General features: G+C 42.9%; 58 protein-coding genes and 3 pseudogenes. 23 read left to right on the top strand and 38 right to left on the bottom strand.

Annotation, left to right across the window (positions count from 1 at the left end; all coding sequences use genetic code 11):
• The first annotated feature begins 95 nt into the window (after positions 1-95).
• Positions 96-1046, top strand: coding sequence for a sigma-70 family RNA polymerase sigma factor (locus tag LC653_RS24045; RefSeq protein WP_229497243.1), 951 nt, complete (start codon positions 96-98; stop codon positions 1044-1046).
• 7 nt (positions 1047-1053) lie between these two features.
• Here the strand turns inward: LC653_RS24045 and LC653_RS24040 are convergent, their stop codons facing one another.
• Positions 1054-1572 carry a hypothetical protein gene (locus tag LC653_RS24040; RefSeq protein WP_229497242.1) on the bottom strand — a complete coding sequence of 173 codons (519 nt, stop codon included), beginning with the start codon at positions 1570-1572 and terminating at the stop codon, positions 1054-1056.
• Positions 1573-1703: 131 nt separating this feature from the next.
• Here LC653_RS24040 and LC653_RS24035 point away from each other — a divergent pair, with 131 nt between their 5' ends.
• The 4 genes from LC653_RS24035 to LC653_RS24020 all read left to right on the top strand — a co-directional run bounded on the left by LC653_RS24035 (position 1704) and on the right by LC653_RS24020 (position 4126).
• On the top strand, positions 1704-2516 hold the full coding sequence (locus LC653_RS24035; protein WP_229497241.1) for a ParA family protein: 813 nt from the start codon (positions 1704-1706) through the stop codon (positions 2514-2516).
• A 2-nt stretch (positions 2517-2518) separates the two neighbouring features.
• On the top strand, positions 2519-3655 hold the full coding sequence (locus tag LC653_RS24030; protein ID WP_229497240.1) for a ParB/RepB/Spo0J family partition protein: 1137 nt from the start codon (positions 2519-2521) through the stop codon (positions 3653-3655).
• A 112-nt stretch (positions 3656-3767) separates the two neighbouring features.
• A complete protein-coding gene (locus LC653_RS24025) occupies positions 3768-4019 on the top strand; it encodes a hypothetical protein (RefSeq protein ID WP_229497239.1) in 252 nt (83 codons plus the stop codon).
• A complete protein-coding gene (locus LC653_RS24020; RefSeq protein ID WP_229497251.1) occupies positions 3917-4126 on the top strand; it encodes a hypothetical protein in 210 nt (69 codons plus the stop codon). The genes LC653_RS24025 and LC653_RS24020 overlap by 103 nt, the downstream gene beginning before the upstream one ends.
• Positions 4127-4407: 281 nt before the next feature.
• Here the strand turns inward: LC653_RS24020 and LC653_RS24015 are convergent, their stop codons facing one another.
• From LC653_RS24015 to LC653_RS24005, 3 genes are all read right to left on the bottom strand, one after another.
• On the bottom strand, positions 4408-5031 hold the full coding sequence (locus tag LC653_RS24015) for a class I SAM-dependent methyltransferase (protein WP_229497238.1): 624 nt from the start codon (positions 5029-5031) through the stop codon (positions 4408-4410).
• Between the two features lie 265 nt (positions 5032-5296).
• Complete coding sequence (locus LC653_RS24010) at positions 5297-5665, bottom strand: hypothetical protein (protein WP_229497237.1); 369 nt, start codon at positions 5663-5665, stop codon at positions 5297-5299.
• Between the two features lie 365 nt (positions 5666-6030).
• The gene (locus LC653_RS24005; protein ID WP_229497236.1) at positions 6031-6264 is read right to left on the bottom strand and encodes an EF-hand domain-containing protein; all 234 of its coding nucleotides are present in this window, start codon (positions 6262-6264) and stop codon (positions 6031-6033) included.
• Positions 6265-6501: 237 nt separating this feature from the next.
• Between LC653_RS24005 and LC653_RS24000 the strand changes: the two genes are divergently transcribed.
• Positions 6502-7131, top strand: coding sequence for a Uma2 family endonuclease (locus tag LC653_RS24000; RefSeq protein ID WP_229497235.1), 630 nt, complete (start codon positions 6502-6504; stop codon positions 7129-7131).
• Positions 7132-7411: 280 nt separating this feature from the next.
• Here the strand turns inward: LC653_RS24000 and LC653_RS23995 are convergent, their stop codons facing one another.
• Positions 7412-7729, bottom strand: coding sequence for a hypothetical protein (locus tag LC653_RS23995; RefSeq protein ID WP_229497234.1), 318 nt, complete (start codon positions 7727-7729; stop codon positions 7412-7414).
• Between the two features lie 124 nt (positions 7730-7853).
• On the opposite strand from LC653_RS23995, the pseudogene LC653_RS23990 reads away from it, so the two are divergent.
• Positions 7854-7958: pseudogene (locus tag LC653_RS23990) on the top strand (NblA/ycf18 family protein); the annotation flags it as partial.
• A gap of 457 nt (positions 7959-8415) precedes the next feature.
• Here the strand turns inward: LC653_RS23990 and LC653_RS23985 are convergent.
• From LC653_RS23985 to LC653_RS23935, 11 genes are all read right to left on the bottom strand, one after another.
• Complete coding sequence (locus LC653_RS23985; protein WP_229497232.1) at positions 8416-8889, bottom strand: hypothetical protein; 474 nt, start codon at positions 8887-8889, stop codon at positions 8416-8418.
• Positions 8890-8955: 66 nt separating this feature from the next.
• Entirely contained in the window at positions 8956-9555 is a 600-nt protein-coding gene (locus LC653_RS23980) for an alpha-ketoglutarate-dependent dioxygenase AlkB family protein (protein WP_229497231.1), read from the bottom strand.
• Between the two features lie 389 nt (positions 9556-9944).
• Complete coding sequence (locus tag LC653_RS23975; protein ID WP_229497230.1) at positions 9945-10742, bottom strand: BRO family protein; 798 nt, start codon at positions 10740-10742, stop codon at positions 9945-9947.
• A gap of 21 nt (positions 10743-10763) precedes the next feature.
• On the bottom strand, positions 10764-11222 hold the full coding sequence (locus tag LC653_RS23970; protein WP_229497229.1) for a DUF1392 domain-containing protein: 459 nt from the start codon (positions 11220-11222) through the stop codon (positions 10764-10766).
• A complete protein-coding gene (locus tag LC653_RS23965) occupies positions 11215-12249 on the bottom strand; it encodes a DNA cytosine methyltransferase (protein WP_229497228.1) in 1035 nt (344 codons plus the stop codon). The genes LC653_RS23970 and LC653_RS23965 overlap by 8 nt, the downstream gene beginning before the upstream one ends.
• A complete protein-coding gene (locus LC653_RS23960; protein WP_229490009.1) occupies positions 12246-12644 on the bottom strand; it encodes a helix-turn-helix domain-containing protein in 399 nt (132 codons plus the stop codon). Before LC653_RS23960 ends, LC653_RS23965 begins: the two co-directional genes overlap by 4 nt.
• Positions 12641-12853: a hypothetical protein gene (locus LC653_RS23955; RefSeq protein ID WP_229497227.1), complete on the bottom strand. Its 213-nt coding sequence runs from the start codon at positions 12851-12853 to the stop codon at positions 12641-12643. The genes LC653_RS23960 and LC653_RS23955 overlap by 4 nt, the downstream gene beginning before the upstream one ends.
• Positions 12817-13206 carry a hypothetical protein gene (locus tag LC653_RS23950; RefSeq protein WP_229497226.1) on the bottom strand — a complete coding sequence of 130 codons (390 nt, stop codon included), beginning with the start codon at positions 13204-13206 and terminating at the stop codon, positions 12817-12819. The genes LC653_RS23955 and LC653_RS23950 overlap by 37 nt, the downstream gene beginning before the upstream one ends.
• A 25-nt stretch (positions 13207-13231) precedes the next feature.
• Complete coding sequence (locus tag LC653_RS23945; protein ID WP_229497225.1) at positions 13232-13432, bottom strand: hypothetical protein; 201 nt, start codon at positions 13430-13432, stop codon at positions 13232-13234.
• Complete coding sequence (locus LC653_RS23940) at positions 13425-13751, bottom strand: hypothetical protein (protein ID WP_229497224.1); 327 nt, start codon at positions 13749-13751, stop codon at positions 13425-13427. The genes LC653_RS23945 and LC653_RS23940 overlap by 8 nt, the downstream gene beginning before the upstream one ends.
• A 103-nt stretch (positions 13752-13854) precedes the next feature.
• Entirely contained in the window at positions 13855-14037 is a 183-nt protein-coding gene (locus LC653_RS23935) for a hypothetical protein (protein ID WP_229497223.1), read from the bottom strand.
• Between LC653_RS23935 and LC653_RS23930 the strand changes: the two genes are divergently transcribed.
• Both LC653_RS23930 and LC653_RS23925 read left to right on the top strand, forming a co-directional pair.
• Positions 13989-14444 (top strand): ISAs1 family transposase, encoded by a 456-nt coding sequence (locus LC653_RS23930; RefSeq protein WP_190735587.1) that lies wholly within the window; start codon positions 13989-13991, stop codon positions 14442-14444. The two genes, LC653_RS23935 and LC653_RS23930, sit on opposite strands and share 49 nt — an antisense overlap.
• Positions 14445-14872: 428 nt before the next feature.
• Positions 14873-15229, top strand: coding sequence for a hypothetical protein (locus LC653_RS23925; RefSeq protein WP_229497222.1), 357 nt, complete (start codon positions 14873-14875; stop codon positions 15227-15229).
• A gap of 454 nt (positions 15230-15683) precedes the next feature.
• Here LC653_RS23925 and LC653_RS23920 read toward each other — a convergent pair.
• Positions 15684-16175: pseudogene (locus LC653_RS23920) on the bottom strand (ISAs1 family transposase); the annotation flags it as partial.
• Between the two features lie 443 nt (positions 16176-16618).
• On the opposite strand from LC653_RS23920, the pseudogene LC653_RS23915 reads away from it, so the two are divergent.
• Positions 16619-17092: pseudogene (locus tag LC653_RS23915) on the top strand (IS4 family transposase); the annotation flags it as partial.
• A gap of 105 nt (positions 17093-17197) precedes the next feature.
• Here the strand turns inward: LC653_RS23915 and LC653_RS23910 are convergent.
• The 15 genes from LC653_RS23910 to LC653_RS46925 all read right to left on the bottom strand — a co-directional run bounded on the left by LC653_RS23910 (position 17198) and on the right by LC653_RS46925 (position 37623).
• On the bottom strand, positions 17198-17467 hold the full coding sequence (locus LC653_RS23910; RefSeq protein ID WP_229497221.1) for a hypothetical protein: 270 nt from the start codon (positions 17465-17467) through the stop codon (positions 17198-17200).
• Positions 17468-17725: 258 nt separating this feature from the next.
• Positions 17726-19450, bottom strand: a complete 1725-nt coding sequence (locus LC653_RS23905) for a tetratricopeptide repeat protein (RefSeq protein WP_229497220.1) — start codon at positions 19448-19450, stop codon at positions 17726-17728.
• Positions 19451-19485: 35 nt separating this feature from the next.
• Positions 19486-22293, bottom strand: a complete 2808-nt coding sequence (locus tag LC653_RS23900) for a COG1470 family protein (RefSeq protein ID WP_229497219.1) — start codon at positions 22291-22293, stop codon at positions 19486-19488.
• Between the two features lie 33 nt (positions 22294-22326).
• Complete coding sequence (locus LC653_RS23895) at positions 22327-24477, bottom strand: WD40 repeat domain-containing protein (protein ID WP_229497218.1); 2151 nt, start codon at positions 24475-24477, stop codon at positions 22327-22329.
• 251 nt (positions 24478-24728) lie between these two features.
• Positions 24729-25979: a DUF4159 domain-containing protein gene (locus LC653_RS23890; RefSeq protein WP_229497217.1), complete on the bottom strand. Its 1251-nt coding sequence runs from the start codon at positions 25977-25979 to the stop codon at positions 24729-24731.
• Positions 25980-26233: 254 nt separating this feature from the next.
• Positions 26234-27325, bottom strand: a complete 1092-nt coding sequence (locus tag LC653_RS23885; RefSeq protein ID WP_229497216.1) for a phage tail protein — start codon at positions 27323-27325, stop codon at positions 26234-26236.
• 35 nt (positions 27326-27360) lie between these two features.
• Positions 27361-29568, bottom strand: a complete 2208-nt coding sequence (locus LC653_RS23880) for a putative baseplate assembly protein (RefSeq protein ID WP_229497215.1) — start codon at positions 29566-29568, stop codon at positions 27361-27363.
• Positions 29569-29570: 2 nt separating this feature from the next.
• Positions 29571-29984, bottom strand: coding sequence for a GPW/gp25 family protein (locus LC653_RS23875; RefSeq protein WP_229497214.1), 414 nt, complete (start codon positions 29982-29984; stop codon positions 29571-29573).
• Positions 29985-30175: 191 nt separating this feature from the next.
• Entirely contained in the window at positions 30176-30472 is a 297-nt protein-coding gene (locus LC653_RS23870) for a PAAR domain-containing protein (protein ID WP_229497213.1), read from the bottom strand.
• Between the two features lie 260 nt (positions 30473-30732).
• Positions 30733-32880: a VgrG-related protein gene (locus tag LC653_RS23865; protein WP_229497212.1), complete on the bottom strand. Its 2148-nt coding sequence runs from the start codon at positions 32878-32880 to the stop codon at positions 30733-30735.
• 57 nt (positions 32881-32937) lie between these two features.
• Positions 32938-33450, bottom strand: a complete 513-nt coding sequence (locus LC653_RS23860; protein WP_229497211.1) for a CIS tube protein — start codon at positions 33448-33450, stop codon at positions 32938-32940.
• Positions 33451-33495: 45 nt separating this feature from the next.
• Positions 33496-34311, bottom strand: coding sequence for a hypothetical protein (locus LC653_RS23855; protein ID WP_229497210.1), 816 nt, complete (start codon positions 34309-34311; stop codon positions 33496-33498).
• 3 nt (positions 34312-34314) lie between these two features.
• Complete coding sequence (locus LC653_RS23850; RefSeq protein ID WP_229497209.1) at positions 34315-34890, bottom strand: phage tail protein; 576 nt, start codon at positions 34888-34890, stop codon at positions 34315-34317.
• A 24-nt stretch (positions 34891-34914) separates the two neighbouring features.
• Positions 34915-35100 (bottom strand): hypothetical protein, encoded by a 186-nt coding sequence (locus LC653_RS23845; RefSeq protein ID WP_229497208.1) that lies wholly within the window; start codon positions 35098-35100, stop codon positions 34915-34917.
• A 183-nt stretch (positions 35101-35283) separates the two neighbouring features.
• On the bottom strand, positions 35284-37623 hold the full coding sequence (locus tag LC653_RS46925; RefSeq protein ID WP_229497207.1) for a substrate-binding domain-containing protein: 2340 nt from the start codon (positions 37621-37623) through the stop codon (positions 35284-35286).
• Between the two features lie 454 nt (positions 37624-38077).
• On the opposite strand from LC653_RS46925, the gene LC653_RS23835 reads away from it, so the two are divergent.
• The gene (locus tag LC653_RS23835; protein ID WP_229497206.1) at positions 38078-38287 is read left to right on the top strand and encodes a Nif11-like leader peptide family natural product precursor; all 210 of its coding nucleotides are present in this window, start codon (positions 38078-38080) and stop codon (positions 38285-38287) included.
• Between the two features lie 88 nt (positions 38288-38375).
• Here the strand turns inward: LC653_RS23835 and LC653_RS23830 are convergent, their stop codons facing one another.
• From LC653_RS23830 to LC653_RS47955, 3 genes are all read right to left on the bottom strand, one after another.
• Positions 38376-39113 carry a transposase gene (locus LC653_RS23830; protein ID WP_229497205.1) on the bottom strand — a complete coding sequence of 246 codons (738 nt, stop codon included), beginning with the start codon at positions 39111-39113 and terminating at the stop codon, positions 38376-38378.
• A gap of 301 nt (positions 39114-39414) precedes the next feature.
• Positions 39415-41523 carry an ATP-binding protein gene (locus tag LC653_RS23825; protein ID WP_229497204.1) on the bottom strand — a complete coding sequence of 703 codons (2109 nt, stop codon included), beginning with the start codon at positions 41521-41523 and terminating at the stop codon, positions 39415-39417.
• A gap of 320 nt (positions 41524-41843) precedes the next feature.
• Positions 41844-42176 (bottom strand): hypothetical protein, encoded by a 333-nt coding sequence (locus tag LC653_RS47955; RefSeq protein WP_229497203.1) that lies wholly within the window; start codon positions 42174-42176, stop codon positions 41844-41846.
• Between the two features lie 180 nt (positions 42177-42356).
• Here LC653_RS47955 and LC653_RS23815 point away from each other — a divergent pair, with 180 nt between their 5' ends.
• Positions 42357-43766, top strand: coding sequence for an eCIS core domain-containing protein (locus tag LC653_RS23815; protein ID WP_229497202.1), 1410 nt, complete (start codon positions 42357-42359; stop codon positions 43764-43766).
• A 102-nt stretch (positions 43767-43868) separates the two neighbouring features.
• Complete coding sequence (locus LC653_RS23810) at positions 43869-44045, top strand: hypothetical protein (RefSeq protein ID WP_229497201.1); 177 nt, start codon at positions 43869-43871, stop codon at positions 44043-44045.
• 184 nt (positions 44046-44229) lie between these two features.
• Here the strand turns inward: LC653_RS23810 and LC653_RS23805 are convergent, their stop codons facing one another.
• From LC653_RS23805 to LC653_RS23795, 3 genes are all read right to left on the bottom strand, one after another.
• Positions 44230-45507, bottom strand: a complete 1278-nt coding sequence (locus LC653_RS23805) for a Pvc16 family protein (protein WP_229497200.1) — start codon at positions 45505-45507, stop codon at positions 44230-44232.
• Between the two features lie 647 nt (positions 45508-46154).
• A complete protein-coding gene (locus tag LC653_RS23800; RefSeq protein WP_229497199.1) occupies positions 46155-46826 on the bottom strand; it encodes a LuxR C-terminal-related transcriptional regulator in 672 nt (223 codons plus the stop codon).
• 144 nt (positions 46827-46970) lie between these two features.
• A complete protein-coding gene (locus LC653_RS23795) occupies positions 46971-48083 on the bottom strand; it encodes a sensor histidine kinase (protein WP_229497198.1) in 1113 nt (370 codons plus the stop codon).
• Positions 48084-48789: 706 nt separating this feature from the next.
• Here LC653_RS23795 and LC653_RS23790 point away from each other — a divergent pair.
• From LC653_RS23790 to LC653_RS23750, 10 genes are all read left to right on the top strand, one after another.
• Positions 48790-49323 (top strand): Pvc16 family protein, encoded by a 534-nt coding sequence (locus tag LC653_RS23790; RefSeq protein ID WP_229497197.1) that lies wholly within the window; start codon positions 48790-48792, stop codon positions 49321-49323.
• A 74-nt stretch (positions 49324-49397) separates the two neighbouring features.
• The gene (locus LC653_RS23785; protein ID WP_229497196.1) at positions 49398-51098 is read left to right on the top strand and encodes a phage tail sheath family protein; all 1701 of its coding nucleotides are present in this window, start codon (positions 49398-49400) and stop codon (positions 51096-51098) included.
• Between the two features lie 86 nt (positions 51099-51184).
• Complete coding sequence (locus LC653_RS23780) at positions 51185-51655, top strand: phage tail protein (RefSeq protein ID WP_229497195.1); 471 nt, start codon at positions 51185-51187, stop codon at positions 51653-51655.
• 78 nt (positions 51656-51733) lie between these two features.
• Positions 51734-52207 (top strand): phage tail protein, encoded by a 474-nt coding sequence (locus LC653_RS23775; protein ID WP_229497194.1) that lies wholly within the window; start codon positions 51734-51736, stop codon positions 52205-52207.
• Between the two features lie 310 nt (positions 52208-52517).
• Positions 52518-53006 (top strand): phage tail protein, encoded by a 489-nt coding sequence (locus LC653_RS23770; protein ID WP_229497193.1) that lies wholly within the window; start codon positions 52518-52520, stop codon positions 53004-53006.
• Complete coding sequence (locus LC653_RS23765) at positions 53006-53368, top strand: hypothetical protein (RefSeq protein ID WP_229497192.1); 363 nt, start codon at positions 53006-53008, stop codon at positions 53366-53368. Before LC653_RS23770 ends, LC653_RS23765 begins: the two co-directional genes overlap by 1 nt.
• 192 nt (positions 53369-53560) lie before the next feature.
• Positions 53561-53941: a phage tail assembly protein gene (locus LC653_RS23760; protein ID WP_229497191.1), complete on the top strand. Its 381-nt coding sequence runs from the start codon at positions 53561-53563 to the stop codon at positions 53939-53941.
• A gap of 8 nt (positions 53942-53949) precedes the next feature.
• Positions 53950-54081, top strand: a complete 132-nt coding sequence (locus LC653_RS46920; RefSeq protein ID WP_308189131.1) for a DUF6760 family protein — start codon at positions 53950-53952, stop codon at positions 54079-54081.
• 148 nt (positions 54082-54229) lie between these two features.
• Entirely contained in the window at positions 54230-56050 is a 1821-nt protein-coding gene (locus tag LC653_RS23755) for an ATP-binding protein (RefSeq protein ID WP_229497190.1), read from the top strand.
• Entirely contained in the window at positions 55999-57036 is a 1038-nt protein-coding gene (locus LC653_RS23750) for a hypothetical protein (RefSeq protein WP_229497189.1), read from the top strand. Before LC653_RS23755 ends, LC653_RS23750 begins: the two co-directional genes overlap by 52 nt.
• The last annotated feature ends 635 nt before the right edge of the window (positions 57037-57671 follow it).

The following is a 57671-nucleotide window of genomic DNA, read 5'->3' as shown; positions in this document are numbered from 1 at the left end:
AATCTTTTTTATCAACGCAGCAGAAATTAATTTAGATCATCGTTGACTGTTTGATTTATACTCTACTGTCAAGGTCTAAATTAGCTTTACGTAAGATGGCAAGCTTTGGCTCTGATACACTTGGAATTTATCTACGAGAAATTGGTCGTATCGATAGGCTATTACCAGAGCAGGAAATTTTCTATGCAAGACTTGTAAGGTCTATGCTGGCAATTGAGCAGCAAAAAAATCTTCTCGTGCAACGGCTAAAGCGTTCTCCAAATGGATCTGAACTTTCTGCCGAGGTGAATAAAACAGAAGCAGAATTAACCCAAATCCTTGAACAAGGCCAACTGGCAAAACATTTAATGATTACTTCCAACCTCCGCTTAGTGGTTGCAGTCGCTAAAAAATATCGTTGGAGTAACCTAGAATTTTTGGATCTGATTCAAGAGGGAGCAATAGGTTTACAGAAAGCGGTAGAAAAATTTGAGCCAAATCGGGGCTATAAATTCTCTACTTATGCATACTGGTGGATTCGACAGGCTATTAGTAGAGCCGTTGCAGAACAATCCCACACTATTCGCCTACCCCATGATCTGACCAAAAGATTGCTCCAAATCAAAAAAACACACATTGAACTTTTTCAAAGCTTGGGAAGAACACCCACTATTATAGAAATCGCTGAAGCTGTTGACGCATCACCTAAACAAGTTTCCGAATGCCTAAACGCATTTCGTCCGCTAGTTTCTTTAGAGCTAGGAATTGGCGAGGAGCAAGAAAACCAACTCCAAGAGATATTACCTGACGAAAGAATCTCCGCACAAGAGTATGTTGCTCTAGAATGTCTCCGGTCAGATTTACAGGATTTATTAGATACGTTGAAGCCAAATCAACGTCTTGTCTTAATGTTACAGTTTGGATTAGAGGGCGAGGACAAGCTGACTGCAAAACAAGTTGCACAAAAACTCAATCTGAGTCATTCCAAGGTACGCTCTGCTCATGGACAAGGTATCAAAGCTTTACGACGTGAGCAAGACAAAATTAAAGATTATTTGGCCAGTTGAAAACTTTTTATCTCCAAGGAGAAGGAATCGCTGTTGTTGAAAGAACTTCTCCCGTACTCAGCCTAATCGCCGTTTGCTCACAGTCGGGGCACTTAACCTTAATTTGGATGATTGAAGGTCGCCCGTTATATTCTCCAACTACAGGCTCACCCGTAAATTCACAAAGTATGCCCTGTTGACAGTACCAACACTCAAATATAATCCGCCTCACTGCTTTGTCGCAGTCTAGAAATCTTACATGCTGAAACCGCTCTGAATATTCTGAGTTTTCAACACGGGGTTTAGAAGTTCGCTGTCCTTGGAATGGCTGCGACGAGTTATCAGCACTACTGCGATCGCACAGAAGAGTAATGTTAATCGCCTCCTGTGCATCTTGGGTCAACTCTATTGGCTCATCAGTTACATTTAGTGACTCTCCTTCTGACTGATTAGCTGCGGGGATCTGTTCTGGTTTTGAACTTGGGTATTTGAGCTTTGGTTGTTGTGGTTTGGGTGGTCGTTTGGTAGATTTCATGATGCCTGCCATAAAACCTTCTTTAATAAACTATCTTAAATGGAAGACACAATAAAAAAGACTTGTATTTATTTGGATCATATATTGATATATGATCTCAGCGTCATAATATATGATTCGGAAATAGCACTCAAAGTGAAGCCATGCAAATTCGACTAGCTGTGATTAGCAACGCTGGAGGCAGTGGTAAGACTACACTTTCAGTTCATTTAGCTTACGACCTAGCAAAACGCAAGTACAATGTAGCCCTACTAGACCTCGACCCACAAGGATCATTAACATTATTCTGTGGTTTGAATCCACCAGAACCAGAACAGACTTTAGCAGGAGTTCTTAAAGATAAATTTGACGGTGTTTGGCCATTAACTCCTTGCTGGAGGCAGTACACCAATAATGTTGTCGTATGCCAAGGGGGAATGGTATTAACCCAAACAGCAGATGAACTTGTGTTACATAAAAGAGGAGCCTACCTTTTAGCCGACTGTTTAACAGATTATCCACTAGCACACGACGTAGTTATTTTTGATTGCCCGGCTACTCTTGGGCCTTTACCTTTAATGGCTCTAGCCGCTTGTACACATATTATTATCCCTGTACAGCTAGAACCCAAATCAATTCAAGGAGCGGCACATTTATTGGAATGGTACTACTATCATTGCAAATACTTGCGTTTAAACCCAACTCCAGAAATTTTAGGATTTGTTCCCAATCAATATGATGTTCGCAGAAGTACTCATAGACAGATGCTTGCAGGATTACCTGAACAGTTGCAACACATGAAGATTCGAGCATTTCCAGCAATCCGTGATAGCGCAGAATTTGTCAATGCCAGTGGTCAAGGTTTACCATTGCATATTTACCGTCCTAGTCATCCTGCTAAAGATGATTTTAAAGAAACTACTTCTCATATTGTGAATTTAATTGGAAAACCTAAGACAACTAAAAAGACAAAATAATTATGTGCGCTCGTAACACTCCTAATCTGACAAATTATTTTTCAGGTGCGAAGCAATCTCAGCAATTATCTGAAGCAGAGGAAGAAATACAGCAATTAAGAGCAGAGATTGAAGAACTTCGTGACAAAAATTCTGGCGAGTTGGAAACACAATTGGAAGAGTTGCGAACACAACTTCAGTCACAAATAGGTATTTTGTCAATTCCTATTGAGCAAATAGAGCCAAATATAGAACAACCTAGACAAACATTTTTAACTGAAAGTCTTGAATCTATGTCTCGCTCTTTAACTAGTGATGGACAGTTACAACCAGTTATTCTGATTCAAAGGGAGAATCATCTATTAATTTTTGACGGAGAGCGACGCTGGCGCAGTGCTAAAGCTTTAGGTTGGCAAACCTTGTCAGCAGTTATTATTCCAGAACCAACTGGTTTACATCGTAAAGCACTACTAACTTCTCTACATCGAGAAGACCTTAATCCTTTGGATAAAGCCGAGGCGATCGCGCGTGAATTGTCTACAATTACTGGATTAGAACTTCAAGATATTCCGCGTATTCTTTCAACAGTAGTTCGACGTTTGAATAGTCAAAAGCGTATAACATCGCTGGTGGATTTAATAACAGCAGATGCAAAAAAACAAGAAAAAGAACTAGAGTCTTTAGATTTAAGCGACTCAGAACAAGCAATCTTAAGTCTACTCTTAGATTTACAGCTAAATCCTGCTTCTATCGATGCCAATATTTTTCCGATGCTATCTTTAGTAGAAGACCTAAAACTTGCCATAAGAGCAGGACTTAAAGGTGTTCATGCAATGGCTCTACAAAAACTTTCCGCAAAAAATTTGGGATTGACTGAACAAAAAGCAAAATCTATTAGGGAAGAGACCACGCACAAAGTAATAGTAGAAAAGTTGTCTGTTGTTGCTACTCGAAAATTAGTAGCTGAAGTAATAGCATCTGAGTCCGAGGTAGCAGTAACCAAAAATACGAAGAAAAAAGCAGTATCCCAAGCATCTAGTCGTTTGCAACAACTCTCTTTAGAGTTACTCAAGCAAGCTAACCCTGCTGAATTAATAGAATTACAGGAAGTCTTACGTCACAAATTAGTAGAAATTGAAAAAGTACTAAAACAAAATTAAAGATCGGTCGCTACCCTCTGCTAACTAATTGTCACTGTTTTAGTAATTAGATGCACGAATATATTGATGCTTAGAAATTATCCTTAAAAATAGAACACCCATTACAGATCCGATGCCCAGCAAAATTATTGAAGTCAAAGAGTACACCGTCAGAGCGCACAAACGGGAAATTCACACTCGCGTTTTCAACTTCGTATGTAAGCAGTGTGAGCAACCCACCCAAAGAGAAACTTTTGGTGTCCGACCTCTATATTGCGAGAAATGCCGTCCGCCACAACCTCCCAAGCAATCGAAAATAGTCCCTATAGGCAAGAGGAAACCCAGAGCTATGAACTACAAGAGTGGGAAGGATATAGCTGGGTGATTTTTTGCCTTAAGGTTAAGAGCGATCGCCAACGGCGGGCGGTTACGCCATCGCACTTTGTGAGTGAAGCAGTGCGCTCATTCGCCCAACCTAACTCAAACTGGTAAAAAGTAACTCTAATGTTTAGGAGTCATTCAGGAGGTGCAAACTGTTTTTTGCAGGGGGCAGGGGGAGTCAAGAGAAAATTTTATGTCTTATGTTTGCTCAGTCCGTTAAAGAATTACTTTAATTTATGGTTTTGACAATTAAGAGTATTTGATTTTATTAGTGAGTCGCAATATGTTGAAGATGTATCTACGGTTTTCGCATTCAAAGCAAATTTTCACCAAGAAATGATGATCTGATTATTTTTGTCTGTGGCACGGTTGATCAAAATTTGCTGTAAGATTCACTTTTTGAATAAGAACGATACAAGTCTGGGTGGTTTATTTTGATCTTGCTCATGCCACCACTCGTTGAAACCCTCAAGCCGGAAACCAAAATTTTTGGCTGCCTGATAAAAATCTGATAGGTGATGTATAAATGCTGGGATTTCAATCACTTCTTGATTTCTTTGAAAATTAGCTTGTGTGCCTCGATACTGTCTGAATGGATGAAGTTCACAAATGAAAAAGTATCCTCCTGGAACGAGTACACGGGAGGCTTCTGAAAAAATTTTTGACAAATCTTTGATGTGTTCTAAAACGAGATTACAGGTGATTAAATCAATAGACTCGTTGCTGCAAATCCATTGGTTTGTAATGTCTGCGGTAATGAACGTCACGTTGACTGAATTTACTTTCTCTTTCGCCTTCTCGATCATGGCTGCTGAAAAATCAACTGCATAGACTGTTTGGGCAATTTGTGATAAGAGCAAAGTATTTTTGCCTGTGCCACAGCCAATTTCAACGACTGATTTACATCTCAAACGCATTAAGGTTTCTTTAGTAACGATTTGATCCAGATCGCGCGTCAGGTTTTGATCAGCATCATAGGTGGTTGACCAATTATCGTATGCGGCTTGAACACTCATATTGACTCAGAAATGGCTACATTTTGGTGAGTAGAGTTATCCTACATTTACTTATTATGCAAAATATTCCTATTAAGCTTACGAGCTTACGTGTAACTGCGATGGATGGGCTTGGTACCTCAGCCCATCCCAATACGGTTCAGTTAAAAAATTTATCCGTTGAGGTAGGCAGGGGGAGCAGGGGATGCTGGCGTTGCAGGGAGGGAGAAAAAAGCTTATCTGAACCGTATTGCAGCCCATCCTACGGCGCTTGAGTGCAAACGTCTTATTTCTGTTTGCAGGTTGCGGTAAGTTCTACATTGTAGAAAGTCCCTGGTTTGGGATTAATTGAACGCAACTGCTGGATAAAAGTATTAAATGTTGTATTGCTTGTGCCGAAGCCAGCTTCAGCACAAGCAGATAAACCTCCTTCGATGGGAATAGATCCGGTACTGGGACTATATACAATGAATTTATCAACAGTGCCAGTGCCAACCCCAAACCCAATAATCTGACGAACTGTTCTCAAAGCTCCATTATCTAAGGCACCACCAATACTGCCAATACTGATATTAACCGCACGACTTTCAGCCACAGCCGGCGCACTAATCGATAATACTGCCCCAACAATCATCAAACAGGTGAACTTCAACATTATCCTCGACTCCAACAAATTGAAAAACTAATAATTAGGTTTCAACATGATTACTTCAGCATTAGGTCTTTCCTTTTCTGAAGAATGTTAATTTCTTAAAAATTCTTTATAAAATCGCCTTTGCAGACAGACCCCTGGCTGTCTAATCAGTATTTAAAGTATTTAAGGGCTTGAGACTCAAGCCACTGTGGGGCATCGACAAGCAGTTGAGCAAACTTTCAATCGCAAAAAGCCAGCCTTTCACCTCCAAGGTCATCCATCGGGGCTAGCGAGTCACTAATGACCATGAAAATTGCTTTTCCCTCAAAGCGTGGGCGCTTTGAGGGATTTTGGGTATTGATATTTGGTATTGGGTTTTTTGACAGCTAGGTTAAATTATCTGCTTTCTCAACGGCTTCCTTTAACTCTTCAAAGGTAATACTACCGTCTTCGTCTGAATCATACCGTGCTAGTAACTCCTGGGGGCTACTAGTCTTTGTTTCTGATGAGATGATTGCACTTAAGCTAGGACTTAAAAAAAGCTCATTGATGGAGACTTTGCCGTCTTGATCGCGATCTAAGTTATTAAAAAGAGATTGAAGCTCTTGCTGGGTTGTCATAAGTTTCTATCTGAAGTAGTTTTTCAACTTAATATCTCATTAATCTTTGATTAATCTCTCAAAATTAAATAAACTTGTTTCAATTGACGTAGAAACGGCGATCGCTGGGGCTGAGATCGGGTGTACGCTGTGGGTTACAGGGTTTACACGAGGACTCAGCCTTCAAAGGGAGCATCATCGCTTCGTTAGCATAATAAAAAGGATAAATGAACAGTAAAAATAAATCCAGTAACTTTTATGAGTCAAACACAATCGGAACTAAAGCTACTGACCTTCGATGAATTTATCGAATGGTATCCAGAAAACTCAGAAGTAGGTTATGAATTACATGATGGGGTGATTGTGGAGATGCCAAAGCCTAAAGGGGAGCATTCTGATTTAGCTGGTTTTTTGATTGAAGAATTAGTGATCACAATTAGAGAGATGGGTAAGCGCGGTATCTGGACTATACCAAAAGAATCCATTATTAAACCATACCGAGACAAATCAGGGTACGAACCGGATATTATTGTTTTAAATCAAGAAACTATCGATACTGAAACGCGCTGGAAGAAAGAATCAGTTATCCATAATGCTAGTTCGGTCAAACTAATAGTTGAAGTAGTGTCAACCAACTGGCAGGATGATTACTACGATAAGCTTCGTGACTATGAAGCTATGGGTATACCTGAATATTGGATTGTGGATTATGCAGCGTTGGGTGGACGTGTATTTATTGGTAGTCCCAAAGTTCCTACTATTTTTGTCTGTGAACTTATTGATGGTGAATATCAAATGACACCCTTTAGAGAAACAAACCTTATAGTGTCTCCTACTTTTTGTCAGTTGAATCTAACCGCACAACAAATTTTTGACTCGGTGATGTGAACTTTTTAAACTCCAAAAAATTGTCAATGCAAGATTTTTAACAGTTTCGTATTAGTGAAAACCAGTTCAAATCTTATAACGAAGCATCGAGATGGTTAGCCAAATTAACAAGAATCGAAAAACCTGATTTCTCTTTAGTTAGAATATTATTTACTTGCCCAGAAAAGTAATAAACGCAGCTATAGGACTCATATTTGATTTCTGAAAAACCAAATTGGCTAGAAGCTTGCCATACAAAGGTTTGTTTCTCAGTATACTTAGCAAGATTCAAGTATGATTGCTATATGAGACACTTCCTTGGGAGGAACTGACCTTTTAGCGATCGCTTTCTGTACCCAACTTTCTCACGCCATCCACTCAGTCCACTGCGGCGCATCTGACACCAGTTGAGCAAATTTGTCATCTCCACATTCTCAAACTCCAGCATCACGCCACAACACTCACCACTCTTGCCCAAAGTATTGCCCATCTTCTCCAACAGGGATCGCCAGCCGCAAGCAGAGGTTAAAAATGCTTTTAAAACCTCAAAGTAAGAAACATTAGAACTTGGGTTGCCACAATGGAGTGATATCAAGGTTTTCAGCAGCAGATACGGCATTTATAACTTACGCCGGTACGGTTTACACCCTTTGATTTTTGTAAAGCTATCGTAACATTTATTTATATAAAGCAATATTTGCTTAACTTAGCAAACTCAAATAAAAGAGTAGGTAATAAAAGCGATGAATCAACCCATTGAATTATCTTTAGAACAAGAATTTAGCCTTAGAACATTTGCTGACGTTGTGAAGCAGATGTCAAGTCCACTTGCCCACCATGCACTATTAATGTGAGCGTATCGTCTCAAGTCTCCTTCTCTTAGCCGCCCATCGTTTCGTCTGGCAGTTTGGGGCAGGGCGTATAAAAGGTATTCGTAGATTTCATCCCCACTTAAAGAGCGGACATTCAGAGCAGTGAGTTTGGGGTCAACGGCGGAATTAACAACCCATTCATGCCAGTGGTTAGGAGCTAGCTGATGATTCGGATTTTGATGTGCATCAATTATATTCATATCCCCTCGATGTATAGACGCATGGATAAGTTAGCGGTATATGGTCATACCGCTAATCAATGTTGGTTACGCAGACACGGGTTAAAGAAGCGTGGTTTTCAGTTCAGGAATCAACAAAGCTGTAGTGATTAGCTCTAAATCTGATTTACTAGTACATCTGAACTAAGGAAGTAAATATAATAAACCATTTTGTCAAGTTCGGTTGAAACTGAAAACAGAGTTTTTTGGTAGTGTTAGCCCTTAGTTATTGGTTCTTTTTGTATGTTTTGAGTTGTATGTTGTTTATTTCTGGGTGAGTGCCGGAGAAAGTCTTTAATTACAACCTTGGAAAGAGTTGCTATAACTGTGACTGACACTATGGTTTCATCAGGCGATAACAGCATTAGTAGGTCTACTTCCGGGTCTAGTTTTCGGATTCTATAAGCGAGTTGCTTGTTTTTTGTAGCAAGAAGCTTGTAATCCTTCCAACTATCACAATTAATTACAACGGCCAAGCCAGAAATGATTTTGAAGGGATTAACTTGCCATGCCCCACTGTTTCGTCGCAAGAATCTTGCTGCTTCTAAAACACTTCGTAACTTGCCCGACTCAAATGAAAAGACAAAATTTCTAATCCAATAAGAGAGTTTTTCCATCTCGGTTTGAGGTCTGAGACTGGAGTTGCTAGAATTCGGTTCTAATAGACGATGACGTTTTGCTTTGACCATGATTTGACTCCTTTTTAATTACTGAAAATGAATCGAATTGCTATAAAGGCGAACAAGGCGAAGGCGTTATCTACCGCCTCCGGTGTGCGGTCGAAATGTGAGATTAATTCGCGTACTAACCACTTTGTTGGTCTTGGGAACTTGATGCAGATGTGTCGATTGACAACCTGGGTGCATCACAAGTAAACTCCCGTGTTCCAGCCAGAAATCCGTTGGTCTGCCACCGATGGGTTTAATTTGAAACTTGCGACATGACCCCAGGCTTATGGAAGCGATCGCAGGGTTAAATCCCATCGATGGCTCTTTGTCTGCGTGCCAACCGATGCTGTCCTGTCCACTGCGGTACTGATTGCCGATAACGATGCGGAACTTGTAGCCAGTTAGCGCAGTGATTCTGTCCCGCAATTTAGCCAGATTGTCTGTCCAAGTCAGCGGTTTCAAAAATACGCTGTTGGAGTAGAGGTAATCACATCCGTAGTCCCCGTAAATACATTCAAGGCGAGGAACGGGCATTGTTTTACCCGCGATTCTTATCTGATTCTGCTGCCACTTCAAGTTCAAGCAGTGCTGGTAGAGTTGATTGGCTTGTTCAAGACTTAGGAAATCGGGATAGTAACTGACTGGTAAAACTGGGGTTGATTCAGCGAATAAATTGAGTTGTTGCATGGTAATTTTCTACAAGTAAAAAATGTGTAACTCAAGGAATTACTGTTAGTTTTGGTTAGTGGAGAATACTTCACGTTTATTGAGATACCTGCTCCCAATACTCAATAACAAAATCATGGGCTTGCTGTAAAACTTGGGGGAGTAAAAATAACGGGATTTCCCAAGCCGCAATAACGCTACCAGCAAAACATTCTGCTCTTTTCAACCCGAATACATTCTGGTAAATTGCTCTTCTTAAACTTGAGTGAATGATCTTCGTTTTCTGGTAGCTGAACAAAAAAATAATCATCGTGCATGATAGAAGCTTCAAGTCCATATTTTTCTGCCAAGGTTTTTCGTAAAGTGTTCATAATGAAAGGTTGATAAACTACATTCGTCTGTGCAAAAAATCAATGGGATATGACCTTAACAATGTCGGGCAACCACCGCAATTGAAAAACAGTTTGGTTTGAAGATTTGGCGACTGCGGGAACCATCCGCCCCCATTGCTTGCCTGATTCAGTAGGACGATAGGGAATTTTCTTGTCATTTGTTCTGTATTGCAGTCCCGAATTTAGTAAGCAGTGGTTAACAGCCCGTGCAGACATTCCTACTACCTCACCGATTTGTGTTGGGTTGAGAAATGCATCTTCTGCGGTATTAGTGGAAGCGATCGCAGTCTTTAGTTCATCTGCTGCTGGCTTAAGTGCGGGGTTAACTTTAGTGGCAGCATTAACTGCTAACTGGGCGGTGAGAGATTTTTCTAATCCAGCAAATTCCCCCAACATCATTGCTAACTGTGCGGCTTCGTGAGCAATGGTTGTTTTGGGTTGGTAGTTTTGAAAAGTTTCTGCTTGGTGGGTTTTGATAGCGAAATAACTTTGGGCTGCTGCAATTTCTGGTTTTCGTGGATCTCCGTTCATTGCTACCAAATAACAGGCATAGCGAGAAAGGCGATAGTCACTGGGTACATTTCTTGTATAAAGCCCAGCGTCGGTAAAGTGATTTTGTACTGAGGAGCCAGTGTTTTGACAACCAATTTTGGCTCGGTCGATAGTATCTACAAAACGCTCCCACTTTTTATAACCAAGCAGTTCCATCAACTCTCTAGCTAGCCAGTGTTCATTGCCGTTGTCGTCTAAGTGACGAATTGTGTTAAACGGGCTGCTGTTATGATTGCTTTGGTGACTTATCAAGTTAGATATCATAATCGTCTCCTTCAAAACTGCTTAAACATTTACTCGCACCAAACTTTTCTCACCAACTAATGAGAAGCGATTAGATATAGTTAGAGGTGGAGTTAAAGTTGGTGACATCAATTCAACAATGTAAAACCAAGAATTATGCACCAGTGCAATTCCCAGAATCAGCCGTTGTTTTGTCCCCTTGTCGTGAGAACAGAGGATCACTCTTTCACCTAGAACGAAAGCAGGTTTTTGCACACTGATGGCTTCTAATTCTCCAGTCTGGATGATTTGGTTTTGTGTGGCGTGAAGTATTTCATTACGGCAATCAATTGAATAAATCCAACATTCGTGTTTCCACTGAATACCGCAGCAATAGCCGAATGTTCTCGTGGTTCGGAGGTATACTCTTTCCAGTAAATTAATTGCAACAGGTGGAATAGTTTGCCCCCAAGGAGGAGAAAGATACCAACTCGTTTCAAAAGCAGTAATTAACTCAATCATGTATTTTCTGTTGTTGAGATAAAATTCTTTTCAGACGTTCAAAAATTAGTGCAGCGCATTGGGGGACAATGGCATTGCCCAGAGCCATCAACTGCTGTTTGTGTTGTCTTCTAATGGCTTGGTATTCTGCCCAGAGTTGGCGATATTCTGCAAGCTCTTGTTGCGTAAGCGCTGCAACTTCTCTACTAGTGAGCCGACTGAAGCTGGGGATTGTGGCAGCACACAGCCATCTGTCAAGGTCTGACTGTTGCATGAGATATCTACCCAACCGTTGGGAAAGCCCATTATGGCGCTGACAAAAAGTGGATTGAGAGAACGATTTGGAGTGCTGCCCACCTCGTAAGCAAGGTTTCTGCCCCCTTTTGTTGGTTTTCTGTAATTGTTGTTGGCATCTATCAAGGTTTGTGTAGGCATCATCACCGCCGCCGACAGATGCAGTGTTTGTCCCGCTTTGTGTGTACTGGTTCCAGGATGTATGCCGTCTTGAGCTTTGGGAGTCGGTAGCAATAATCCAAACTCTTTCTCGTTTATGAATGGCCCCCACTTGGTTCGCCGAAAGCACTCCCCACTGCACATCGAACCCCATCTGGGCAAACTCCCAGAGTACACCACGGAAAAATCCACTTCCCTCAGCAGTAAGCAATCCGGGTACGTTTTCCACAATTGCCCATCTTGGTCGAACTTGGCGAAGGATTCTAAAGAATTCACCGAACAGGTTGCGTTCATCTTGGGATGCAAGACGTTTTCCGGCGAGGCTAAAGGGAGGGCAAGGGAGTCCGGCGATGATACCGTCAACTTCTCTAACTCCGACTCCGGCCAAAGACTCAGTTGTAATATCATGGATATCTGGGATAATTGGAATATTTGGGAATCTGAGATTAAGCAGTTGTTGGCAGTACTGATTAATCTCGCAAAAAGCTACAGTTTCAAAACCACCACTAATCAAGTGACCGAGGGTGAAGCCACCAATACCGGAGCAGAGATCAATAACTTTTTGAGTTTCCAGGGGAGTGATTTGGTCAATCATGCTCGTCTCCCTAACAAGTAATTAATTGCTTCTGGATCAAGAGAGGTAATACGTTTTTTAATTGATTGAGGTGGATGGTCAAGAAACTGCTTAAGATGCCATTTCCGAATCTGATAATGTCTAGCAGAACGTTTTGTAGCTTTAAGCCATCCTCGTTTTACCCATCTTGTAACAGTTGAGAAATTCAATTGAAGAACTTGAGCAATTTCCTGGCAGCTATAATTATCAAGCGTGGGGCGTGCTGAATAACCTAAGCTATTTAACTTCAGATAAATTGCAATTGGTGTGCGTTGGTATCCTCTTTTTTTGAAGATTGAAGCTATTTGTTTGACTGTATAGACTTCAGCCTTAGCTTCGATAATTGCTAGTTCTTCATCACTCCATTTGGTATTCATAATGTCACCTCTGATAAAGAGATAGAATTAGTGTCAGCTTGTTCTTGTACAATCCGAGCGCTGATAGATTCAAACTCCACCTGAGCTATATTCAAATCAATCAGCATCTCACCACTGTTGTAGAGGTCTGTAATGTACTGTTTGATTGCTGAGTCCGACAGTCCATAAGGTACTAAACAGAAGTTTCTCGATTGCGGTCTAGCTCCCATTGGAGATAAGTCAGTGCAGTTTGAGCATCGGCAATGTTTAAATCAGGTTGATATCCCTCGTTCAGTAGTTGTTTGTAGTCTGGGTGTATAGCAATTTCGGATATCAGGGTTTGGGCTTGTTCAATTAATTGGTGGAGATGTGGGTTAGACATTTCAATGCCAAGCCTTGAACATAAATCCTCCGCTTTCACACCGAATGTTCCTGGCTCAATTTCTGTGGCTAACTCTTCAAGGAGGGATTGAAAATTAGGGTGTTCATCGTTAATTTCAATCTCAAATAAATCTGCACTCTTTGTAACGACAGTTGCCCAATCAGGTAAAGTTTGTGGAATGGTTTTCGCGTAAAGTTTCATGATTGTGTCCTCTGGGATTAATAACCTAAAAATCCTCGGCAATCTCCAACAAAAAGCCGCGTCCCGTGTTCTGTACTTGCACCAGTTCTCTATCTAGCAGGGTTTGAATGACTGAATCGGAAAATTGAAATTGCAGCCGATGTAATGGAACACAACCGCCGCAAAGCTGAAGTAAACGCAGCAAATGATTGGCTCTACGTTCAAAGTTGTCTGTAGAATTAGCCATTGGTGCTACCTCCAGTGATGGCGAATAACTGTTGTTGCAGAATTGCTATTTGACTTTGATAAAACTCAATCTCTGCGCGTATCTGTGAAAATAATTCCTGTGGGGAGAGCGGTTGAATTTGAGACTCCTGGAAGTGAAACAATTCATCAGAGTTTTTATTAGGCATCAGCGCATAGCGCCAACCATCACCGAATTGTTCAGCCAACTCTGTACCATTTGGGTAGTAATAAAGCCCCAGAATGATGCCGTCTTTAGTACGCTGCTGTAAAGCAAAGCGAGGATAGCCCCAGTGTTGGGGAATCGATATTGTGGGTTGCATATTGATTGGTGAATGAAGGGATTATTGAGGGGAAGGGGGAAAGGGTAAAGGGGAAGGGAATTAAAAAATTTCCCTTTACCTTTTCCCAGGCGAAGCCTAAGACTTACGCTGTGACTAACTCTGCTCTCTCCAGCAGCCGTTGCAATTTATCGCCAGTTAGCTGTTCTAAAGGTTGATCTAAAAAGTATTCATCAAAAATGGATTTGCCATCAGTAGACACGTTCACCATCGACAGCGATCGCAGCAGGGAACAAAGGATTTTTAGCAATTGGAGACTGGATTTCAAGCTACCGTGAGCCGTTGATTGAACTTTTTCAACCGCCAAAAAATAGACTACCATCTTATAGCACTGTACGTCGTGCCTTATTACACGTAGATTACGAAGATTATTCCGTATGTCTGAGCAAATTCTTTAATGTACAACCAAATACTGGAGAAACTGTTGGGTTAGATGGTAAAGTCCTCAAGGGTTCATATCAGATTGAAAATGATAACCCTAACTCGGATTCGCATCCAGCGATTATGTTAGTTAGTTCTTATATTGTTGAGCGAGGCTTAATTTTAGAGCCATTTCAAGTTGATGCCAAAACTAATGAAATTAAAGCTTTACCTGAGTTGATTTCCAAACTGGCTCTCAACGGGGTTATCTTTGCTTTTGATGCTATTAATACTCAAAAAAAACTTGTGAGTTAATTATAAATAGTGGGAATGATTATATTGCCGCCTTAAAAGGCAATCAGCTTAATTTATTCAAAGATGTCAAAACAAATTTCACGCCAGAATTGGCTTATGAGCAGATAAATAAAGGGCATGGTCGAATCGAAAAGCGTCATGTCAGTATTTGTAAAAATCTCGATGGTATTCGTCCTTGGCCTGGACTTACCACTTTGATTAAAGTCAAATCAGAGCGTCAGGTTTTCACACACAATGTGATTGAAATGAAGAAGGGGAAGGGGAAGGGGGAAGGGGAAGGGGAAAGGGAACCCCATATTTAAAAATAGGGGTTTCAAATATGGACCGGAGTTTCGGAGGCTCCGGCTCCGCGCTGATTTTTATTGCACTACGTGTCTTAAAAATCTTCTTTTAATATTCTCCATATTTAAAAATAGGGGCTTTATACCGTGTGGGGAAAAGTTTTAACTTTAATTCCTTTACCCCTTCCCCTTCCCCTTTTCCCCTTTTTGGTAACTAATGAAACCCGCTATTATATTTCATCTTTAAGTGAAACGGCGCAAGCCTTTGCTGAACGTATCAGAGGATATTGGGGTGTTGAGAATAAAGTCCACTATGTTCGAGACGTTACTCAAGGCGAAGATAAATCTAGAATTCGCACTACCCCTCTTCCTCAAATTTTTGCGCTTGCTCGCAATTTTTCACTTAATTTATATCGCAGTAATATGTTTGAAAATATGGCACAAGCTCAACGTTTATGTTCTTTTGGATTAGACGCACTCAAGCAACTTTTTAGAATGAAATAGCCCTGGTTGTTAGGGAGTTTCATTACCTCGATGACATCGTTTTCGACTCTTAAATTTTGAGCGAGACTTCTTTACAACTCTGGGATTTACTCTGTGTTGTGGGGGTGGTATTTTTTGGTCACTAATCTCTTCAATTAACCAACTAAAAAAAATTTTTACTTCTAATAAAGGAGCTTGTTGAAATTGAGGAATGGCACGTCAGGGCAAACGCATCTTATTTACTAATAAAAACTAAGGGAGATTCCAAAATGACATAGATAATTGTAAAAATTGATGGAATGATAAATAAAATAAATCAAATGTTCTTAAAAACATGAATTAGCTTATCTTCAACTGAATGACTAATCATCAATACTAAAATAATTCAATTAGGAGCTACATAAAAATATATTTACTTAGAGACTAAATAAAACTTTTATGTAATAATATTAAAATCAAGTTTTGATGTAATATTTTAAGCTAATGCTAAAATATTTAGTAAATAGTTATTATCCATCGCCGCGAGAAACTGTTTATTTTTGATTCCACGCTTAACACGCTTCTCTTGAGTTAAAAGATTGACCGCAATATGTCTAAGAATTGCAAAATTTTGTGGAGCATTATCTTTTCTTATCCGACAGTCATCTTCTCTCAAAGCGACATCTAATACCCAATGCAATGAATTTTCAACTCCCCAATGACTGCGAATAGAATTACCAAACTGTTCAGCATTATCTTCAAGGCTACTAATAAAATAACGAGTTTCAACCGTTGTTTCACCATTTAACGAGCGAACGGATTCTACCATTCCAACACTATTAAAGTTTGACCAAACTGAATCTGGGTTAAGCCGAGATTCAATTTGAGATAACATTACGTAATTGCGGATTTCATGACGACCATGCCCTGTTTCTTCTGTTTTATATGGGTCTTCTATTCCCAAAAAATGGTCAGCAATTGTGATTTTCGGCAAGATCGCTTCATCTTAGGAGCTGGGAGAACGTAATTCTTCTTTCTGATAAATGTGAGAATACCACGTTCAATGAAGGGCAGCCGTCCTGACTTTTTACGCCATCTGTAAAAGTCACTTTGATCAGTTAGCGATGGCGTAACCGCCCTTCCCGGTGGCGAGCGCATAAATTGAGTTTTTCTTTGTGCTGATCTTCTCGTGATTCCTAGTCATTAATCTAAAACTATTGAGAATCAGACTGTGAGAAAACCTACGCTAGAAGAGTGGAGAACTGACCGTGAAAGTTCAGGCAGCCGTCGGCTGCCTCTAACTCCCCCCTCGTAATGATTATCACTTTTATAATGAGTGAGATTTAATTTCCTCAAAACCTTATGTAGTTTGAGTCTTGGTGTATTTCACCCTGATTCAGGCTTGTCAATATTTAGATGCGTTTGCCCTGGCTTCTAGCTCAAGAGTATCACCAGAGATGGGAAGCAGAGAATACGTTAGATGAATTAAAAGTTCATCTTAACGGTCGCAAAACTCCTATTCGCTCCAAGAACCCTCGTGAGGTGATTCAAGAAATTTATGGCTGGTTATTAGGATATTATTGCATACGTGCCACCATGTTTCACAGTGCAACAATAGGCGGAATTTCACCTTTACGTTTAAGTTTTACTGGAAGTTTAAAAGTAATTCGACGTGCCATTCCACAATTTCAACAGAACATAGATGATTCCACTAATTTCAATATATATTTTAGCTGGTTAATTTCGGAAATATTAGACTTAGAAATCCCACCACCACAAAGCAGAACTAATCCGAGAGTAGTCAAGAAGACTCGCTCAAAGTATAAGAGTAAAAAACGAAGTCATAGAAATAATAGTACTCTCCGACAACAACTATCCTTTGAAGTTTTTAAAAAGGCAAGTTAAATACATCCATTTGGGCGATGCAGTAAATTATTCATCCTCAATTTATAGTTCAACAGGTTTTAAATATTCTGAGCAATTGACAATTAATTTTTTTTGAGAGTGCCTTCAGGTATAAGCAACTTTTTTAGCAATTTTTGTTCTCGTAAAATAAACGCGAACAAATAATTCTTTACTCCACCACCTATTTTCCCTTAACCGAGCAGTATTGGAAGTTTTCGGTCTACTGACATTTTCTTTGAAACTGGGCTTTAAACCCAGAACTAAAGTTTTAATTGATACTCTTAGCCTTCTGCCCTCTGCCTTCTGCCTTCCCCCAGCCAAGATCACCAAAAGTTGCCAAGAACCCATAATGTTGCCGCAGTTAATTGGAAGCATAAGCAAGCTATTCCGGCAATATTATCCTTCCACCGACACTTATAGTCTGAAAGTCATTCACCGCAGTACTTTCAGGCTATCTTGCCCCTGGTGACAGCTTCGCTATATCTACGCCAAAATAGAAAACTTGGAAAAGGCTATGTAAAAATACAGATTTTAGATAAAAATCCACTTAGACAGGTATTCGTCACAGAGCGATCGCAGAACTTTTCGGTCTACTGAAATTGATTCATCAAGGCAACTAGCTTTGACAAATATTCAATTTTTTAATTTTGGATTTGCGGCTGGTAGCGGCTTCTTTTTTTGTTGCAACTTGTGCATGACAAACTCTTTGTTTTGCTGCGCGACAATATTGTTACCGTCAATTTTTAAAGCAGCATTAAAAGCCGCGATCGCATCAACGTCATTGTTTAATTTCATTAAAGCATAGCCTTTACCTACCAAGACACTAGGATCGTTTTCTTTGATAGCATTTGCCCGATTATAAGCTGTCAGCGCTTCTTGATAGCGTTTCAACTGCGATAAAACCACACCTCGATTATACCATGCCTGAAATAGATCCGGACTGATACTAACAGCACGATCGCTAGAAGCCAGGGCTTCAGGTTGTCGTCCTAAATACCACAGTACGACGCTGCGGTTTGCCCAGATATCTGCCAGGGTAAGGTTATCACCTGACTTCGCCTCGCCTGCCAGCGCCCGATCATAAGCCGCTAAGGCCAATGGATACTGTTTTAAAGTTCTGAGGATTCTGGCTCTATTGAACCAACCCTGAGAGTAGTTAGGATTTAGTTTTATAGCGCGATCACTAGAAGCCAGGGCATCTTGAAATCTACCCAAATACCACAGTACGACGCTGCGATTGTTCCAAGCTTCGGCATAATCAGTTTTTAAGCCGATTGCCCGTTCAATTGAAGCTAGGGCTTCTTCGTATTTGCCATTGCCAATTAGCGCATTCCCTCTCTGGTTCCAGGCAATAGCCGGGGTGAAATCCCCCCAGTTGCCATCGCCAAGCAGCGCTTTATCACAGGCAGCGAGGGCATCTTTATAATTGCCGACCCGATTTAAGGCTGTACACTGATTGGCTAAAGCTAGAGAGTAATCCGGTTTAATTTTTAATGCCCACTCATAAGATGAAAGTGCTTGTTCGTACTTTCCTAAAATCCCCAGCACATAACCATCTTCTGCCCAGGTAGGGGCATCGTCAATTTTAATGGCGATCGCTTGGTTGTATGAGGCAAGGGCGGCTTCATACTTGCTTAACTTTCTGAGTGCCAATCCTTTGTTGTACCAAGCCAGTGCTGGTGTGGCTTTGTCCCAATTTTTGTCGATTTTCAGCGCCAACTCGCAAGCTGCGATCGCTTGTTCGTATTTACCTAATTTAGAGAAAGCTTGGCAACGGCTAGTCATGGCTAAAGAAAAATCGGGATTAACGCCAAGGGCGCGATCATAAGCCGTGATCGCTTCTTCATATTTACCCGATTTTTCTAATGCTGCACCCTTGAGATACCAACCTAACGCTGCTGTTTCTTTGCCCCAATTGCCATCTCCTTGCAGGGCGCGATCGCAAGCTGCGATCGCTTCTTCATATTTACCCAATCCAGAAAAAGCTTGGCAACGGTAAACCCAAGCTAATGAATAATCAGCTTTGAAATTAATCGCCGTATTGGCAGAAACAATTGCTTCAGGGTACTTGCCTAAATTCAGTAGTGGTTCAATCCGCGCCGTCCAAATTTTGGGATTTTTGGGATTCAATATGAGGGCGCGATCGCAAGCTGCGATTGCATCGGTATATTTGTTTTCACTGCCAAGCAAATCACACAAACTCACCCAGTAATCAAAGTCTTTTAACTCCTCTTGAGCTAATACCGATTCATTGTGACAAAAATTAACAGCTAAAACAGACAAGAGGCAAAATAAAAAAGCCTTACCTTTGGTCTTTTCTTTAGTTATAGTAATAATCAATTTCAATATATTTTTCATTATCTAGCCAAAAGTTAGAATTTTTTATAATTTTGTTAATCAAATTTAGGCGGTAATTCAGAGGGAGAAAGCAAATCTGGTTCCGAAGGTGTAGGCGAATCGACAGCAGGAGGCGATGCTGCGCCAGAATTAGGCGCTGGCTGCGAACCTGAGTTCGTACCTGATGCCCCAGTTTCCCTTCCAGGGGATACTGGTGGCACTGCACTTGCCGCGCTTGGTGGCGTGGGAACCGGCGGAATTGGCTGTTTCAGCGATTGCGGCGGAGTGAAAGTTTTAATTGTTGGTGGCGCAAGAACTGGCAAAGCGAAAGTTTCGATTGTTACGGCTCTAGTAATTGGTTCGCCATCTGAACTTTTTACTTGCAGTGTCATCGTGATACTGCCTGCCTTGTCCTCAAGGGGATAAGATGCGCTACCCGATAAAGGCACACTTCCAGGTGCAGGCAGTAGCTCTACTTTCACGTCTTTTCCACCTTCTACCTTCCAAGATATATACATATTTTTCGCTGCATTTACACCACCAATTGGGATTAAATATTTTGCTGGAGCATCTTTACCATTAACCTTAAATTCCACAATTTGAGGTGGCTGAGGTTTAATCTGAATATTATCTATTTTTTTCAAATCTGAAGGTTTTTCTTGTCCTTTTTGGGATGAAACTATCAATTCAAATGTATAGCTTCCTCCTTGTTTAATTCCTGTAGGAACATTTTTACAGATTAACGCATCTCCTATTTGGCATAATTGCTTAAGGTTACGGTCAACCCCTTGGCTAAAGTCATATAATTTAACTGTAATATTAGTCCCATCAGCTGCTTTAGCAATAATATTTAGTTGGTTAAGCTGTTCTGGATTACTAATTTTCCAATTCAATAAAATACTATTATTTATATTTATAACCGGATTTCGTTTGCTTTTCGCTGCTTTAACAATAGGTCTTGGATTTAATATCGCTTCTTCATATATCGGTTTATCAGAACTAAATTCAATAATTTTTGGTATGGGTAATGGAGCAATTTTTATGGGATTGGTTTTCAGCGAATCCGTTGCTGTTTCTTTGTTATTTTTAGAAAAAACTTTGAGATCAAAAATATATTCGCTTGCAAGACTTGCACCTGTACGCACATTCTGACAAATTAGCACCGACCGTAAACTGCAAGATTCTTTGAGTTCATTAGGTACACCTTGGCTAAAGTCGTAAACTATCGGCGCTACAGAAGCAGTACTGTCAGCTGACTGACCCGTTATAGTCAATAGATGAATTTGCCGTGGATTGCGGATTTGCCAATTTAGGCGAATGAAGTCATTATTAACTTCTTGATATAAATTGTTTGCAGAAGCAAATTCGACAATTTTGGGTTGAGCAGGGGGTTTAAAAAATGTCCACCAGATCAAGAAAGCGATCGCTACCAGAGTTGCGACTCCTGCTATAAATAAAGGCAGGAACTGCCACCAAGGGCGCGGCTCCCAAATTAAAGTTCCTTGAGGAATATAATTAGGCAGCGGCAACTGCTCGGTATCTTCAAGTTCAACTCGGAACTCGATTAGCTCCGGCGCTCCATAGACAGGTCTGCGCCACCATTTATTAGGTTTGACCCGTAAATCAATATTAGTTGAACTTTTTGGCAATAAGCGCACACAACTTGGCTCTACAGTGTAAGTGCAAAGCTCCTTTTCATCAGCAGTTTGCGTGCGGATTAAAACTTCCCGCGTTATGTTGCCAGCATTGGTCAACTTTAGCTGAAATATGCCTTCCTGATTTCTCACCCTGCTTCTTAAAATCAGGAATTCCGCAGTTATCAGGTAAACCGGAAGAACTTGCACATACACAACATCCAGCAGCACCAAATTTGGATTGTTGGTAGAATACAACCGGACGGTAGGGAAATAAATTCCAGCGATAGCATCAAGCGGGGGAGTGAGCAGCAATAGGATATCGCCCCTAGCGCCTGGATTAAGGTCTAAGGCATCCGGTGCTATCATCATGCCAATTTGTTCCAACCCCTGGGGATATACGACCTTAAACCAACTTTCTGGTATGTCTGGGCAAGTGATGCGAAAACGGTCTACCCGGTCAGAGCGGTTATAAACGCTGACATTTACAGAAAACGATTCTCCCGGTCGCAGAGGTGTAGGTGTCTGAGAAGTCGTGACTGGTTGCAGCGTAAAAGTGGGGTCATTAACACGTACTGCCGTTTCAACTGGGGGCAAAACTTGCAGCCATTGCAAGTGCAGTATGGGAGTATCTTCTGGGTAGTGCTGTGGCGCATCGACTACAAGAGTGTAATTGTATATACCTAATAACGTTTGCACAGGCACCTGAAACTCGAAGATTAGTTCGCTGCTACTGTTCGAGTATAAAGCTACCCGCTTGTTAGGTTCAGCACACCATTGGCGCACGGTATGAGAGCTTTCATCGAGAAAGAGATCAATTAAGGCGCTTTGATTCCCTTTGTTGATGACAGTGACGCAGAGTTCAAACGTAGAGCCAGCGACAACTGTTTGAGCGCCAGAAGGGTTGACTATCAGCGCTAAAGGCAAACCTGGAGATAGTTGAGCAGTAACGTCTTCGCTGGAAGTTTCGTGGCGAAAGCGAATTCTGTAGCTTGGTTCACCTTCCCCTTCTAATAATTGAAGAAAACTGCGTTGTACTAAATAGTCAAGCATGGTGAAGGTAACTTCCTGATCTTCACCGATATAAGCTGCCACTTCAGACAAGCTGACTGCTTCTGCTGTTTGCAGCATCCATAGTACAATCTGCCGCTCAGAATCAGGCAGCGCCAGAATATCAGCCATCTCTAGGTCGCTGACTTGTTGATTGCTTTGGCGCTCTGCCGTCGTCATTTTTACCTTCCTTTGACTCTCACGTTTATAATCTTACTTACAGCCCGTATCGCTTTGTGGAGTAACATTAATCCTCACTTCCGTATTGTCACCACCACTGAGCACAAAGACGTTTTTGCCTTGTCTTTTGACATCAACGCTATTGATTCGTTTCTCAGACTTGGCCAGCTCTTGACCGTTGGCGAATTGGAGATGCCTCTTGCCGTCAATACTCAAAGGCCAGAGCATCACCCGCCCGTCGTCTCCCCCACTAGCTAAGTAGCAACCATTTCTATTCAGAGCCACAGAACGGACTGGCTTGTTGCCATGACCGTTAGCCCAGCGATCAACAATGGTACACTTAACATCCTTGCTCAAGCATTTATCCAGATTCCACAAGGTAATATATCCTTGAGTATCGGCTGTTGCCATTAAATTTGGCTTATAAGCGGCAACTGTTAAACTTTGAATGTAGTCGTCTTTGCTGCCTTCTGGATACGGCAAGGAACGAACTTTATCAGTTGCAAAATTCCACATCCACAATTGATTAAAGCGACCGCCAATCATGAGATTTTTATTTGCTTTTCCGGCTAGAGCCAGAGCATAAACCGCGAAATCGAATTTTTTTTCTTTAAAAGGCGAGTTATTAACACTGACGTTGTTTTCCAGGTCGCTTTGGATATCCCACTGCAAAACTAAACCGCTGCCGTGACCACTGAACAAAAAGCGCGAGTCTTTAGTAAACTCTAGAGCAAATACGCGATCATCTTTGCGAAATAAGAAAGAATCTATAGGTTTGTTGCCATCTCCAGCCAGATTAAATAACCTGATCTCACCATTTTCTAAACCTGCCGCTAAGAGATTATTGTCCACTGGGCGATAGCGAACCACGCGCACTGCTCTGCCGAGGTCGCCCAAGTCACCCTCGAACTGGTTAATCAGTGGATTCAGGATGCCCGCACTATTCCATTTAATGATTTTTTTGTCATTACCCCCGCTCACCACCTTGTCCCCCATTCCATTGAATTGCACAGAAGTGACAGGAGCATTGTGACCGAAAAACGGGTTATCAGGATTCAGCCAGGAACAAGCCCAAGCTAGTGTGAGCAAGCCTGCACCTATCAATAGTTGCATCCAAATCGGCAAAACAGGCAGCACATTCAGTTTTAGGAATTGGGTATCGTTGCGGATATCTATGCCTGTTGCTGACTCAGTAGCGTTGACCTCAAACTGCAATTTCTTGCTGCCTCCCCACCAGTGCCTGCGCTTGTTTATCACTAGCTGCAACTCGGCTGTTTCGCCAGGAGATATCTCGGCTTTCTCTGGGATAAGCTCCCAAGTGCTTTTGCTCTGTCCGGCTTCTGGTTGTACCTGCACCGTTACATCCGGTTTTAAATTACTGGCATTGTCAAATTTGAGTATGTAGGTGGCAGAGTCGCACTTCCACTTAAGTACCCACCATGCTGAGGCTGATGGCGGCATCTGCTGTTTTTCGGGTATGCAGCTAAACTCTACAAACCCTTTAGGTAAAACTGTTATAGTTCCAGTTGCACTAGATAAAGGGCCGTCAATTAGGTTCGCTTCAATAGTGAAAGGATATGCCTGACTGGCAACTTGGCTAGGAATTGGCAGTTGGCATAAGAAAGTTGTCTCTGCTTTACCTCCGGGTGGAATTTGCAAGCGTCTTTCGCTACCGTCAACCAACCATTTCATATCTACACCCAAAAAACTGAGAACGACATTAACAGTTAGTTGACTTGGGTTGTAGACACTGACAGGAATTTCTAGTAAATCACTAGGATAAACCTGGAATTGTGCTACAGGCAGAGTTAATTTTACAGGTGTAAGTCCTTTGCTTTGTTCTACAACCAGACGCACTACTTCTCTTGTTTCTTCTCCTAGTTCCAATGAGAAAATTCGCACGGTTAGGTTCATGATGCCAGCAAACCCTGGAACTGGACTATCCGTGATCATAGTGGTAAATCGCGTGCTATCGCCTGGTGGTTTTTTGGCACTTACTTCTGGCGAAAGACTGTACCAACGAAGACCGGGAATTACCTCAGCGCCAGCAGCGATAATCTCTAATTGAAATGCAGCGAAGCGATCGCTGTCATTTGTCACAGTTATGTTAAAAGAGGCAGGCGCTCCACCTGGCTTAAATTTAATAACCTGTTCTGAAATTTCTGTACTGATACTATTTGCCATTATCAAGATACCCAACGCACCTGTCATTCAAGATAATTAACTTTCTTTCTTGGATAAATTTCTCATAAACCTCTTGCATAAATCGATAACATCTTAATTTGTATCTGCGTCATCTGCTCACCTCTGCGAACAAAAAAAAATTTTTTGGTAAAAATTATAATATATATATTTGGGATTAATTAAGGAAAATTTAACTAATAGCTTACCTGAACAACATTGTAATAGCTTTTAAACTAGCTTGATTAAATATTCTATTTATCAAATACACTCTTAGTTGTCCGAAGTTGCAAACTGGATACGGCAATTTTAGTGCCGGCATTCAGTAACTGCATTATCTGTCGTCGTTTCCAACTGAAATGTAAAATATTGATTCCCATCTCTTGAGCAGTGCGGATAGTTTCTCGCGATAATAAAAGCGCATCATCTAATCCCCATGCGGCTGAAAGGTTGCCGACTACTAAAATGATGCCGCCACCATATCCTAGATTAATGTGTTCTTGATTCACACTAGGTAAGGCAGTAAATAAAAAAGGTTCTGTCCGCAAAGGATGATTGCTTTTCATCTTTTTTATATCTTGTAAAGGAGTTCCTAACTGTTCTGCCAAGCCTAAGATGCTGCCAATTGTGGAATCTGCATTGTTTGGAGTATCTATTAATAAAACGCCTCCTGAATCTAAATAATTTTTAAGGACTGCAAACTCTATCTGGTTTAAAGAAAATGCTTCGCAAGTTGCAATAAATAATAAATCACAAGCTTTGATTTGAGAATTAATATCTTTAGTTTCCAAGTTGATTGGCTCGATTTGTTGAGCATTCAACGCTGGGTAAAGAGCGGAAACAGATTGAAGTAAATAAGAGAGATTATTAGCACTGCGCTCTGTTGCTGCACTATTGGCGATTTGGGCAACACGGACAGTTGCTTGGGGTCGCGATCGCACCTGGTGGCGGTAGCGCAAGTCTAGCTGGTTAGGGCCAGGAAAAAACACATCTGCGGGATTTTCCAACTCTACTTTTCCGGGTGAGAGCAAAATCCGGCACAATTCTACTTCTGTTTCTCCTGGGGAGGTGAGTTTCTCGTCAATACGAAAAGTTTCTTGGAGAATGTCAGCGGTTGCTTTCCGGCGCAACCTTTCTGGGTCTACGTAACTGATAACCAAATATACAGTCAGCGATCCTTCTTGCTGCGCTTGGGTGGCAATCCGATAAGTTTCTGGCTGCGGCACAATAATCGGGTTGCCAGTTATATCAATAGCAATACCAGGCTGAATTTGTACCCAACGACGATCGCGGTAATTTGCCGGAACTTCTGCCGGAGCAGATATCAATAGCACTCCCAACCCAGAAACAATTCCTGGTTGATTGAGAGATTGATAGTGAATATTTTGTCGCTGACGGTGGTATTCATGAGCTATTCGCCAGCGATCAGCGTTCATCAGCAGTCCGTCAGTAACCAGCAAGCGTTCGAGAATCTTAGTCGGCGGTAATGGAAATTGTTCAGTCATTTGATTTTGGATGTTGGATTTTGGATTGGAGATTTAAGAATTTATAGGACTTACGCAAAGGTCATTTAACAACCAACCGCTCCAGGTGCAAAGAAGCCAGTGCGCCCTTGCGGTTCCCCGACTTGTACCCCTACGGGGAAGCAAGCTACGCTCTTAGCGTTCCCGTTCGCGCAGCGTCTCCGTCAGGAGAAGGGTAGCAACTGGCGCGACACAGAGAAAAGAGGGTTTGAGAGAGTTTTTGCGTAAGTCCTAATTTAGTCTGTACGCAACTCCTGATTACTTTGTTCAATGAAGAGGTCGTATATGCAAAAAGCTGGCTTTTCTCGTTCAATCACCTCTCGCACCAAATTCTGATCTACCTGCTTACCTGGATCAAGACGCAGGTGGACAATAAAGTGATAGGGACGCCCACCCCCCAGCAGCGAGTCTTCTCCAAGGCGCGTTCCTCCTAAAACAAAGCCTTCACTAAAGATTTCCTCAATACAGATATGCTTCTGAGCTTCAGGCAGATGCTCATCTAAGGGCAAGTCTGTATAGAGATGCAGGTATAACCGCAAACCGCGACGTGTACCCCGCCAACGGTAAAGCTCTAAAGCTTGACCAATCAGATAACGCTGGCGCATAACGCTCCAGCCAGAGTCTATTGGCCAACCTACCCAATAAGCCAGAAACGGTAGCAATGCTTCTGGAGCAGTCAACGGATCTAGATAAGCCGATAAGCTATCTAGAATCTCCACTGTCGGTTCAAATGCTTGCTCAAAAATGTGCAGAAAGCGACCGATAAAATCTGCTTCGCGGTAGATGCTTGGCAAGAAATCGAGGTACAAGCTGCGCGGTCGCACGTGTAAGCTGAAGCTTGCAGTTTCTAACCCTTGCTGACCGCTATTTATCTCTGTATAGCTGACATCAATGCGGCTACGATAATCCAGAACTAAAGACTCGTCAGCAGCTAAAGACCGATCTTCTTCAAAGAAATTTTCTGGCACCCGAAAGTATAGCAATGCATAAATCTCCTGACCGGGCGCAATTGTCTGCCCTTCCATATGGGTGCGACACCAAAAAGCTGGAAAATTCCCCTGACTTTCTAGGTGCAATTCCAACAGCCGAGTTCCCAAATTTTTAATTTTTACTACCATTTCACTGGGTTCTCCGGGGTATAAAACCAAGGAGTTACTAGCAGGGGTATGCTCCGGAAGCAGAGACGCTTTGCGATTCTCCTGCGGAGAGGCTGCGCCAACGCGCCTCAGGAGATCGGCTCCTCCTATCCCCGCTGATATAGCTGTTTCGGGGATCTGCATGGGAGTAAGTTGCAGATATAAGGAAGAACTAGAGCGGGCTTGGGACATTTTCAGGTGTTAGCCGTTAGGTGTTAGATTTTAGGTTAAATCAAGTTAATAATGTGACCGGAGCGGAGTTGGGCGTTCTGCCAGGAGCAAACTAAACCCAATGGCCCAGGATCGATGACTGGATTTTGCGGCAGCGATCGCACCCAGTTTGTACCTTGTTTGCGTAACTCGAACAACTGCACTACGCCCAAGTAGCGAACCGCAGAAAATTGCTGGAACAAAGTCACAATATCTGAAGGATAAACGGGGCGACCGAATGGCCAGCCTTTGCCTTCTGGCCCCCCAGTCAGGGGATTGAGAAAGCGGTAAAGGGCAACTTGCAATTTTGAAAGGATTTGTTGTTGGGCGCGAGAATTACTATATTCTGGCTCTAGCGCTACTTCAGTTTGCACTGCTACTCCCACATACTCTGGTGCTTGCAAGCGTACCTGCACCCCCAATAGTCGCCGCTCATTGAGATAGGCAAAAATTTGCTCGGTCAGTTGGGGGCTGAGGGCAAATTGTTCTGGCTCCATACCTTGAGTCCGAGCAATTCCATCTGTATTCGCTTGCGGTAATAGCAGCAGGCGCACTATACCAGCTTCGCTACTGGTTTTGGCAGGCAAGCAGCGAGCACGGGCAATAGCGCCGCTAGATGCTTTGATGGCTAAAGCTTCAAAATCTTCAGGAGTAACAGCGCGATCGCGAGTGCGAAGCATTGCTGGCACTCGGATTGCTGCTTCTTCTAAAGATTCAGCATTCTTCCCGTTGCGTCCGGGTTTGTAGTTGACGACCCTGGCAACGTAAGGCACAGAATTTTTCAATACTCTGATTGAACCAACTTGGACATTGCCTTTCACACCGCCGCCAACACGATAGGCAACCATACTAATCGAGGAGCTTCTTGGCGGTACAGCCCCATATTGCCGCTCTAAAGAGTTAACTATTTCCTCTCCGATTCCTGAGTTGAACAGGCGTTCTCTCTCGGCTGGTTCTGTCATTTGGAATCTGGCACGCAATAACGTCTGTTGCTGAATTTGACTCGGCTCACGAATCAATGGGCCAAACTGCACGATTCCGGTGCGCGAGTCAATGATGTAATGGTGATCTTGAGGGCCTGAATTAGCAAAATCCATCACCTCGTGCCATCTTTGGGGCAGTTCCCCAGGCGGAGTAACTAGGATATATTCTGTTTCTCGTCGCTCCAGAACCGGAAAACCCATTAACTGAAATGTTTGCCCAGGTTTGCCATTGCTTTCTCCCAGCGGCTCATTGGCGATTAATTCGCTTTGGCTGGCTACGACACTGCCGCCAATAGAGCGCACAGAAAGACCGACAATTCGGGGAGAGCTAATATAGCCTGGTTGATTGAATAATCGGTCAGCATAAATGCAGCGCAGCCAGCGACCCTGATAAGTTAAAAACTGGGTCACCGGCCAAAACTGGGGCATATGTAGCACGATATCTGCACCTTGTAGCGGATTGCCACCAGCACGAGCTATTTCGCTGAAACTGAAACCTTTAGTGTGATCGTCTGTTTCTCGCAGTAAAACTGGTTCCCAAGAACTGCCATTCCAAGCTTCCCAGCGACGCGGCGGTGCTTCTGGGTTGATGCCAGTAGATGTGGCGGCTTCTCCCTTAAAATTAACTGCGATGACATTGCCGTCAATAGGCTGTCCTGGATCGAACACTAGATAAAAGCAATTGCCAGTATGGGGTTGTTCGTTAAAGAATGCTAGCTCTCTGCCGCTCCACTGGCCATCAGAACTGAGCGTCCACAATCCAGTAAAGCGATCGCGCAATATTTGCGGAAAATCCTCTGCGATCTGTGCCGTGAGAAAATGACGAATGCTGGGATTGCCAATTTCTAACTGGCGATCGGTGCTAAAGACGATCGCTTCTTCGATTTCTGTCCGCAGTGTTGCTATTTCTGTTCCCTCAGGAATCGTATAAGTCTCAGGCAGAGCCGCACTTAGATAAAAAGTAACATCAGTTCTTGCGGCCACAGGTGCTTGCAAGCGAATTCCTAGTAACTCCAGAAAAGCAACATAATTGCGTCTGGGAACTTGATTGAACCGCAGCATCATTTGGTCTGTTAACCAAGCAAACAGTTCAATCAGGGAAATTCCAGGGTCGCTGGGGTTGTAATTTGTCCATTCAGGACAGTAACGAGGAATGCGGAGAATGCACTCTTCTACTAAGTCCTTAAAAGTGCGATCGTCTAAATCCGACTTCGGTAACTTGGGTAGAAAATCAAATTCCACGATTACTCCCCTCGCGGCAACAAATAAAAGGGATAGACCAAACTACGAGCATCATGGCTTCCCTTAGGGTGATATTCCAAAATAATCTCTACTCGATCCCGAACTGGATCGGGTTCAGTACGCACTGCATCGACAACAATACGCGGCTCCCAAATTTGCAAAGCCTCCTGCACATGCAGTCGCAGCAGCAGTAAAGTTTGAGTATTCATCGGTGCGAAAGTCAATTCTGAAAGACGCGACCCAAAGTTAGGCCGATAGACCCGTTCGCCTAATTGCGTGCCCAGGATCAGCCAAATAGATTCCTCAATATTTCGCTCTGCTGTACTGAGTTGGATACTTCCCTGTACATTCACCCGTAGAGGGAATGACCATCCTGTACCCAGGTGGGATTGTCGATTATTAGTTGCATCTGGCATGCAGGTTACTCTAGTGCCTAACTGTGCGTTACTTTACTGGAGAGCAACTGCCAAGAGTATTAGCCAAAAGTCGAGTTATGGCAACGGAAAGAAACGTTAAGACAGATGTAGGTTGCAACCTTGTAGCAGAAAACCTATACCATCTGAAGTTGTCCTAACCCAATTGGTTTTTAAAAGCTACTTAAGGCGCATTAAGGTGCAACTAACACCGTCACCCCGGTTGCAATCACAGGCAAGGATATTGGTACTGGCACTGGTATTGGTGGAGTCACTCCTACAGCCATAGTCCCCATGTGCGCTACAGGACGTCCGCAAGCAAGAACAGTCACAGAACAAGGCATAGTTAATACCCCAGTAGCAATTGTTGGCCCTGCTACAGCATCTCCCATACAAGCTATAGGTCTTCCCATAACTAGGACATTTGGTGCTCCAGGGCCAATTATCGGACTGCCACTAGCCAGATCCCCTAATAGTGCGACTGGTAACATTAAAATCTTCCTTTTGCTAATTGGACTTCTTGCAGAAGTGGGGTAAAGGGGAAGGGGTAAAGGGGAAAGGATGGAATTTTCCCTTACCCTTTAACCTTTCACCTTTCCCCAACATCTTGGCATTTGTTACTTTTGCAAGATGTCTATTGTAAATTGATAGTTTTAAACGTTCATTATGTATTGCATTTTGCTACTCAGCTATTAGCCATTAGTAGGTATACGCCCTATATTGCTAGCTCATAATAAAAGTAAAAAGTCTTTTAACAATTAAGTCGAATCAAAGGTGCTGTAACGCTAGCAGTGATAGCTGCCATTAGAGCAGCAGTAGCCCCAGCTTGTAAATTTAGTGCTGCGCCAGATTGCACACTACAAGAAGCACCAGCCTGTACGGATAGAGTAGCTCCAGACTGAAGTGACATTGCGCCTCCAGCTTTCATATTTGCAGTACCCGCAGCCTTAAAATCTAACATTCCTCCTGCCTCAGCACTGATTTTGGCTGGAGTTTGCATCTCAATACCACCGGGGGCAATTTTTATAATGCTAAGGCCTGATTCTAATTTAATTTCCATAGGCGCTTTTATACTAATTGTTTGAAGTGCCTCTATGCTAATACTATTGCTTGTATCACTCATAGTTATTTTTTGACCGTTAGTGGTTTTAATTTCAATTTTTTTACTAGTATCCTCCATCGTTATTTGATGACCGCCATTCGTTTGAATTTTTATCTTTTTACCTTGGTCATCCATCAGCACTTGATGACTACCATTTGTTTTAATTTCAATATTCTTATTTTTATCGTCTAAACGCACATAATGACCGTCTGTGCTTTTAGTTTCCACAAACTTATCACTATCATTCATGTGAAATTTATGAGCTTTTGTCGTCTCCATGTAACAGCCAGATTTACTGCTATCTTTATCCTCTTCCACAAATTGCAGTTTATGACCTAAGCGAGTTTTAAATGTTCTGAGGCGTACTTTACCATCAGCAACCGATTTTTCCACAGTTTCTGGTGGCGCATCCTTACCGTTCCAAACTCCCCCAATTACATAAGGGCGATGAATGTCGCCATGCTCAAAAGCTACCAGTACTTCGTCATTCACCTCTGGCAGGCAGTCAAAGCCGCGATCGCTTGCTGCTCCTGTTCCCACGACTCTCGCCCAATTGCTTTCATGTTCTTCAGTCAGAGTCGGAAACTTTACCTTTACTCTGCCCCATTTTTGGGGATCGTTATTGTTAGTAACAATGCCCACTAAAGGAGTTTGACCTGGTTGCAAATTACTTTGGGTAACACGAGGTAACCAATTATTTCCTCGCAGACCTCGGACGGTAAATTCTGTTGTGTAACTACCTTCTTGATATAAGTGACGGGTCTGGGTAACGTAATAGCTTCCGCTGTATTTGCCCATTCCGTCTAGTTTTACAACTTTTCCTGTCCGCAATAAAGGATTGCCTTCGCCTTTAGCATCGGCATGGACGAATTCTCCAGCAATCTCGTTACATACACCTTGGGCGATCGCATCTGCTTCATCAACAGTTGAAACCGGGCGATCGACGATGATCATTGTCGGCGAACTCGGCTTACCGCTAAAGCTGTTACTAGTGCTACTGCCTTTGCCAAAATCTATTTCTGTAACTACTTGAGGCGCATTTTTATTAGAGACAATTACTTTCTTTTGGCTGTAGTCCCAAGCTCGGACTTGGACGGAATTTATTTGTTCGGCACTCGTGACACGCACTGCCAAACTATGAATATTTTTTAACCACTTGAGGTTTAAAGTATCCCTTGCCGTAGGTTTGCAAAAGTGCAGTTTGTTATCTTGTACGAAAAGCTCAAAGCCAATTCTGGCTGCCCTTTCGTGCAAAAATTCCATATTAGTCTGATTTTTCTGGAAAATATATCCAGGAGGATCGTCAAAACCGTGAGGGCCGCTACTATCATCAACAGTGCCAATAGATATTCCCACTTCCCCAGCAATTTTTTTGGCAATATCGCTGTCTTTAGCATTCTGAAAAGAGCGATTGAAGCGCCCCCGATGCAAGCGGTGAGATGTATCATAACCGCGAATAATTAGGGGTGCTTGGGATTCACTATTGAACTGAGTTTCTATAGCTGTGATTTCCCCTTGGAGAATGTAACCTTGCTCCTGCTCAGAAAATTCTTGTGCTTGTGTAATGCTAGATTTAAAACCAATTTTTACTGATTTACCAATTGCAAATAAGTCTTGGTAACGCCAAGCTGAATCCTCTTCTCGACCAGGAAAGTAATCGTTGCGAATGACTAAAGTAAACATTCCAGGTTGATGCAGGCTTTCTTCGACAGATATTTGGAGAATATCCTCAAGTAGTTCCGAGGAAGCATCGCTGCCATCAATCTGCAACATTGGTTCTGCAATATAAGTTCCCATTACAATCTCTTTCTCTTAGACTAGTTTTTATTTAGTATTAATTTTTAACAGCTGCCCCTATCTTCGGCTATCTCCACGATTCACATTTGCCGGAGTACCCATACCAGGTTGAGAAATTGATTCATCTACTTCTTCTAAAGTCAAATCTAGCTTGGCTCGTACTGGTGTACCGTCAGGCAGAAACATCATTAAGCTGTAGCTAATGTTGGTGACAAAGCAACGTATGTACTTTTGATCTCCCCAAGTAAATATATATATAGGTGGGCGTTTCTCCTTGCCGTCTCCGGCTTGAGCGAAGTCAACGGCTTTTTGAAATTTGCTGATGTACGTTAATACGCTGGTGCCATCTTCATATGTATCGAAAAATATATCTCTGATGTTGAGTGTACAAGGCTCTGGATAGGCAAAAGTCACTTTTGGTAATCCTCTACCAGTTCTTGCTCCGGGATTTTTGTTTAAACTAATCGTCTGCCCAAAATCTAGCTGGATGGGGTTGAACATAAATTCGATATCTTCGATCCCTTTATCGCAGGCGATCAGTTTGGCTTTAACCAGACTAGAAGGTGACATACAATTTTCCTCAAGGAAACTTTTGCAGCATTTGTAAGAAAGTCTTTACCAAGGCAGTCGCCCTGAAGAAGATTGACTGTGAAACTCTGGCTCTATTAGTAATTGCTGTTGAATAAAAGCATAAACTTCTTTAGCTAGAAGTTCTAAATTACGTCGGTCTGGTTTTTGTGAAGAGCGACGTAAAGAAGTAATTTGCTGAGTAAAAGTTTCCGTTTGCTGTTGAGGAGTTATTCTAGTTTTAGTTGGTGGCTGACTTAACAAATAAGGATTTGCTGGCATGACATGATCTTCATTTGCGATATCTGCGCTATCAACGTTAACTAATAAGTCAGTAATGCTTGACCAAGCTTCTGGTGCCCTGATAGAAGTGGATAATTTTAAGTTGGGCTTGGTTTCCTGCCAACTGCTAGGAACAGGTATGGGAGAATAAGGTAAGCGATCGCTCGGTGCAATCTTAACCGTCTTTTGGCCAGTCTGCGCTAATTTTTTTTTAGTAGCAGGTTGCAGATGGATAAAGTCAGATTCCATAACCAAAGGACTGAGGAGGGCTAAATTTTGCAAAACTTGAGGTAATTGCGGCAGTTCTAACTCTAGTTTGACTTCAATTGCTCTTTCTTGAGATTGTGCAACTGCCGGGATCATCCTCTCTGAGGATTGAGATTTCGATGTGGATGCGGCGGTCGTGATATTTCCCAGGATTTCAGCACAAACCAATTCTATAGTCACGATTTGTGTTTGCAGCCAATTTTGGCCTAGTATGCTAGTTGGCACTAAGGGAGCTTTAATACCAAGAGGTTCTAAGAGTTTCGTTTCTCCTTCAGACTTCCCATTTGTGGGGTTATAATTGAGTGCTTCTCTCATATTTTAGTAACTATTGAAATATCCCTTCTTGTGGCGTCCGTCCTTAAGAATAGAAGCACCGCTGCCGCTGGAGTTTGATTGCTGATTACTGACCTTTAATCCTTCATAGATTAAAGTTAATTCTTCAATTGCTACAGTGCTGCTATCTGCATTTAAGGACGGGGCTTTCCACCCAACAGGAACTGCACCAATAAGTGTCCAACGCTGCATAGTTTCCCCCGCTTGATTGAAGAGCAAAATATTGACATTACGGCGGTTTTTAGTGCTGCTAGCATTGTTGCAACTGGGATCTTTTTGGGTTAATATTTGCTCTAGCCAATACCAAAAAACCAGATCGTTAGTGATGCCCCGTTTGAGTGTGACGGGCGAAAATTTGGCTTGCCCTAAAAAAACTCTTTGCTGATCGTTAACACCACCTTCATATTGAGTTTTGTACTCCAAGTCCACACCCAAACCCGAACACTCAGTAAAACAGGCAGTAATACTACTCTCTATTTCTACATAAAAGCGATTGGCTGTAACGTAGCTAAGTTCGCGGATGTTATTGCCATTTTTTTCTGATTTGCTGTTAGCTGGCATTGTTAGCTGAAGATGATGCAAACATTAAAACAATCTTGTGTAGTTTTTGGCGGTTTCTCTTTGGTTACGCATATCTGACTGCATCAGTTGATAAACCCGTTGGCTGATCTGCCGCAGTAACTGTGGATCGCGCAGTACTTGACCTGCTAACTCAGATAGAATAGTTAGGTCATCTTGGCGATCGCTACCTTGGGAAGAATACTTGACCATAAAGAAACACCCATACTCACCGTTAGTATAGAAAGATAGGTTCGTCTTTGATATTAGACAAAGGTCGAAGTTATTACAAAGGGAATAGGGAACAGGGAACGGCGAACGGGGAACAGCTACTAGAATCTTCCTTAACCCAAGCGTATTGAGTTACAGACAACACACATTTTATTTCTGGAGAAATCAATTTTTAGATAAAGGTTGCAACGGTATCAGCCCTGTTTTGCTAAGAAGTTGCTGGCTTTCTCTAGTCTTAAGGATATTAGCAAACTTGGCACCAACAGCAGAACGTCTATTATCTCGTGCATAGACTACAGTAATTGGATACGCCAAGGGATATTTTCCTGTATTAAAAAGCTGTAAATTAGGATAATAGCTGCCTTTGTTATTGCACAAATCTGTAGTTGGATCTATTGGTAAGCCGTTATTTTGGACAATAGATTGGATAGGCTCTCCTCGATCTACTATAGCTAGAGGATAAGCAGAACATTGACCAAAAACTTTGCTGAGTGTCCCAAATGCAATTCCACCAACTCCATCATCCTCAAAATCTTTAATCACCCTTGTCAAAGTAGCAAAAGTAGACAATTGAGTAATTGGTGAAGCTGGTGTATTTTTAGATGAATTAGTTTCTTTATTGCTGTTTTGCCACAAAGTTCTAAAAGTATCAATAGACGCTTGGTCTTTAAGTACGCGCTGCTCAAATATAAGCAAAGCTTCAGTTTCAGTTGGGATATATAGTTTAACTGGTAAATCCGGGCCTCCAAGTTGTCGCCAATTTCCGATTTGTCCTGTATATAGTTTACGCAATTGCTCAAATGTAATTTTTCCCTTCAGGGCGTTAGGAAGACTTTCTTGCCTTCTGGAATAGCTGAAGTTAACGAACACTACTAAGCCATCGTAAGCAAATTCTTTATAAGTTAAGTCATCACTTTGCTTATCAACTAGGGTAGTGATGGCAAAGTCAGTTTTCCCTGCAAGGAATTGTTTAAGAACTGCATCCTTAGCAGCAGATGGATTGGCTTTATAATCAATAGGTTTGTAGATTAGTTGCGATTTCCGCAGACGTTTTTGCAGTTCTGTTTCTAAAGTTTCGCCCTTGGCAATTAGATTTGGATTTTGCAGTACATAAGTCCACGTTCCGTCTGCAACACCAGTATAAGTAAATTTGCCATTAGGCAGCGGCGGCGCATCCTTAATACAGCAAACAAGAAAGTCGCTTTCAGTTTCCTCCTTAGCGTATAATTTCGAGGTTAGAAACCAAATTAATCCTCCGAACAAGAGTAAGCTAAGAGTAGTACCAAAAATAATTAAGGGAGTACGAGAAAATCTAACTTGTTCTGGTTTTTCCTCTTCTACTATCAAATAATTAATTGCAATTTGCTTTTCTAGTGACAGTTTCAATAAGGCTTGGCGGGCAGCGCTGGCACTTTCAAAAGGAATACCCATGCCAACCAAGCGCAGGATAAATTCTTTGAGTTGAGGGCTGATTGGCAACCACTGGGGGTAATCTTTGGGGTTAAGAGGTTCGCCAGAAACAGGATCTACTAATTTGCCTATAAGTAAATTGAAAGCGACGTGCCCCAATGCTGATAAGTCATCTGCTGGTATTGGTTTGGTTACTGGAGTATTTGGTGAATTAAATAGATTTTCCCAGAGAGCAAGGTCGCAAAGATAGATAAAAAATGATTCTTCATCTATGAGTAGGCTGTGGAGATTGAGATTGCCGTGGGCTAATCTTTGTTGGATTTGGCCTGAAGGCAGAGAAAATTTCTGTTCGTGAAGAAATTCCAGTGTTTGTAAAACTTGGTTGAGGACTTGCTGCACTTGGGCAGGAGTCATGGCACCCTTATAAGCAAGGTAACTGCTAAGAGTTGGATAGGTATCTAATTTGGTTTTGGTTATCAGGTAGCAGCGTTCTTCAACTAGATTGGTAGGATCGGCGATCGCTTCCCAAGGTAAGATCAAGCGAAAGTCTTGTATTCTGCCGTCAGCTAAATTCAATCCGGCCAAGCTGATAAAAGCGGCTTTGCGCTGAATTAATTCCTCGTTGTTGAAAACTTTTTGCGGTAGTAGATATTCTTTAATTGTCACAGGCTGGTTGTCATCGAGTTGAGTGCCTCGGTACAAACGCCCCATTCCCCGCCTGCCTAGTAAATTTTCAACTGTGTAAGTTCCCCGATTGCCTTTGAGTTTGGTTTTTTCTGCTAAGGTGGCTGGGAAACTGCATTTTAGGCAATACGTAGCTCTTGCATCTTCCTGTACTGCTTGTTGAGGGAAAGGGCAGTTTAATGGGTTGTGAGTTTGGCAGTGATACTGGATGTATTGCAGTTCGTATGGTTCGACTGCTTCTGTTGTTACAGTTTCTTCAACATCTGGGGGAAATAGTTCTGGTTTGATTTCTTCCAGAATGGGTTTAAGCCATAAAAATCGCCCTAGCAAGTTATAGCGATTCAGCCTTACAGGCGGATTGTGCGTCAGCAAGTAGGCTTTAAGTAAATTTTGGGGAATTTTTGTCCGCACAGAAGATAAATTAGGTGCTAAAGATTAGAGATAATAAGTGAGTCGGCGTAAATAATTATTGTTGGGATAAGGCAGGGAGCAGGGGGCAGAGGGAGAAAGAGTTTGAGCCTTATTTACTTTTCTTCACACAGTTTGGTTTTATTACACCAACTTAACTTAGAGGAAATATAGGAATCTTTAGTAATAATGTAAAGCTATGTATATTTAATTTTTTTATTTTCGCATTTACTGTTTGTCTGTGCGACTAGACTATAGTCGAATTTTTTGATAAAATATTCTTAATTTACGCAGCAAAAGAGCGATCGCCTTAGCCTTCAGCATAGTATATGCTAAATTCAATAAAAATTTAAATATTTGAAATGGTTAATAATTTAATTTACATATATCATCAAAATAGTTGTAAAATATTGTGCATTTGTAAAGACTGAATAACTAGTAATTTAAATTAGTAATTATGGCTAAAGAAGAAGTAACCAGACTATTCAGATCGGTTCAAGCTAATGTATCTTTACGGGAAAAGCTCAACTCAGCGCCTAGTATAGAAACATTTGTTCAGCTAGCTCAAGACCTTGGCTATAACTTCACAGTTCAAGAATGGAAAGAAGTTACTAGCTTTAATGTTGAAGAGTTGAAGTGTAAAGTATCTGAAATTCCAGGAATTTAATTTTGATTATTTAAGAGGTTGTTTGAAAAGTGGTTGGCTATAAGCGCATTGGATTGTAGGGGCGCAAGGCCTTGCGCCCCGACTGACGTTACCATTTTGAAGGATTATGGGGATGTAATTGATCTATATTCCAAGATATTGGATTTGTCTTTACGTATTCACGAATTTTGTATAATGCTGCCTCATTGCGAATGATGTGTTCGTAGTAATTGCGTTGCCATGTCGGGACTCTTGGTGTCCCTCGCAATAAATTAATTCGCTTTGTCACGGCCATTTTAAACCCAGCAATGAAAGAGCCAAGCGATCGCGGTTTTCGGTTCGGCATATTGGTTGGTAAAGGCGCATCGGATTGTGGCAACCCATTGGATTGTCGGGGCGCATCGGATTGTGGCAACCCATTGGATTGTCGGGGCGCATCGGATTGTGGCAACCCATTGGATTGTCGGGGCGCATCGGGTTGTGGCAACCCATTGGATTGTCGGGGCGCAAGGCCTTGCGCCCCTACCGCGTGGTCATTGATCCCAACGCCATGATTGTTCACCCCAAGGTATGCGACAGGTTCAATAAAAACAATTCCATGAAAATGGTTGGGCATGACAATCCAGGCATCCAATTTAATCTCTTGACGGAGATTAGGCGATCGCTCCCATTCTTCAGCGACAATTTGCCCGAAATCATTTAATTGCATTATCCCATCAACTACCTCACCAAACAAACATTTTCGTTGGTGGCTGCAAATGGTGATAAAATAGCCACCAGCAGACGTATAATCGTATTCTTTAAGACGGATCGATTGACGATGATGTTTATTGCGATCGTATTTCACGGGTTATGAAAATCAATATCGATATTTTTGTATTGTTCCCCGATAACCCCAATTAATTTCTACTACCTTTAATCTCGTACGGGCGCACGTAGGGGCGCAAGGCCTTGCGCCCCTACTATCCAATGCGCTACGCGATCGCTAACGCACCCTACAAGATCAGGCGATCGCACTAGCTTCAATGTTGAAGAGTTGTTGTGTAAAGTATCTGAAATTCCGGGAATTTACAGCAGTTTTCATGTTTTTGTTCCACATCTGTTGTAGGGGCGCAAGGCCTTGCGCCCCTACCGCGTGGTCTATTTACTTATACCCAGCCTTTGACTTCTTCTTTTGTCAGAAGTCTTTGCAACTTCAGATAATCTCGTTGCGTTGCTGTGAGAATATGTTTCATCATTACTGGTTCATCGGCATCAGCGGCGATAAAAGCGGCATTCATGGCAATGTTGCGGATATTGCCTCCAGCAACTTGTAACTGTCCGAGTTTTTGATAGTCTAGTCCTTTGGTTGGTGTCTGCGGTGGGAAAATGCGCTGCCAAATTTGCGATCGATATTGTGCGGCTGGGAAGGGAAAATCTACCATAAAGCGGATGCGGCGCAAAAAAGCGGTATCAAGGGCGTTTTTTAAGTTAGTCGTCAAGATTGCTAAACCCCCGTAGGCTTCCATGCGCTGAAGCAAGTAACTTACTTCTACATTAGCGTGCCGATCGCGACTATCTTTAACTTCCGAACGCTTGCCAAACAAAGCATCGGCTTCATCGAAAAGTAAGATTACTCCTCCGGCTTCGGCGGCATCGAAAATCCGCGCTAAATTCTTTTCGGTTTCGCCGATATATTTGCTGACAACGGCGCTGAGGTCGATGCGGTAGAGGTCGAGGCGAAATTGCTGTGCTAATACATCGGCTGCCATTGTTTTACCTGTACCGCTTTCGCCGTGAAACAAGGAGGTAATCCCAAAACCGCGATTGCTTTTGCCAGCAAAGCCCCAATCTTGGTAAACTTTCGACCGTTGTTGCAGATGAGTGGCGATATCAGAGAGTACCTGACGTTGGGCTTCTGGTAGCACTAAATCTTCCCAAGTAGATGTAGCGTTGATGCGTTGGGCTAAGTCATCGAGGCGAGGGCGGGCTTGAGTGCGGCAAAAATCCCAAAGTTGGGAGGAGATCCCCCCTAGCCCTTCATCAATTGGGGGGGAAATATCTGAAGAACTGGTGACTTGAAGGCAGGCGGCTTTAATGGTGGCTGGGCTGAGGTTAAATTGGGATACCAGCTTGTTCAGTTGTCCGTTGAGTTGGTTTGCTGCTGTACCAAGATGAATTTCCCAGAGGGTTTTTTGTTCGTGGAAGCTGAGGGGAGGAACATCAAAGCTGACGAAAGTTTGTTGTCGAGTCGGCAGACGTTCTAGGGTGCTGATAATTGCCGGGGTCTGGAGATTTTCAATCAATAGAGAAATCGCAGTTGTTTTAACAGGATCGGCGGTGGAGATGGAGTCACAGTCGAGTAATAATACCCGATTTCCTAATATCGCTTCTCTTTCCCACTTTTGCTTGAGTTGATGCAGTTCCTGGGGGAGACTGGGAAGGACGGCGGCGGAAATTATGCCGAGGTTAAAGCCGAGTGTGTCGCAAATATTGCTGACGATTTGATATTTGGTGGTAGATTCGGAACCGCATAATTGCAGAAGCGGATAATAGTGCGGGGCTTGCGACCAAGTGGCAATTATGCGATCGCAAATTCCGGCATGGGAAGGAGGCAAAGGTAGGGTTTGGGGTTCAGATTCCGGGAAAGTGACAATTCCTAAGAGTTGTTCGTCAACGGCAACTTCCCCTAATAGATAACAGAGAATGCGTTTGTCGATTCTAATCGCCGTTTGGGTGAGGGAAAAGCCAGGGGCGAATTCAATTAATTGCCATCGTTGTAAGGGATTTTGGGGAGAGAGGACAGAGAAACTGGCTCTTGGAAAAATGGAAAGGGCTAAACTGAGGGTGGGATAATTGCGATCGCTGTTGCCATTGGCTTCGGCGCAAAGGGTGGCAAATGTGGGGTCGATTTCCATAGCCACGCACAGCAAGAGGATATCCCGTGCAAAGGCAGAGAGATTAAATTTTGAGCAGATTTGAGCTAAGGCACTGGTTGGGGAGATTGTATCGGATATTACGTCCTGGGGTTTGGATTCTATATATGTTTGTAACCACTGACGAATGCGTTTGATTTCTTGCTGAATGATTTGCCAGTTGGTTTGATACCAGTTTGGTAGTCCGGTATTTGTCATAGCTTGGTATAAAAGATGCTGTTGGTAAATGTGGGAGCAGATTGTTTGAAATTCTGTAGGGGAGAAGCATATTGGCGGCAACCCAATACTAACCCCGCCTGCGGCGATCGCCTGAAAAGGGAGTAAAAGAGGATTGAGAGCCACCCATTTGAAGCCAATACGGTTCGGTTAGCTTGTTTTTCGAGCGAAGATCCCCCCAACCCCCCGATAAATTGGCTTGCTCTTTTCTTCCAAAACCCCCTTTTTAAGGGGGTCGCCGCAGGCGGGGGGATCTTAACCGAACCGTATTGCATTTTACAGCTATTTTCAGGTAAATAGACCACGCGGTAGGGGCGCAAGGCCTTGCGCCCCTACAACAGATGTGGTTCAAATACATCAAAACAGCTTAAGGCATGGGTGTACACACAAGTCGGAAAAACTCCATCCAGCAAAGATTTGCGGTGCGTGATGCTGGCGTGACAAAGCTAAATTGTTGCAATCATGGCGATGCCTGCGGCGGGCTTTGCCAAGGCATTTGTGATTTCGGGGAACCCATTTGTGATTTCGGGGAACCCATTTGTGATTTCGGGGAACCCATTTGTGATTTCGGGGAACCCATTTGTGATTTCGGGGAACCCATTTGTGATTTCGGGGAACCCATTTGTGATTTCGGGGAACCCATTTGTTACTTTGGCGAACCCATTTGTGATTTCGGGGAACCCATTTGTTACTTTGGCGAACCCATTTGTGATTTCGGCGAACTCATTTGTTATTTCGGCGATCGCATTTGTTATTTCGGCGTATCCATAACGCACCAAACAGGCGTATTTAGTGACAAACGGTACAGAAAAGTCATAATAATGCTTGTATCCAGAAGCAACGCCTGTACACTAATTAATTATTATAGAAGAGTGCAAGTTTATACTTTCAGCTATAGTAGGAATTCTGCAATTTCCCTAAAATATCATACATAAAATAGAGGGTAGCGAGGAAAAATTATGTCCAAACAGAGTGGAAAGGTACAAGCGAAATCGTGGCAGCCCCCCGCAGTGCAAACAGCAAGAAAAGGATTCTCCGCCAGACCATTTCCTGAGATAGCGAGAAAGGAAGAGGGACACGAAGCCCGCCTTGACCACTCTGAGATGAAACAAAATCAGCCGGGAGGGATGATTGATAATATCAACCGCTCACTCGCATCAGCCAGCCCACCCGAACCTTTACCAATATTGGGACTCGGAGGAGTGCAAGCAAAGCTGACCCTCGGCACAGTGGGCGATGTGTACGAGCAAGAGGCTGACCGCGTGGCGCGGCAAGTGGTAGATGAAATACACAGTACCGCATTCAGAGCAAGGAAAACAACGTCGGAGGGTGGGAGTATAGCCAACGGCGGGGAAGCGGGACGGGTGCAACGGCAGATAACAGTGCGGGCGGCGGGTGATGCAGGGGGAGAAATTTCCAGCGAGTGGGAAGGGGAGTTGCAGCGTGCCAAAGGCGGGGGACAGCCGTTGTCGCCGACGGTAAGAGAGCCGATGGAGAGGGCGTTTGGGGCGGATTTTGGAGGAGTGCGCGTGCATACGGGGGCGCAGGCGGATATGTTGGCGCGCTCGATTCAGGCGAAAGCATTTACGACGGGGCAGGATGTGTTCTTTCGGCAGGGGGCGTATGAGCCGTGGAGTCGTGGGGGGCAGGAGTTGATTGCCCATGAGTTGACTCATGTGGTGCAGCAAGGAGGGGGAAAAAGAAAACAAAATACTGACATACAGGAGAAACCTGATAGTCGAAACGGCGAAATGCAACCAAAAGTAATCTGGAAAAAGCGGGAGACACATGAAAAATATACAGAAGCGACGCACATAAACCAATCATTAGTTTCAGGAGCGCACATACAAAGACTAGATGAGGTTAGGCATAATTTTATTGGAATACGAATTTATCTGAATGCCCATTATTACAATCCAAACAACAATAGCCATAATTTTAGTTTTCATACCCAATTGTTGTTTAACTCCCAAGTCGGAGAGAACGAATTTTTGAACGACCTAGCATTTTGGCAATTTGTTCAATCCAGTTCTGCTAGGCGTGCAGCAGCACGAATAGGGTTTAATGGAGCATACCATCATCGCACAGACGAACATGATGACTTATATAGGAGTGAACATTTTATTCAAGCCGGACAAGCCACCCCAGACATCAGTTTCGTTATGACCCAAGATATCCCAGGAGTCGATGGATTTAGGCCGGTTGATGAGATTCATTGGGTTTTCAACTTTTACCAAATAGTAATGGATAGAACGACAGGCACATTAATTCACCGCACTCCGCAGCTTACAATAATAGTAGAAGGTATAGGAGAGGATGCAAATATGATGCCGGGTCGTGGCTGGTTGTATAATTCAGCTGGAGTTTAATGAAAGGGTTCCTCGCTGATGTAGGCTCTATTTCGCAAATAACCCAAAAAAGTGCGAACGCCGTTTCTACTGGGTCTCTGCGTAATGAACTAGATTTTCAATATGGCAGAAACAGCCACTCCTCACCAATCAGGACCACCGCCGCACATATTCCCCAATGCGCCCAACCGACGCACCTTTCTCATAAAGTGCGATCGCTTGATCACTCAAGGTATTTATCCGCCAAATTGGGGGATGAGTGAAATTACAGAAATGTCCAATACGATTTGGGATATATAGTGCGATCGCGAATCTTGTAGCGACTGTCTTGATAGTGCGATCGCAGCTCTTGTAGGGTGCGTTAATGAAATGTAACGCACCAACTCTTTGTTTATTTCCGGTGCGTTACGCTGATGCTAACGCACCCTACGAGCAACAAATAAAATAAATGGTTATAGAATTGCGGTAATTACAAATAACATTATTACCTATTCTTAATCGCTATTTTCGGACTAATATACTGATTGAAAGTTTGACTATCTGAATTTGTATCCACGCTCAAAATACTTTCCGCACCGTCCACTTGTACACGCGCTAAATATTCTCCCGTCTTAACTCCAGAGATCACAAATTTAATCAAATTAGTATTTTCTTGCCGTCGCTTAGAAGCTTCAAACATATAACCTACAGGATCATTTGTCGAACGCTCATTGAGCAACAAAACTACCTGCTGCCCTTTGGCAATTTTGAGATTAACTTTAATACTTACCTCAGCCGATCGCAGTTCATCTCCACTCCCTTGAATCTTAGATACTTTAACTTGTATAATCGTTGGGCGCACTACAACAGCGACAGCATTTGACTCAACTCTGCCTCTAGGCGCTGGCGGTATTCCTGTCATTACTTGATGAACTACTTGCAACCTCTGCACACCAGCCCGCAACTCATCAGCAGATACACTTGACAGAGGCAATACTATCTGCTTTTCACTAACCTGTTCTGGAGTCACCACCACATCACCTATCCGCACATGGGTGACATCGCCCTTTAACCGCTGACCTCGAATCATCAAAGAACTGTCTGCTAAAATTGGCTGATATACACCTGCTTGCGACACAACCTTTTCTACCATTGGTTGAGCCATAAAAGGCACGAGTAAAGGTTTGTATTCCCGCACAGGCAATGCTTTTTGAGCCGACTCAGCCCCATCAATTAAAACAACGCTGGTTTGGTAGGCAATTGATAAATTATAGGGAGTCTGGAAAAGTACAGACCACACCTTAGATAAATCTTCTAAAGACAAATCGAGTGACTCAATTTTGATTGCTTCTACTTGATTAGCAAGGTCAGAATCAGCTAAAAAGCTAAAGCTTGAGTCAGCCAGCGTATCCTGAATCATCTGCTGATTAATTGTTGAATAGTCTTGCAGCGTCCGCACAACGCTACCCAGCAGTCGTTGCGGTTCTAACTCGACTTCATTGCCATAGAAACTAAGCAAATAGTAGAGGTCAAAACCTCTTTGAGAGCGTTTGGTTGGCTGTCGATTAGATTCTCTGTAGGCATGTCCATTATTTTTACTCCAGAGATGATTAAGCGTGACATGGTAAAGAAATAAATTAATCCCTGTTTCTGGCGTACCGCTTCCCAAATTACTAGGCTTAACTGTTGTTACCCTAGCGTTATCCACATCCAGTTGAATGCTTGCCTGCAAGGTTCTTTGTAGCACTGCTGTTACAGTGGCAATAGCTAAATAATTACTCATTTGTTATCTATTATTTATTTTGTGTTAAGTGTAAAGAAATTTAGCTTTTACAATTCAAGCAAACTCCTGAAAGCTCAGAAAAAATCGTTCCTTCTGGTTTATCGAGTCAGGCAGGAGGCAGAGGGCAGGAGGCAGAAGGAAAACTGCTCTCTGTTTCCTGCCGCGACTAGAGAGACTTGGGTTTAAGAGGTTGTTTGAAAAGTAGTTGGCTGTGATTTTAAGCTAATCGTCATTCATTTTTCTAGAATGATTCGCTCGTAGTAAGGGCTTCAGCCCTGCTTTTATGCAACTTAAATGCTGATATAGCTTAGGCACTTATTGATCGGGAGCAACGCGATTTTGTGAGGTGCTAAAAATTAGGGGTATAAATCACCTGTTTAATAGTGCGATCGCAGCGAGATAGCTGTTTTTATTGAGAATCTAGCTATGTAACTGAGAATTAAAACCCGACTTCACAAAATCGCGTTGCTCCCTATCGATCCCCCCTAACCCCCCTTAAAAAGGGGGGAACCGGAATTAAAGCCTCCCTTAAAAAGGGCAGAACCGGAATTAAAGCCCCCCTTAAAAAGGGAGAACCGGAATTAAAGCCCCCCTTTTTAAGGGGGGTTGGGGGGATCGATAACGTTTTGCTACCGACGAAAGGACTTTTAAGCAGAAACTAAGCTAAGTTTTAAAGCTTTAACGATCGCCTGAGTGCGGCTGTTAACTTTTAATTTTTCAAATATGGCCGTCAAATGTGCTTTGACCGTAGCTATTGTAATGTAAAGTTCGCGGGCAATCTGTTCGTTGGCAGCACCTTTGACTAGCCATTGTAAAACTTCTTTCTCCCGCTCAGTTAAGTGAATGCCTTGTGCCGCATCCAAGGTAGCTTGGGTATAAGAGTGAAATAAGCGGAAAAACTGAGTTGATACTTCTGGGGAAAGATATATCTGATTATTGAGGACAGTGGCGATCGCATCACAAAGTTGCGTGGCCACACGGTCTTTCAACACGTACCCACAAGCCCCAGCTTGCATTGCCCGAAATATCCATTCTTCCTCGTTGTGTCCAGACAAAACTAGTACTTTACCCTTGTAGGATAAATCTCTCAAACGGGTCAGGGTAGTAATCCCATCCCCTTGAGCTAATTCCAAGTCTAACAACAGCAAATTTGGCTGTTGCTGTACGCTTAAGTTTAAGGCTGCATCCATCGAATCTGCTTCGCCGACAACCTGAAACTGTGCATTACCGCTATTGCTGTAAAAATTCAGCAGAGTCAGCAAACCTGCTCGAAAGTACGGTTCATCCTCTACTAGGACAATTGAAACAGGTGATACCATTTTGGATTTTAGATTTTAGATTTTGGATTGGGAATTATTTTCTGTGTCTAGGTTCTGTAAATCTATGTGTCGCAATTATTTTTTAAATTGGTGCGACTTAGTTGTTAGAATAAATGGCCTGATTTCTGTAATTGCTAGTTTTGATCAGCAAGGTAATGTAAAGGAGAACTGCGCCCCTCCTTCAGGGAGATTATCTACCCAAAGACTGCCGCGATGGTCGAGGAGAATTTTTTTAGCGATCGCTAATCCTAACCCTGTTCCTCCTGGTCTTTGAGTATAAAAAGGGACAAACGCTTGTTCTAGAGCCTCTGGGGAAAATCCAGGGCCGCGATCGCGTACTTGAAAAATTGCTTCATTTCTAAAAATTTGCCAGTGCCAGCTAATAGTTCCCCCTTCAGGGCTAAAACTAATAGCATTGCTCAACAAATTGTCGAAAACTTGCTTTAACTGCCACCGATCCACTGCTAAAATAATGGGCGCATTCGGATACAATACATGCAGTTGTTTTTGCTCCAGCCAAGGTTGCAAATCTTGAATACTCTCAGCCAATACCAGCCTCAAATCGCAACTAGTAATTTGCAATTTGGCCTGCTGCCCACAGTAAACCAAACTCTTCAAGTTACTACTTAACTTCTGTGCAGTTTCCCCAATTACTTTTGCTTGTTCTTGCGCCGCGCCTGTGGGCAAAGAAAGGCGAAGATTTTCGGCATAGAGACCAATCAAAGCCAGAGGATTGCGAATTTGATGTTCACAACGCTGTACTGCTTGCTCAAGTAATTGAATCTCTGCCTTTTGCCGAGAATATTCCTTATAAAGGGCTAGATAATGGCTCAACAGTAGAGCCGATTGCTCTACATACTGTTGTTGGGATACAGAAAGAGGCTGATAGCTCAACACCAAAAGATACTCAGGATGAGATCCTTGCTGACACAGAGGAAAGACGTAGGCATTGTAGGTGGCTGCGATCGCCAGTTCACTCAACTGCTTTGAAGGTAAAGAATCTACCCACCACAGTTCTGACTCCAGGTAAGAAATTTCTGAATAAGAACTTAATTGTTCTTGCCTGTAGTCTGCCACTATCCGACTCTTTCCTCGATCTAGGTCATTGTAAACGCTCCAGACAGCAATGCTTGGTAATTGTGTTGCTAACTGTTCAACTTGTAGCTGACAGATACTTCTCATATCTGGATAGCCTAATAGATGAGACGAAGGTGTAGTTGAAGAAGCTGCATACATCTGAGCTAGTGATTTTTGCATACAAAAAAAAGTAATTCCTCAGTGGGAAGATCACACACGCTATGGGCAATAGACCTGTTCCAAAAATAATTCATGGTATAAAGGGGAGCTTTAGAATTTGCGCTCCATTTGAATCAGACATACTAATCAGGTAATAAAAGTTCTCTGCATCGATTTCGATGTGCATTTTTAACAAAATTTTTAATTATACCACAAAATTATTTTGCAATAGGTCTAAGAGGATATTTGAAAAGTCTCCTTGTCGGTATCAAAACGTTCTAGATCCCTCTAAATCCCCCTTTTTAAGGGGGACTTAGATTCCGGTTCCCCCTTTTTAAGGGGGGCTAGGGGGGATCAATAAGTGCCTAAAATCACAGTCAAACACTTTTCAAACATCCTCTAAGAGTGTTCCAATAAATAAATGATCCAAAGTCTGTCATTGCGAGCGCAACGCAGTGGAGCGAAGCAATCACAAAGACTCAGAGATTGCTTGATTCCGCTTCGCTCCATTCGCAATGACAATTGGGCATTTTTTTACTTGGATTACTCTAATATGTAAAATATGTCATTAACCGCAAGCTATGAATACTTATTCTTAGGTTAGTGGTGTTTTCTGCTGCATAGTTAATTAGGACACAATATTTAAACTTTCGACCAAAGTCTAATAACCAGCAGGTTTATCTATCTTTAATCTAGATTTATACAAACTAAGTGCCCAGTATGTTCTATGCTCCCTGCTGTTACTCAGACGTTGGCGGAGATCCTGGCTGGTGGAACTTCTCTAATCAGTACAGAGCAAATAGATTTTAATCACCCTGGTCTACAACAGGGTATGGAGCCATTGCTAAACCTCTACTGCTATGACATCCGGGAACATAACGAAGGGCAACACTCAGTTTGGCAACTAGAGAGCAAGAATAGCTATGACACAAAAGATACAACCTCAGAGAAATACTCAACTGTTTGGATTGATGTGTCTTTTTTGGTAAGTGTCTGGGGGTTTACAGCGCTGGGGGAACAACGTCTGCTGTCAGAGGCATTAAAGCTACTATTGCGTCACCGCTTGCTGCCAGAAGAGATGCTAGATCCTACACTGCGTGGTCATGGCAACTTACAATTGCTTGTTTGTGCCATTAAGCCAAAAGAAGCATTAGCTCTGTGGAGTGCTTTAGGCGTCAGGTTGCGTCCAGCTTTATATGTGACAGTAACAATACCCTTGTACCTAAAAGCAGAACCAATACATCCAAGTAGATTGAATTAACTCAAAAGACTAATTAAACGCAGGTCTAGTGCCTGTTTATTGCCAACTTTATAGGAAATACAAAAAGAGCGTTTATGCCTAGATTAGATTACTTTGCCCCTGGTGTCTACGTCGAAGAAGTAGACCGTGGCAGTCGCCCAATAGAAGGTGTCAGCCTGAGTGTTGCTGGTTTTATTGGCTTTACCGAAGATGTACGTGGTGACGCCGAACTGTTCCAACCGATGATGGTCACCAGTTGGGATCAATACCTGGAATACTTTGGCAAGCAAGGGTCTGATGGCTTCACAGACTTCAATGCTTATCTGCCTTTTGCGGTTTACGGTTGGTTTCTGAATGGCGGTGGTCGCTGTTGGGTTTCTAGCATCGGTATCAAGCTGCCTGGTTCGGCAGCACCACCTGCTGAAGAAAGTGCTACAAAGGTGTTAAACTCAGGCGGTCGTCCATCTTTGCGGTTCTCTATTAAGCCATCTGAAGAAGAAAGCGCACTCGCTCTGCCAGGATCTACCCCCCGGCTAACTGTGCAAATTCAATCCAGTACGCCTAAATCACTCCCTGAAGACGCACCCGAAGGTACAGAACCGCCACTAGACTCAGGCGAATTCTTCACTGTCGTAGTCAAGCGGGGTGAGCAGGAGCTTGAACGGTACGAGCACCTGACAATGAACTCGGCCATCGATACACAGGTAGCAGACTATGTAGTTACGGTTCTGGAAACATCTGAATTCCTGACTATTGAGGATATCGCCCAAAGCGGGCAACCTCTATCCCGCCGTCCTGTTAATGGTATGTACGAGGTCAGCCCACCTCCTCATATTTCTACTCCAGATCGCTTCCCCCGCGATTTGCAAGGGACACGCGACGATCGCACTGGTGTCCAGGGGCTTTTTGAAATTGACGACGTTGCTATGATTGCCTGCCCAGACCTGATGCGGGTTTACCAAGAGGGACTAATAGACCTTGATCAGGTACACGGTATCATGGAAATGATGATCAGCAGGTGTGAGAACTCCTCGCCCAGCCCCCCTTTCCGCATGGTAGTTCTCGATTCGCCTCCTTGCAAAAATGGTGCAGCAGTACCAGCTGAACAAGTCAAGCCGCAGCACGTAGCGCAGTGGTTGAGCGCTTTTAACCGCCGCTCCCAGTTTGCCGCTCTCTACTATCCCTGGATCAAGGTTGCTAACCCCCGCAATGGCGGTAGACCGATTGCTATTCCTCCCTGTGGTCACATGATGGGTGTCTGGTGCCGTACCGACGAAACTAGAGGACTTTACAAAGCACCCGCTAACGACACTCCTCGCGGTGTCATCGGTTTAGCCTACGAAACCAACTTCCGCGAACAGGAATTGTTGAACCCTTTAGGCATCAACTGCATCCGCAACTTTGCCAACTTCAATCGCGGCATTAAGATTTGGGGCGCTCGCACCCTGGTCGAGCCGGATAACATCCAGTGGCGCTACATTCCTGTTCGCCGCCTGATGAGCTACATCGAAAAATCGATTGAAATTGGTACCCAGTGGGTAGTGTTCGAGCCGAACGATTCTAGACTCTGGGGTCGCGTTAACGCTACTGTCTCCAGTTTCTTGGAACGCCTGTGGCGCGAGGGAGCGCTAGTGGGAGCAAGTGCTGCTGACGCTTTCTATGTCAAGTGCGATGGAGAAATCAATACTCCAGATACCATGATGCTCGGTCGTTTGTACATCGAAATTGGCGTTGCTCCAGTACGCCCTGCGGAATTTGTTATCTTCCGCATCAGTCAGTGGGCTCCAGGGCAATAGTTAATTAGTAATTGGTAGTTGCTTATACCAATTACCAATTACTAATTACTAATTAAGAATACTATACAGTTTGCAAGGAGTAAAACATGGCAGTAGAAGTAATTTCTTCTAGTAATTTTGTCTTTGAATTTGCTGGTACAGTTTATCCGATCAAGAGCTTCAGTGGTATAGATGTGCAAGCAAAAATTGCTGCTGCCGATCTTCCCATAGCATCAGGTGCCAAGGCGCAGGTAACTTACCAGACAACTTCTAGTGGTTACACCGATAATAAAAACTTTACTATCGAGGCAGCTCTGGAAGATGGCAACAAGAAACTATTCGACCTTTGGGCTAAAGCTCTACCTGCAACTTACAAGGGCGGCGGTGGCAAATGGAATGAAGCTTATACTGATGGCAAAATAACCATCTTAGATGCTAGCGGTAATGACGTAGTGAGTTACGATCTCAAGCAATGTCAAATTGTCAGTTACTCAGTGTCAGATTTTGATGTTGCTAGCAGCAATATTTTGATGGAATCATTTGAATTTAACTGTCAAAATATCCAACGATCAAAATAAGTAAAACCGCTTGAGTAAAAGTCTTTTAATTGAGACAGATGCCAGAGAGTTTGTATGCATATTACTAGGAGTAAATAAATGGCAGAATATTTAGCATCGGCTAGGTTTGAATTTAACGCCGATGGACTCGATAACAAATTATTTGTTCAGAAAGTTTCTGGTTTAAAAATGTCGATCCAAGTTACTGCTACCGATGGGCCATTAGGGGTTACTGCGGGCAGCAAAGTGACTGCACAACAAGCTGCTTCCGCAGTCAAAAACGAAAATATAACCATCACCTTTGTCACCAATAGCGAGAAACCCAAAGCAGTATCAGATTGGTTTTACGATTCTCACTCCGATAGAGATTTAGGCGGAGCGACTAAGACTAAAGGTGAGCTAAAAACCGCTGATATCAAAGTCTTTAAACAAGATGGCAGCGAATCAGCTAACTGGCACTTCCAGGGTGTGATGCCCCTATCATATAAAATGTCAAACCTGGATGTTGCTGGCAACCAAGCGCTCACAGAAACCATATCTTTTTCCTATACCTATGTAGAACGCAAAAAATAAATAGTAGGTTGGGTATCTGTTGCCAACGCTATCTCAGAAACGAAATCGCGCCGGGGTGCGAGTGCAAGCATTGCAACCCGTCTTCATAAATAAGCAGAAGGCGCATGTCAGATGCACAAATTGCGATCGCATCTTACGTGCTACTTCAAAAGAGGTAGCTTTGCCCGCACTATAATCTCTCTATAGTTGCAAAATGTTCCCGGCTAATCGGCAGTTTTTATCCACAATCGTCTTCTACTAAATTCTCTAGCCACCGAGCGTAATTCGAGTGGATAGTAATAAATCTAATTAACTCAACTGCAAGCTAACTGTGCTAAAACAACCCGAATTTCTTACAAGTTCCCGTTTTTACCTGGAACTCAAACTTGACGGTAGCATCGATAGTGTAGATGGCTACTTTATGGAGTGTCAGGGTTTTAAGCGGACTCAGGAAGTAATCCCAATTTCTGAAGTAACGCCACAAGTTTGGAGTAAAGCCAAAACTGGTCGGATTGTCAGTACCCACATTCCCGGTAATGTCAAAAGTAGTAATTTAGTGCTGCGTCGGGGTATGACATCATCTATGACCTTGTGGAACTGGTTGAAGGCAGTAGAAGAGGGAAATTGGGCGCAACAGCGGCGAGATGGTTTTTTAACTATCTATAACCAAGCAGCCGAAGCACAGGCAACATTTGAATTCAAGGGTGCATGGCCGACTAGCTATACAATTACTGATGTCAAAGCCTCTGCTAATGAGCTAGAAATTGAAGAGATCGAATTAATCGTTGAAGAATTTAAGCGGACAAACGTAAGTAAGTAATGTTTCAAACAGAGTTTGAATTCACCTTGCCCAAGGGATACCTAGATACGGATGGCAATCTGCACCGCAAAGGTGTAATGCGTTTGTCTAAAGCGATTGATGAAATAGTTCCTCTGCGAGATCCGCGTGTAAAATCCAATCCGGCCTATGCTACGGTCGTGATTCTGGCTCGCGTTATTGTACGATTGGGAGCAATAGATGAAATAACTCCTTCTGTTATAGAAGGGTTATTTGCCTGCGATCTCAATTATTTGCAACGATTTTATCGCCAAATTAACGAACTTGATGGGGAAGATGAAGCGTCGCCAAACACTACGAAACTGCCATCCGAGCCGATAGATGCTAGTGGTCTGTCCCATTAATTTTGATGAGTTTGTAGTAAGCACTTCAGTGCTTAAGAATGAAGGACTAAAGTCCTTACTAAGAACATTTTTAGTTTGTAGTGAGCGCTCAATAGCTCAAGCTAAGGACTAAAGTCCTTACTACGAATCTATCAAAACTTTTGAGGCAGACCACTAGTTAAGCTAATATTTTGCTTTTAAATTGAAATTTATATGCATAGTCACGAGATAACAGACACAGAATTTGACTTTATCTTGCCTAGAGGCTTGGTAGATTCCGAAGGGGTGGTTCATCGCCGTGGGGTGATGCGTTTGGCGATCGCAAAGGATGAAATATATGTGCAGAAACATCGTCGTGCTAAAGAAAGTTCAGCCTATGGTGTCTTGGTAATGTTATCTCAGGTAATTACCCGTTTGGGAAATCTATCTTTAATCACCCCGGAATTATTGGAAGGTCTTTTTACGCGAGATTTAGCATATTTACGGGAGTTTTACAATCGGATTAATCAGGACGGCGATGCTTATATTCCGGTTGAGTGTCCCCATTGTAATAATAATTTTCAAGTGGAGTTTTCTCTGTCGGGGGAATTATAAGCTACCCCTTGGAGCAACTGCACGAAGAGGTAGCATTAATTGCCTTTTATTTTCATTGGTCTTTACAGGACATATTGACACTAGCTCATACTAATCGGCGGCTTTGGGTGTCGGAAATTGGCAAGATTAAGGAGCAATAATATCGTGTTTATTTTACCTTGCTAATTAACTCCCGATATGCCGAATATTTTAGGAGTTACGGCAATAATAATCGGATCAAAAAAATGGAGGAATAAACAAAAAAAGCGTGCATAATTAACACGAGAACAATGGGAGTCACAAAAAGTAGTGTTAATCCAAAATCCTAGTACCGTGAGTGGGAATGGCGCAAACCATCACCACTTGATGGATGCGCTGGAAGTCATCCGCGAACTTCTGGAGGCAAAAAGCAACAGCACAGGGGAAGATGTAAAAACGCATTCACAGTCTTCTGGGAACAGGCTGGAGGGAGAGGCGAGAAGTCAAATTGTTGTACCGCCAACTATAAAGATGCTATGTGAGCGGTTTGGCTTGTCTAACTTTGAGCGTGATGTGCTGCTGCTGTGTGCTGGGATGGAATTTGACAGTAGTTGGGCATCTTTGTGTGCTGAAATTAATGGCGATCGCCTCCAAAATTATCCCACATTCAGTTTAGCTTTAGCTGTGTTACCCGCACCCAATTGGGCAGCTTTAACTCCGAGTGCTAATTTACGTCGATGGCGGTTGATTGAAGTTGGTGCAGGAAATACCCTTACCAGCAGTCCGTTACGAATTGACGAGAGAATACTCCACTATCTGGCTGGGGTGCAACATTTGGACGATCGCTTGCTGGGAATTGTGGAGCCTTTAACAACAGAGGCTTACTTGGTACCATCCCACGCTAAACTGACTCAGGAAATGGTAGCGACTTGGGTCAAGGCAGCTAATACTAAAGATATTTTACCAGTTTTGCAGTTATGTGGTGGGGAAAATGCCAGTAAAAGAGCGATCGCAATGGCTGTATGTGGCGCATTTGGGCTAAATTTGTTTACTATCTCCGCCCAGACAATCCCCACAGATATCAGTCAGTTGCAACTGCTCAAATGTCTGTGTGAGCGAGAATATCACTTGAGTAGCATGGCGCTGTTGTGGGAGTGGGATGAAGGGGAAACGGGGGAGAAAGCCAAAGAAAATGCGATCGCCCGGTTGATTGAAAGTATTGATTGTCCTTTAATTACTAGTAGTAGCGATCGCCGTCGTCAAAAGCAACGCCCTATAATCACCTTTGATGTGCATCACCCAACCGCAGCAGAACAGCAGGCGATTTGGCTTGAGGCTTTAGGCGACATCGCCCTCACCCTCAACGGCGAGATTCAAAATTTAGTTTCCCATTTCCATCTCAGCCCGGCGGCTATTCACTCAGCCTGTTTGCAAGTCAGCGACAGCGAAACAGAAATACCATCCCAATTGTCCATCGCCCAGCAACTTTGGCACACCTGTCGCGCTCAAGCCCGTCCCCGTTTGGATGACATGGCGCAGAGGCTAGAATCAGGTGCAAGCTGGGACGAACTAGTATTACCAGACAAAGAAAAGCAAGTTCTGCGGGAAATCGCGGCGCATGTCAGACAGCGTACCAAAGTATACGATGATTGGGGATTTGGTGGCAAAGGTAAACGCGGGCTAGGTATTAGTGCTTTATTTGCCGGCACGAGTGGTACTGGTAAGACAATGGCGGCGGAAGTGTTGGCACAGGAATTGCAATTAGACCTTTATCGGATAGACATCAGTGCCATTGTCAGCAAGTATATTGGTGAAACCGAGAAAAATTTACGGCAGGTATTTGATGCAGCGGAAACTGGAGGAGTCATCTTGCTATTTGATGAAGCAGACGCGATTTTTGGCAAACGTTCCGAAGTCAAAGATGCCCGCGATCGCTATGCCAATATGGAGGTGAGCTATTTATTGCAGCGTATGGAATCTTACCGGGGTTTGTCAATATTAACAACAAATTTAAAAGGTTCTATTGACCAAGCTTTTTTACGGCGCATTCGCTTTATTACTCAGTTTCCCTTCCCAGATGCGAGCCAAAGAGCAGAAATTTGGCGGCGTGTTTTCCCCAAAGCCACGCCAACGGAAAAGTTAAACATTTAAGTGGCATCAATGACCCCAATTTGTTTAACCTAATTCAAACATATACTAATGTGTTCAACTTTAGTATTCTGGATATCAATCATACTCTGAATCCCCTGTATACCCTGAATTGGGACACTACTTTTGCCAACGCGGTGCAAGGAGCAGCACAAACAGTAGCAATTATTGGTTATGCCACACAGAATCTTAATAATTTAAACAGCCTGCGGCTGGCTTTACATAACATTGATGGTGCGGCTAACCCCAACGCTGCCAATTTCATCAATCCCCTGCAGATTATTGGTAATACCCTTGCGGGACCTGGGAGTAATCCACAACGGATTGGTATTGCACTACAATATTTAGCTAGACTGAATATGGCTTTGCCCAACGCAAATAACTGGCCGAATAATCTGCCCTATGGCAATCGTGGAACAGCGCCGTATCTGGGCTTAAGAGGGCATTTTAAGAAGCATGTGCTGGGATTACATGGCGACAGTGATGATGCCAATGAGCCGCCACTCTGGTATGCTGACCTAAATCTGGGGGCAAATGTAACCCGTGCTGACTTCGGACAGATGACCAAGGCGGTAGAATGGCAGTTATTTGGGGTCTATCCCCAAGTGCGTATTATTGGGGATTGGTATAAATATCTTGATATTCCCCGTTACTTCGCCAATCGGATTCAGATGGGGGCGCACGCCGACCAGCTTCGTTTTATTCAATATTTTTCAACTGCAAATGTGAATGACGTTTATGCTGATCTCATCGCAGCCCAGCACGAACATCGGTACAATAATTACGTGAGCAATGCATTCGATCATGCAACGAATAGCTATATTTATGTGGATCAGGGCAGAATAAAAATAAATGCGTACCAGAATACTGATTTCATTATAGCGGCGTTTGAAGCTGGTGGATTTAACTTTTCTAGCTGCTATAAACCCCAGATTGGTGGGCAGCAGAAATACAACGTGGAGAGAGGCAATCGTTTATGGGAAGTTTAGTGTGATCGCCAATCTTGTAGGGTACGTTAATGAAATGTAACGCACGATTTGTATGCTAATTTTCGGTGCGTTACGCTGACGCTAACGCACCCTACGAGTGACTACGAAAAATGCAGAAAATATTTATTGATTTGCTGTGCGATCGCCAATCTTGTAGGGTGCGTTCATGAAATGTAACACACCATTTGTATGCTAATTTGCGGTGCGTTACGCTGATGCTAACGCACCCTACGAGTGACTCCGCAAAATGCATAAAATATTTATTGATTTGCTGTGCGATCGCTAATCTTGTAGGGTGCGTTAATGAAATGAAACGCACCATTTGTATACTAATTTGCGGTGCGTTACGCTGACACTAACGCACCCTACGAGTGACTCCGCAAAATGCATAAAATATTTATTGATTTGCTGTGCGATCGCTAATCTTGTAGGGTGCGTTAATGAAATGAAACGCACCATTTGTATACTAATTTGCGGTGCGTTACGCTGATGCTAACGCACCCTACTAGCGTGTCAAGGCTAAAATGTTGCATTAGAATCACCTGTTTCATCGGTTTCAAAAATCGGATAAAGATGCTTAAGTTTGACACGGGCATTTTCAGTAGTAAAACGCCAAATTACTTTACTTGCGGTGC

It is taken from the genome of Nostoc mirabile CHAB5784, assembly GCF_020829645.1.
Classification (GTDB): Bacteria; Cyanobacteriota; Cyanobacteriia; order Cyanobacteriales; family Nostocaceae; genus Nostoc; species Nostoc mirabile.
Note: the sequence above shows the minus strand (reverse complement) of the source record. Positions and strands in the feature narration are given on the sequence as shown.

Coding starts and splice junctions, on each gene's coding strand:
- LC653_RS24045 (WP_229497243.1), top strand. CDS start 96: ATGGCAAGCTTTGGCTCTGATACACTTGGAATTTATCTACGAGAAATT.
- LC653_RS24040 (WP_229497242.1), bottom strand. CDS start 1,572: ATGGCAGGCATCATGAAATCTACCAAACGACCACCCAAACCACAACAA.
- LC653_RS24035 (WP_229497241.1), top strand. CDS start 1,704: ATGCAAATTCGACTAGCTGTGATTAGCAACGCTGGAGGCAGTGGTAAG.
- LC653_RS24030 (WP_229497240.1), top strand. CDS start 2,519: ATGTGCGCTCGTAACACTCCTAATCTGACAAATTATTTTTCAGGTGCG.
- LC653_RS24025 (WP_229497239.1), top strand. CDS start 3,768: ATGCCCAGCAAAATTATTGAAGTCAAAGAGTACACCGTCAGAGCGCAC.
- LC653_RS24020 (WP_229497251.1), top strand. CDS start 3,917: ATGCCGTCCGCCACAACCTCCCAAGCAATCGAAAATAGTCCCTATAGG.
- LC653_RS24015 (WP_229497238.1), bottom strand. CDS start 5,031: ATGAGTGTTCAAGCCGCATACGATAATTGGTCAACCACCTATGATGCT.
- LC653_RS24010 (WP_229497237.1), bottom strand. CDS start 5,665: ATGTTGAAGTTCACCTGTTTGATGATTGTTGGGGCAGTATTATCGATT.
- LC653_RS24005 (WP_229497236.1), bottom strand. CDS start 6,264: ATGACAACCCAGCAAGAGCTTCAATCTCTTTTTAATAACTTAGATCGC.
- LC653_RS24000 (WP_229497235.1), top strand. CDS start 6,502: ATGAGTCAAACACAATCGGAACTAAAGCTACTGACCTTCGATGAATTT.
- LC653_RS23995 (WP_229497234.1), bottom strand. CDS start 7,729: ATGCCGTATCTGCTGCTGAAAACCTTGATATCACTCCATTGTGGCAAC.
- LC653_RS23985 (WP_229497232.1), bottom strand. CDS start 8,889: ATGGTCAAAGCAAAACGTCATCGTCTATTAGAACCGAATTCTAGCAAC.
- LC653_RS23980 (WP_229497231.1), bottom strand. CDS start 9,555: ATGCAACAACTCAATTTATTCGCTGAATCAACCCCAGTTTTACCAGTC.
- LC653_RS23975 (WP_229497230.1), bottom strand. CDS start 10,742: ATGATATCTAACTTGATAAGTCACCAAAGCAATCATAACAGCAGCCCG.
- LC653_RS23970 (WP_229497229.1), bottom strand. CDS start 11,222: ATGATTGAGTTAATTACTGCTTTTGAAACGAGTTGGTATCTTTCTCCT.
- LC653_RS23965 (WP_229497228.1), bottom strand. CDS start 12,249: ATGATTGACCAAATCACTCCCCTGGAAACTCAAAAAGTTATTGATCTC.
- LC653_RS23960 (WP_229490009.1), bottom strand. CDS start 12,644: ATGAATACCAAATGGAGTGATGAAGAACTAGCAATTATCGAAGCTAAG.
- LC653_RS23955 (WP_229497227.1), bottom strand. CDS start 12,853: ATGGGAGCTAGACCGCAATCGAGAAACTTCTGTTTAGTACCTTATGGA.
- LC653_RS23950 (WP_229497226.1), bottom strand. CDS start 13,206: ATGAAACTTTACGCGAAAACCATTCCACAAACTTTACCTGATTGGGCA.
- LC653_RS23945 (WP_229497225.1), bottom strand. CDS start 13,432: ATGGCTAATTCTACAGACAACTTTGAACGTAGAGCCAATCATTTGCTG.
- LC653_RS23940 (WP_229497224.1), bottom strand. CDS start 13,751: ATGCAACCCACAATATCGATTCCCCAACACTGGGGCTATCCTCGCTTT.
- LC653_RS23910 (WP_229497221.1), bottom strand. CDS start 17,467: ATGCTTCCAATTAACTGCGGCAACATTATGGGTTCTTGGCAACTTTTG.
- LC653_RS23905 (WP_229497220.1), bottom strand. CDS start 19,450: ATGAAAAATATATTGAAATTGATTATTACTATAACTAAAGAAAAGACC.
- LC653_RS23900 (WP_229497219.1), bottom strand. CDS start 22,293: ATGACGACGGCAGAGCGCCAAAGCAATCAACAAGTCAGCGACCTAGAG.
- LC653_RS23895 (WP_229497218.1), bottom strand. CDS start 24,477: ATGGCAAATAGTATCAGTACAGAAATTTCAGAACAGGTTATTAAATTT.
- LC653_RS23890 (WP_229497217.1), bottom strand. CDS start 25,979: ATGACTGAACAATTTCCATTACCGCCGACTAAGATTCTCGAACGCTTG.
- LC653_RS23885 (WP_229497216.1), bottom strand. CDS start 27,325: ATGTCCCAAGCCCGCTCTAGTTCTTCCTTATATCTGCAACTTACTCCC.
- LC653_RS23875 (WP_229497214.1), bottom strand. CDS start 29,984: ATGCCAGATGCAACTAATAATCGACAATCCCACCTGGGTACAGGATGG.
- LC653_RS23870 (WP_229497213.1), bottom strand. CDS start 30,472: ATGTTACCAGTCGCACTATTAGGGGATCTGGCTAGTGGCAGTCCGATA.
- LC653_RS23865 (WP_229497212.1), bottom strand. CDS start 32,880: ATGGGAACTTATATTGCAGAACCAATGTTGCAGATTGATGGCAGCGAT.
- LC653_RS23860 (WP_229497211.1), bottom strand. CDS start 33,450: ATGTCACCTTCTAGTCTGGTTAAAGCCAAACTGATCGCCTGCGATAAA.
- LC653_RS23855 (WP_229497210.1), bottom strand. CDS start 34,311: ATGAGAGAAGCACTCAATTATAACCCCACAAATGGGAAGTCTGAAGGA.
- LC653_RS23850 (WP_229497209.1), bottom strand. CDS start 34,890: ATGCCAGCTAACAGCAAATCAGAAAAAAATGGCAATAACATCCGCGAA.
- LC653_RS23845 (WP_229497208.1), bottom strand. CDS start 35,100: ATGGTCAAGTATTCTTCCCAAGGTAGCGATCGCCAAGATGACCTAACT.
- LC653_RS23835 (WP_229497206.1), top strand. CDS start 38,078: ATGGCTAAAGAAGAAGTAACCAGACTATTCAGATCGGTTCAAGCTAAT.
- LC653_RS23815 (WP_229497202.1), top strand. CDS start 42,357: ATGTCCAAACAGAGTGGAAAGGTACAAGCGAAATCGTGGCAGCCCCCC.
- LC653_RS23810 (WP_229497201.1), top strand. CDS start 43,869: ATGGCAGAAACAGCCACTCCTCACCAATCAGGACCACCGCCGCACATA.
- LC653_RS23805 (WP_229497200.1), bottom strand. CDS start 45,507: ATGAGTAATTATTTAGCTATTGCCACTGTAACAGCAGTGCTACAAAGA.
- LC653_RS23800 (WP_229497199.1), bottom strand. CDS start 46,826: ATGGTATCACCTGTTTCAATTGTCCTAGTAGAGGATGAACCGTACTTT.
- LC653_RS23795 (WP_229497198.1), bottom strand. CDS start 48,083: ATGCAAAAATCACTAGCTCAGATGTATGCAGCTTCTTCAACTACACCT.
- LC653_RS23790 (WP_229497197.1), top strand. CDS start 48,790: ATGCTCCCTGCTGTTACTCAGACGTTGGCGGAGATCCTGGCTGGTGGA.
- LC653_RS23785 (WP_229497196.1), top strand. CDS start 49,398: ATGCCTAGATTAGATTACTTTGCCCCTGGTGTCTACGTCGAAGAAGTA.
- LC653_RS23780 (WP_229497195.1), top strand. CDS start 51,185: ATGGCAGTAGAAGTAATTTCTTCTAGTAATTTTGTCTTTGAATTTGCT.
- LC653_RS23775 (WP_229497194.1), top strand. CDS start 51,734: ATGGCAGAATATTTAGCATCGGCTAGGTTTGAATTTAACGCCGATGGA.
- LC653_RS23765 (WP_229497192.1), top strand. CDS start 53,006: ATGTTTCAAACAGAGTTTGAATTCACCTTGCCCAAGGGATACCTAGAT.
- LC653_RS23760 (WP_229497191.1), top strand. CDS start 53,561: ATGCATAGTCACGAGATAACAGACACAGAATTTGACTTTATCTTGCCT.